We start from the raw sequence: 55987 nt of genomic DNA, 5'->3' as shown, positions 1-55987 counted from the left end.
CTCCTGACCGCGTTCGTGCTGTACGAGTCCCGCTCACCGATCGCCATGATGCCGATGCGGATCTTCGCCAACCGATCTCGCGCCGGCTCGTATGTGATCATGCCGATTCTCGGCGCGGCCCTGTTCGGCATGTTCTACTACCTGACCTTCTTCATCCAGGGCGTGATGGGCTTCAGCTCGCTGAAGTCAGGGCTGGCGTATCTGCCGTTCAGCGGGATCATCATCGTGGGTTCCGGGATCGTCGGCCAGGTGCTACCCCGGACGGGGCCGAAGGTGCTCCTCACCGCCGGCTCGGCGTTCATGGCGGCCGGGATGTTCTGGTACGCCCAGGTGGACGCCGGCACCAGGTACGCCTCGGGCATCCTCCCGGCGATGATCGTCACGGCTACCGGTGTGGCGTTGGTGTTCGTCACGCTCACCGTGGTCGCGGTCACCAAGGTCACCGACACCGACACCGGCCTCGCGTCGGCACTGCTCAACGTCGGCCAGCAGATCGGCGGTTCCATCGGCCTGGCCGTGCTCGCCACCGCCTTCACCAGCGCCACCAAGACCGAAGGCACATCGCAGGTCGCCAAGCTCACCGGCGCGTCGCGCCAACACCTGGCGGAACTGATCGGCAGCACCCAAAGCGGCAAGCCGGCCTCGCCAGCCGCCTACACCGACCACCCCGCGCTACAGGCCTTCCACGCCGTGCAGGCGCACGGCTCCAGCCAAAGCTTCCTGGTAGCCGGAATCCTCGGCATCGTCGCCGTAATCGCCGCCCTCATGTTGATCAAAGTCAAGAAGTCCGACGTGCCGCAGGCCTCCGAGTTGGCGTTCGCCGCCGCCTGACAGATCGTCGGCCCGTCCAGGTCCCGCCAAAACTCACGGGACCTGGACGTCTCCACCCCCTGACTCACGCACGGCGGAATCAAGCGGTCAAGGCGACACATGCCTTTCCAGCAGATCGTTGAACATTTCTATCGGCTTGCCGCGTACTTCGAGCGACACGGTAGCGTTTTGCATAAACGTTACGTCGCCAGGAGGCAACCTGCCCGCTGGTACAGAACTATCGACAAAGTCGACCATCGGCTTATCGCGAAGCAAAAACTACGTCTTCCAGATATGAAGTCGACCATCCATCCAGTTTTGGATCAAAGTGGTTTGTACCCTCATCACAACCTTTACTACATCGTTTCAGACGGATGGGATCTGCGAGTACTCGGGGTCTGTTGCTGTCCAAGGTAGCCGAGGCATTCGTGACGGCCTACGCCGTGAAGATGCGCGGTGGTACCCTGCGGTTTCAGGCGCAGTACCTTCGCAGGATTCGCGTACCGGATCCACTGGAAATCAGTAAGGTAGGTTGTATCGCCCTGGCTGATGCGTTCGACAGACGAGACGTGGCGGCGGCTACGCGGGTTGCGCTGCGCGCATATGGGCTCACCGAACTTCCCGAGTAGGCGGATCGAGTAAGGTTTGTCCGTGTGAAGGTGGCACTGTTGGCGCCGGTGGCGTGGCGCACCCCGCCGCGGCATTACGGCCCGTGGGAGCAGATCACCAGCCTGATCGCGGAGGGTTTGGTTGAGTGCGGGGTCGATGTCACCCTCTTCGCGACGCTGGATTCGCAGACAGCCGGCGTGCTGGACGGAGTGTGCCCGCACGGGTACGCGGAGGATCCGGCGCTCGATGGTCGGGTGTGGGAGGCGCTGCACGTTGCGCACGCCCTGAGCCGTTCGGGTGAGTTCGACGTGGTGCACAACCATCTCGACTGGCTACCGCTGGCGTTCGCGGCCCACGTCCGGGCGCCGATGGTGACGACCGTCCACGGCTTCTCGGACTCGCGTATCGTCCCGGCGTACGCGCGGGCGGGGTCGGCGTACGTGTCCATCTCCGACGCCGACCGCCGTCCGGAGCTGGACTATGTCGCCACCGTCCACCACGGCATCGACATGGCGGCGCTGCCGTTCTCGGCCGCAGGCGGGGAGGACCTGGTCGTGCTCGGCCGGATCCATCCGGACAAGGGCACCGCGGTGGCCATCGACATCGCCCGCCGTGCCGGCCGGCGGTTGGTGATCTGCGGGATCGTCCAGGACGAGCGCTACTTCGCCGAGCGGGTCCAGCCCCATGTCGACGGGGACCGGGTCCGCTACCTCGGCTCGGTGGGACCGCGTCAGCGCGCCGAGGTGCTCGGCTCGGCGGCGGCCCTGTTGCACCCGGTCGCGTTCGACGAGCCGTTCGGGCTGGCCGTGGTCGAGGCGATGGCCTGCGGGACACCCGTTGTGACCTATCCGCGGGGTGCGATGCCGGAGGTGGTCGACGAGGGCGTCACCGGGTACCTGGTAGACGGGCCGGCGGCAGCCGCGGCCGCGGTGGAGCAAGCCGCCGGCCTGGACCGCGGGGCCTGCCGTGCCACCGCGCAGCGACGGTTCTCCGCGGCACGCATGGTCGCTGACTACCTCACCGTCTACCGGCGGCTGCTCGGCTGACAGGGGCTGACAGGGGGTGACAGGGGGTGACGCGGGCTGACATGGGATGCGTCGGGGGGTCACGCCGCCGGGTCGCCTGGGCGGGTCATGCGGGCGAGAAGCGGCTCGACCGGGACGCTGGCCATGCCGACGCGGCTGTCGCTGATTCCGTAGGGCAGCCAGAGGCGGCCGTCGTGGATCAGGCCACCGCAGGAGTAGACGACGTTGGGGACGTAGCCGTCGCTCTCGGATCGGGTTGGGGTGAGCAGCGGCTCGGGCAGCGTCGCCAGCACGGTGGTCGGGTCGTCGAGATCGAGCAGGATCGCCCCGATCGTGTACGTGCGCATCGGTCCGACGCCGTGGGTGAGCGTGAGCCAGCCTGACGGTGTCTCGATGGGTGACCCGCAGTTGCCGACCTGGAGCAGCTCGAAGGAGGCCCCGGGCGAGTGGACCGGGCGCCCCAGTTCCCACGCCTGCCCGTCGTCGGAGGTCGCAATGCTGGTGGTCTCGCCGTCGGAGCGGCACAGCGCGAGAAGCCGGCCGCCGACAGGCCGGGGGAACAGCGCCATGCCCTTGTTCCGGGCGGCCGGGCCCGTGAGCGGCGATGCGGTGAAGACCCGCAGGTCGGGGCTGGTCAGCAGCCGGGGGGTGATGTGCCGGCCGTCGTAGGCGGTGTAGGTCGCCCGGTAGTCGACGGTCCCGTCCGGCGCGGCGAAGCGGACGAACCGCGCGTCCTCCATGCCGTTGGTCTCGACGGCGACGGCCGGCCACAACACGCGCTGCGCCAGGGTGGTGGCCGGGGGAAACTCGACCCGCCGCAGCGAAGCGGCGATCGAGCGGATCTCGGCCAGGATCCCCGGTGCCTGCGGCCGGCGGAGCAGGTCGGTGGGCACCCGGGCGAAGGCCCGTTCGAGGTCGTCTCCGGCGGCCTGAGTGTCGAGCCTGTCGAGGACCGCCCGCGTGACCTCGTCGTCAAGCCCATCTGCGGCGAGCACCGTGCGCAGCCGTCCGGGCTCCCAGTCGGCCGGCACAGCCAGCCCGGTGGTGAGCGGACCGGTGCGCGGTTCCAGGCGTACCGTCGGACCCGGACCGACCACGCCGACGGCGAATCCGATCGAGGACAGGTGGCCCTCGCCGACGGCACGCAGACCCAGCACCACCCGCAGCGCTCCCGGCGGCAGCCCGGACTGGTCGGGATGCGGTACGGCAGAGGGGTTGGTGACAGCGGCACCCTCCACCGCGTACTCGGCGGTGAAGCACGCACCGAGCAGCAGCATCCGTGCCGCCGACAGCTCCGCGGGTGCCCGCACCCGCGACGCCACCGCCGTGGCGTGCCGCGCCAGGATGCCCTGGAAGTCGTCGTGGCGGGGGCCGAAGTGCGCCAGCAGGTGGGCGACGAGACCTGCCACCTCGTCCTCGGCCACGGCGAGCACGCGGTCCACGATGCCGGCGGCTCGGGACTGCACCTCGCCCGCCTCCTCACCAGGAAGGAACAGCTTCGCGATCACCCGGCTCGGGTCCACGGACAGTTCCCCGAGCGGATGCCGCGTGACCAGGCTGGCCTCTACGCTTGGTGTCGGTTCGCTCCGTCGGTCGGTTGCTTCGCGGTCATCCGAGCCCCTCGGACGCCCGCTCCGTTTCCGTCCCCCGACGCTCACGGCGCCGCCAGCAGGCGGCGGGCGTGCTGGGCCGTCGAGAGCAGGGCGAGGGTGGACTCCGCTCCCTGGTTGGTGTTACGGCCGTGGGCCTCGAGACCGTCGCAGCAGCCACCGGTGGTGGTGTCGACCAGCGGCGTGGCGCTGTCGTTGTCGCCGAGGAACCATGCCTGAGCCCGGCTCAGACCGGTCAGCCACCGGGACTGGTCGGTCAGGTCATAGGCCCGGGCGCAGGCGTCGGCGAGGGCTGCCACCTCGATGGGTTGCTGGTCGAAGCCGGGCTGGCCGCCATCCCCGGCTCGGCGGCCGCCCACGGGGGTCGGCGACAGCCGCCCGGCGGAGGTCTCCAGATCGAGCAGCCATGCCAGCAGCCGAAGACCGTTGGCGAGTGCCGCCTCGTCCGGCAGGCAGACACCGGCGAGGATGAGCGCTTCGGGCACGGCCGCGTTGGCGTACCGCAGGGACGGCTCCGGCCAGGGCCACGCCGGGTCGGTACCCGGCGGACCGATCACGGTCACGGCCGCGGCGAGCAACGTCCGGGCGGGCTCGTCGTCGGGGTATGCCAGGAGCACCTCCCCGGCACCCAGCGCAGCGAACGTCATCGCCCGCGGCCAGGGGGACCGGCGCTGCGCACTGGCCCGGAACCGGGCCAGTGCCGTGACCCGCAGGTTCAGGCTGGGTGCCCGCGCCGCCGTTGTGCCCAGCCCCCACAGGGCCCGCCCCCACCAGTCGCCGAGACCGGGCTGGTCACGCCACCGTCCGTCGGTGTCACGGCGGTTGCGTACGGCACCGTCCACAGCCTGCGCCGCGGTGACGAAGGCGAGGTAGCGGTTGAGGAGGCGGACCTGCTCAAGCGGCGGATTCGGCTCGCGGGCCAGGACGACGAGCCCACGGGCGACGTCGTCGACGCAGTACCCGTGCTCCCGGCGCGGGACCGCCCCCAAGGCGTGCTCGAACAGGCCGATGTCGTCGCTGAGCCGGAACAGATGGGCGAAGGAAACGACGGCGGTCACAGGATCGCCGTCACCGCTGCCGCGGGCCGGTCGGTCATGCCGATTCCCGTCCGGGCGCCCAGCCCGGCGGCCAACTGTCGGTAGCGGTCGGCGACCATGGGCCACAACAGCTCGGGGGCGCGCGCGGCTGCGGCGCGGACCAGCCCCCTGGCAATGCCGTTGTCGCCGATGACGCTGCGTACCGCCGTCGCAATCGCCGCCGGGTCGCGGTGCGGCACCAGCAGGCCGACGCCGTCACCGAGGAGCTCGACCGCGTGCGGGAAACGGGTGGCGACGATCGGTTTGTGCGCCGCGACCGCTTCGATGAGGACGCCGGAGGTCACCTGGTCGCGGGAGTCGTAGGGCAGCAGTATGACGTCGGCTCCGCGCACCATCTCAGCCAGCGACGCCGCGTCGAGGTAGCGGGCGTCGAACACGACCGAGCCGGACACCCCCAGCTGGCGCGCCTGCGCGGCCAAACTGTCGCGATACGCCGTTCCCTCCCGCGCGAGCACCTTGGGATGAGTCTCGCCTGCCACGAGGTAACGCGGGGCCGGGACGAGATCGGTCAGTGCGGCCATCGCGGCGATGCCCCACTCGATGCCCTTCCCCGGCCCGATCAGACCCCAGGTCAGCACCGTAGGTCGGCCGGCCCGCACTGACAGGGCTCTCCGATTGTCGTCGGCCCGATTGTCGTCGGCGCCGTGCGGGATGACCGACACGGCGTGTGGGTCGACCCGGTATCCGGCGACGAGCCGGACCCGCGCCGTCTCGGTCATCACGACCACCGCGGCAGCCGCCGCGGCGACCGCCTCCAGGACGTGGCGCTGGTGCCGGGTCGGGCGCACGAGCACCGTGTGCAGGACGACGATCACCGGGACGTTGAGGTCGTGGAGCACCCTGAGCACCTCGTCGCCGTCCCGGCCGCCGTAGACGCCGTATTCGTGCTGCACCACCACGACATCGAAACGGTTCAGCAGGCGCGCGGCACGTGCCGGACCGTCCCGCGTCCCGGCCACCAGCTCCCCGACCACCGCGGTCGGAGCGGTCTGCGGCGAGACGGCCGTGCCGGGACGATCGAGCAGACGCACCACCCCGCTGGACCCCCCGGCCGCCGGGCCGGCCAGCTGTTTGTGAAGAGCCGCCGTGAATGTGGCGAGCCCGCACTGGGTCGGCGGATAAGTACTAAGGAAGCCATAACGCAGGGCCATAACGGTGCTCACCTTCCGATCGGCGCCGGCAGAACGCCGGCGGGCACATAAGTGTCGAACCCGCCGATATCAGCAGCCTGCCCACCGAAGCGACGGGAACGTCGAGAAAGAAAGCAACGAAGACGACATTCCAGGCCGCAGTTCGGGCCCCATCGTGCCAGGGGCTGGCATTCGAAATTGATGAGTGCTAATGCATGTATAGTCCTCGGCGTGCACAAAAGCAATGGGGACCCATTCGTGGTGACGTTGTCGCGGCCGCCAAAACTCACTGATTCGCCGTCGACCGCCGACCCTCGGTGACCACCGAAGAGGCCAGACCCGGATCGTCCGCCAAGGTCATCCAGGTGTCGGAGGTCTCGTCGGACGGGGTCCGGACGAGGCGGGTCGGCCCAGGGGTGCTCCCCGCGGGGCGGGCGGCAATGTCCCGTTCGGCGGGGATGTGATGATTTTCCGGCGGCTCCGGCTGGGGAGCGATTCCGATCCAGGATGCCGCGGAAATGCCCTATGGGGAATGTAGGCGTCGTGGGCCCGCCAATGTCTGGAACCTGTCGGTACAGGCTGTCATGGATTTACAGTAAAGAACCTCGCTGTCCTGATCGCGGCTCCCGGCGGAGACCTGACAACGCTATTCTTGCAATCGGTGGCGTCGCACGGCCCGGCGCTTTTTGCGGCCAGCCCGCGCTCTTGAGATGGTGAGCGCGAGCAACGTCTCGACCAGCGTCGACGGTGCCCAGGTGCCCAGGAGGAGAGGATGATGTCAGGTATCGAAGGGAAGCTGCGCTCGCTGTTGGCGGCCGTTGCCGATGTGGAGGCCGAGCTTCGGCGGGCGGTCGGCGACGAACAGTCCCAGCTGGTGAGCACCCGGCTGCGTGACAGTGTTGTCCGTCCGCTACTACAGGCGCAGCAGCGTGTGGCTGTCGGTGATGGCACAGCCAAGGGTGGAGAGACGGAATCGACGGCTCACGTCGAGCCGGCCGTGCAGAGCTCCGCACGCCAGCTGACCGACCGGCTCTGGGAGCTGGCGCGGACGGCTACCGAACGTCGGGTCCAGTACCCGGACCTGCCCGAACTCGCCGAGGCCACCGCGGCGCTGCAGGACGTCGCCCTCGCTGTGGCCGATGAGGCCTCGGCGGCGACCCGGCTGGCCGATCTGCAAACCCTTCAAGCTGGGGTGGACCCGTCTATCCAGGCCGCCGGCAACGGCCCCTACCTGGCGACCAATGTTCGCGCCCTGTATGACTGGCTGGGTCAGCCCCTGCCGGTGCGGCCCCAGCTGGCGTTGTGCCGCTGCGGCGGTTCCCAGCGCAAGCCGCTCTGTGACGGGACGCATGCCCGCATCGGCTTCACCGACGCCACGGATCCCAAGCGTGTCCCGGACCGGCGCGACACCTATGTCGGTCAGCAGGTGACCGTCCTGGACAACCGTGGCACCTGCCAGCACTCGGGCTTCTGTACCGACAGGCTCCCAACCGTCTTCCATCGTGGCGAGGGACCCTTCGTCAGTCCCAGCGGCGGCAGGATGGACGAGATCATCCGTGCCATCCGTGACTGCCCCTCCGGCGCCCTCAGCTATGCGATGGGTGGGGGCGAGGCACGCGACGAAGCCCGCGATGAGGTTGATTACCACGGCAGGCGCGAGCCGATGGTCGAGGTGTCGAAGGACGGCCCCTATCGGGTCATCGGTGGTATCCGGCTCGTGGCCGACGATGGCGAAGACGTGCCTCGAAACGAGGGCACTTCGCGTGAACACTATGCCCTCTGTCGTTGCGGGCACTCGCAGAACAAACCGTTTTGTAGTGGCATGCACTGGTATGTCGAGTTCCATGATCCCGTTCCTGATCCCGGTCACGAGCCCACGATCTTCGAATGGGCCGGCGGCCTCCCCGCACTCACCCGGATGACACGTCTTTTCTACGAGAAGTACGTTCCCCAGGATTCGCTGCTGGCACCGCTGTTCGCCGACATGTCGCCCGACCACCCCCAGCGGGTCGCGAAATGGCTCGGGGAAGTCTTCGGCGGGCCAAAGTGCTACAGCCAGGAGTACGGTGGCTACACTCGTATGCTCTCCCAGCACCTCGGCAAGGAGCTGACCGAGGAGAAGCGGGGACGATGGGTCGCGCTTCTGTTGCAGTCCGCGCGAGAATCCCAGCTCCCCAACGACGCGGAGTTCCGCTCCGCGTTCGCCGCTTATATCGAGTGGGGCTCCAGGTTGGCGGTGGAAAACTCCCAGGCCGGCGCCAGACCCCCGGCACACATGCCAATGCCGAACTGGAACTGGGACACCGCGGCCGGGGCGCCCGGGTCCCGGATATCGGCATTCGGTCCGCCGACACAGACAGAACAGCCGGAAATCACGCTGCCTGCCGTCGATGAGGCGGTGCGATTCAACGACCATGTCAAGCAGCTCTTCCGCGACCGTGACCACCAGTCGATGAGGTTTGTCTTCGATCTTTGGTCCCACGACGATGTCAGCCGGTACTCGGCCGCTATCCTCGGTCGGCTTCAGGACGGGACGATGCCCTGCGACGGCGCCTGGCCACAAGAGAAGATCGATGTCTTTCGGCGATGGATTGACGGCGGCATGCCTGAATGAACGTCTCCGACGTCAAGAGAACGATCGTTTCCGGATGCACGCCGGGGTGCCCGGGGCGGTAGCGTTCCACCCGTTTCTCCTGGAGATGCCTGCTATCTCCAGGAGAAACACCGTGGTTGAACACGTGGGTTCGAACCTCGGGTCAAGGATGGCCGTCTGCGTTGCGCCGCGTAGTACCGGGAATGTGGTTACCGACTACTGCTTGCGGTGACACGGCGATGCGGTGGGAGAGCAGTTCGTCGCGGCGCGTTCGATGAACTGGGCGACCTGTGCGGCGTGGCTGACAAGGGACGCGTGGCTGGACTCCAAGGTGAGCGTATGCGAGCCGGTGGGGTCGAGTCGGCCAGCCATGATTTTTTGTGCCGCAGGGTTGATCAGCCGGTCCTCCGCGGAGATCTGGTACCAGCTCGGGACCTGCTTCCAGGCCGGAGTTCCCTGTAGAGGAGCGGTCGTTGCGGACGCGTTCAGGGGAGTCTGGGCGGCGGCGAGTATGGCGGCCTCCACCCGCGAACAGTCGGCGCAGAAGTCGTCGCGGAACCTGTTTTCCCGAATCATGAGGAACGGAGCGTTGTTCGCACCGACGTTCGGCAGATCGATCGGCACGGCGTCGGCTTGTGAGGGCAGGAGTGGAGCGAGCGTGTTGTTGATGTAGTTCAGCGTCTCACCCGTGTCGGGAGCGAATGCCGCGAGGTAGACGAGGCCGACGACGTTCGCGGCGCCCTCCGCAGCCTGGCTGATCACCGCGCCGCCATAGGAATGCGCCGCGATCAGCGTCGGACCGTGAAGCACACGAAGGTCACGTTGGACGACTGCGACATCGTCGGCAAAAGATGTGTTGGGGGTCTGGCTGGCGGTTACGTGGTAGCCGTCGCGTTGGAGTCTGACGATGACGTTGCTCCAGCTTGATCCGTCGGCAAAAGCACCATGCACGAGGAGCACGTTCGGTTTTGTACTGAGGCCGTCGGCGGCACCGGCGGCCTCGGGCATCATGGCGAGACCACCGACGGTGAGGGCCACCGCTCCGACCAGGGCTATGGCTGCCCGACCAGGGCGTCGGGTGATGGACACGCGCATATTGCGCTCCTTGGCATAGGACTCGGCTTTGTGAGGTTGCCCGGCGGCCAGACACGCATGCGGATTTCGCGGCTTCGCGGTGGAACGACACAGGAAAGTATGCCTCGACCGGCAAAAAGTGCCAAGCAGGCCATCAGTCAATTCTTTCACAGCCCCCTTTTCCGTTTGTGTTCGGTCCGGGTGATGTTGATTGACCTAACCACCGTACCTGCTTTGCAATGCAGCCGCTGTTGCTGACCACAGATTGCGGCATTCGCCGCCTGCATTTTCTTGGTTTGCCCTGAGCGGAGCCGATCCGACTGTTGCGCCGCATACACGGCACTGAAATCACGCTGGTTCGACGAATACCCGTGACGCGCCGACCAGTGCGGTTCCACCTACGGCTGCCCCCCCGGAACGTCCTGGCAGACCTGCTCGGGGTACTCAGTGACGACGAGGAGGGCCGGCCGAGGCGGCGCAGCTCGGTGCGCTCGCAGGTCGGTCACGGGGTGGGTGCGTAGGCTGGCTGCCAGGGCACGGACGCTGCGTGCCCGGTCGGCCCGGAAGATTTGATGAGCAGTGTGGCGGCGGTCGCGACATGCAGCGCGACGACGAACGCCGGGCAGGGCGACTGTTCGTGGCTGGAGTCCGCGATGGGAAGGTCGGATGGTGAGGGTTGCATGGTCGACCGGGCCTGGCCGGCCAAGCCGGCCAGGCCGGTCCGGTTCGCCGGTGTGAGCGGCGGGGACTAGCCGATGCGGATAAGTGTCTACCTGGCGTTGGCCGCGTCGGTCCTGCTCACGGTGGTCGCTCCGGCCGCGGGCCGCCGGCTGCCACCGGGGCGGGCCGCGGTCGTTCTGGCCGTGGCGGCGGTCACCGCCGGTTGTGGATGGGCGTGGGATCTCGCTCTGCTGGCATGGACGTTGATCGGCCAGTTGGGGGTGGTCCGGCGGTTTGGACATTGGTCCGGTCCGGTTCTGGCCGCTCATGATCCGGTGCCGCCGGTCACCGCCGGCGTCGCTGTCGTTCTGGTCTGTGTCGTAGGGGCCACGACGGCGGTTTCCGCTCTGCGCTGCGGCCGGGATGTGAGCTGGCTGCTGCGTACCACACGCCGTGCCCCCGTGGTTGCCGCTGGAGGTCTAGTTGTCGTCGATGATCCGGCGCCGGCGGCACTCGCTCTGCCGGGGCGACCGGGCCGGGTGTTGGTGACCTCGTCGTTGTTGCGTGCTTTGTCCACAGCTGAGCGGCGGGTCCTGTTCGCGCACGAGCAGTCACATCTTCGGCATGCTCATCTGGGTTACCGGCTGGTGGTTCGTCTTGCTGCCGGCCTGAACCCCCTCCTGTGGCCGATGGTTGCTGATTGTGACTATATCCTGGAGCGGTGGGCGGACGAGGATGCCGCGATCGCGGTTGCTGATCGTAGTCTCGCGGCGACGGCGCTGGCGCGTGCTGCTCTCGCCACTACGGAGAGCAGCACTGGCACGGCCAGGTCGGGCACGGCACCGTCGCCGGGCGCGGCCGGCCCAGCGTTGTTGGCGTTTCACGAGCATGCGGTGACCCGTCGGGTTGCCGCGCTTCTTGGTCCACCTCCACCGTCGCGGTGGCTACCGGCCGTGGGCCCGGCTGTTCTCGGGCTGATCGCCGCGGTGTGCGCTGTTGAAGCCGGTCGCGAGATCGACCGGATGTTCGATCTCGCCCTGTACGTCTGGCATCGATGACCATGCCATCGATGGCCGTACCCTTGATGGCCATACCCTTGATGACTATGGCCCCGACAATCACGGCCCCGATGAGTATGGCCCCGATCATCGTGGCGGCAACGCTCACCGCGACGCCGGGTACGACTCTGCTCCACCACCTGCTGGTCCTACCCGCACCGGCCGTCTACGCCATCGTCGGTGCCCTTGCTTTTGCCGAGGCCGCGCTCTTCGTTGGATTCGTGCTGCCCGGCGAGACCGCGGTGGTACTCGGTGGGGTGCTGGCGAGCCAGCATGTGGTCAACCTCGGCGGCATGGTCGCGGTTGTGATCGCCGCGGCTATCCTCGGTGACTCGGTCGGCTACGAGGTGGGTAGACACTTCGGCGAACGGATCCTGGCCCTGCCGTTCCTACGGCACCGCCGCCCGGCGATAGACCGTGCCCGCGCCTACCTTCGGACCCGTGGCGGGCGGGCGGTGTTCGTCGGCCGTTTCACCGCGTTCCTGCGCGCGGTCATGCCCGGCCTGGCCGGTCTGTCCCAGCTACCCTACCGCCGATTCCTCGTCTTCAACGCGGCCGGCGGTATTGTCTGGGGAACTGGGTTCACCCTGCTGGGCTACGTCGCCGGTGCGTCCTATGCCAGGGTCGAGAAGGCGGCCGGATGGGCCTCCACCGGCTTGCTCGCTGTGTTTGCCAGCGGCCTGCTCGCCGTGCACCTCTACCGCCGCCGGCACAATGGTGTCACCGACGACCAGCCCGACGTGTCACCTCCGGGATAGAACCGGTGACGGGCCATCGAGAAACGGGTACAACGGGCATAGCGAGCACAGCGGGCAGCTCAGCGCAGGATACCGGTGTGACCGAGCGAGTAACGGCCCGGTTGAGGCCAGACGCAGGCACCATGCGGCCCCGGACCAACCTTGATCCGTGCCATTAGGCTCCCGTCCCTGGTCGAAATCGCGTAGACCTCGCTGTTGTAGCGTCCGCTCAGCCACAACACCGACCCGTCCGCGGATACCCCACCCATATCCGGGCTTCCGCCGCCGGGGATCTGCCATTTCTGTCGGACCTGACGGGTCGCGAAGTCGACGAGGGAGATAGAGCCTTCGCCGCGGTTCGACACGTACATCACGGCCGCGTCCCGGCTCGGGTACAACCCGTGTGCGCCCTGGCCGGTCGGCAGAAAACCGATTTTCTGGAACCGTATCGGGTCGACGAGGTGAAGACCGTTCGACATCATGTCCGCGACGTAGAGTACCTCACCTCGGGGATCAAGCTTGATATCCTGTGGCATGCCGCCGACGGTCAGGTAGCCTACGACCGAGAGCGTCCGCAGGTCGACTTTGACCAGCTTGCCGGAAAATTCGCAGGTGGCAACCAGGAACGAGTTGTCTGCGGCGAAGTCGATGTGGTCGACGCCGGCACAGTCGACCGGTAGACGCATCCGCGGCTGCCAGGTGTGCGGGTCGTAGAAGTCCAGCCGTCGAAGCGCTTCGGCGACGACAATCGCATACCTGCCGTCCGGGGTGAAGTACATGTTGTACGGGTCCGCGACCGCAATATTTGGTCCCTTGACCGTTCCGGTGGCTGGGTCGATCGGGGTGAGGCTGTTCCCCAGGTCGTTGGTCACGTACAATGTCGACAGGTCCCAGGACGGTACGACATGCTGTGGATTACGGCCGACCACAAAACTACTGGTCACCTTGAAGGTCGCCGGGTCGATGACGTCGACGGTGTTGCTGTCGCTGTTCGGGACATAGATCAGCGGTTTCGCGCCCCGAACGGCCGGGCTGAGCTGATTTGCCCCGTCAAAGGCATACACATTCGCCGCCGTCGGGGCGCTGGTTCCCCCGGTCGGCGCTGTCTGCGGTGCTGGGCCGTCCGCCGCCGTTCCCGGAGCCTTCGTCGGTGTCGACGCTGGTGGTCCGGCCGGTGTGCTTCCCTCGCTACAGGCGGCAACAACGGCAATCCACAACAAGGCAATAATTGCCAGGCGCAATGCGCGCGGCACTCGGGCCTCGTCATACGTCTGCACAGGCATGCTCCGATTTGGGACGAGATCCGCGGCACCGGGTGTCGTGGCGTCCGTGCGAGTGATACCCGGCGACCCGTCCACCACACGTCCCGTCATCTCAGTCCGGCTCGGTCAGGTATTCGGTCAGGTCGGCAGCGCGACCCACCCCCGGTCCCGCATGTACATGGGCCAACGGATGTGGGATCATGATTCCTCCCGCACGCCCGGAGGTCCCGAGCAGCCTAACGGCCTGATCGGGGGCGCCACGATCGAGGGGCCCACCACCGACGGGCTCCGCCACCGACGGGCGCCAAGGATCAGGTCCGATGCTGCTGGCCCCAGTTCGGTCGGGGGTGCTCTCGTGGCAGCCCAGCGCCTGTCCGACCTGAATACACGTTGTCAGTTTGGTCGTACGACTGCGGCGGTGCCATAGGCGACGATCTCCGCCAGGCCGTTGCCGACATCGGAGGAGTCGAAGCGGACGCCGAGAACGGCGTTGCCACCCAGTTCACGCGTATGTGCGACCAACCGCTCCAGCGCGGTGCGGCGTGCCGCGTCCACGACCTCGGTGTACTGCGGTACTTCGCCGGCGCGAAGCGCCCGTAACCCGCCGGAGATGCCCTTGATCGCACCGACGCTGCGGACGATCAGGCCCCAGCACAGGCCCAGGGTCCGCTCGACGGTAAAGCCGGGAAGATCGAATGTCGTGGAGATCGGCAGATCGATGATCGAATCATGCGAGGGTTGCGTCATGCGGACATCTTGGCATCCTGAACGGCTTCCGAGCGCCCGGCACCAGGGTTTTGGATCAAGGAATGGGGCTGGGGTGCGTAGATCGCGAGGCGGGGGAGGGAGTCGGCCCGATTGGCCTACCGTGACCGATCCGCGCCCTACCCGCCGCTGCGGGCGAGCCGGTCAGACGTCGAGGCCGTATTCGCGCGCGATGCCTGTCAGACCGGTGACCCGGCCTTCGCCGAGTGCGTGGAACGTCCAGCCGGCGCCGTCACGGACGACTTCTCCAAACAGCATCGCGGTCTCGGTGGCAGCCTGGGTCGTCAGGTCATAGCGGGCTACCTGGGTGCCACTGTCCGTGTCGAGGACGCGGATGTAGGCGTTGCGGACATTGCCGAAGTTCTGTTGCCGGTCTTCGGCGTGGTAGATGCTCACAGGGAAGACGATCCGGGTGATACTGCGGGACAGCCGGTCGAGACGGATGTCGATCTGCTCGTCGTCGGTGCTTTCGCCGGATCCTTCGCCGTCAGCCTCGCCGGTCAGGTTGTCGCCCCGGTGGACGATCTCACTCAGTGGGCTTGACAGGTTGTTGAAGTACACGAAGAAGTCCCGTGACGGTGCCCGGCCGTCCGCGGTCAGTGCGATAGCGCTGGCGTCCAGATCGAACTCGGTCGATCCGGTGAGATCCGGGTCCCAACCCAGACCGACCGTGATGTGGGTGAGCCCGGTGCCCTTCGAAAGCAGGGCAACCCCGGCGCTACTGCGTCCCCCGATGTCCACAGATTCCTCGCTCTCCAGCGGTGTCCGCCGTCCCTGTGGTAACAGAATCACTATGTGCATAGTGTGCGGTCACGAGGCTGTCCGGAATGTGACATGCGTCCCACGGCTGATGTTCCGGGTGTGTCGGGGGCCCAGCGCACATCGCTCCGCCCGCTGCCGTCACGCGTGGGGACCGGGGGTGACCGGGGCGAGATCCGTCGGTGCGCCCTCGGCCTGGGCCGCCGCTGCGACCATCCAGCGGGCCTGATCCACTTTCCTCGATGGCGGCGAGGTCGGCGTTGTGTCAGGGTGAGGGTGACGCGGCAGAGCGCTGTCGGGTGATGTGGAAAAGCGGCTCGTGCGGTGCGAACATGATGCATTCGATCAGCACTGCGGGGCCGCGGTGCTGTTTTTCCCAGCGCCAGAGACGGATATCAACAATTCGGACGGCCTGTCGTCGCGCCCAACGCCTGGAGGAATGGTGTTCGACAGACTCGGCGAGGCCGTCGTCGCCCATCCGTGGCGTATCATAGTGGCGTGGGTCGCGGTTGCCGCCTTCATCATAATTCCGCCGCCGAGTCTGACCAGGTTCACATCGAACAACAACTCGTCGTTTCTGCCTGGCTCCTACCAGTCCGTCCAGGCGGAGAACGTGGCTCAGGAGAACTTTCCTGCGGTGGCCGGCGCAAGCGGGCTCATCGCGGTGAATCGCACCGACAGCGGCGTGCTCACCACGTCCGACCAGCAGAAGATCTCGGCACTTGCCGGGTCCCTCAGCGGGGCTCATATCCCAGCGGTGACCTCGGTCACGACCTCGGCGTCCCACCTTTCCGGGGACGGGAAGGTCCAACTCGTCCAACTCGTCCAGGTCGTCTTCGCCGGCCAGCCCGGCGACCAGGGCCCGAACGCGGCCGTCCCCGACGTGCGGGATCGTACAACGGACTTCCTCGCCGGATCGGGGCTACAGGGTGGCCTCACCGGCAATGCAGCGATCAGTGTCGACAGTACGAATGCTTTTCGGAATGCCGAGAAAATCATCACCGTCGCAACCGTGGTTCTGATTCTCCTACTGCTCGGATTCGTGTTCCGCAGCCCGATTATCGCGGTCCTACCGATAGCGATCATCGGTATCGTCCATCAGATGGCGGAGGCCGTCACCGCAGACCTGGCGGATTGGCTCGGCTTCGTGGTGGGGCCCGAGCTCGCACCGTTGTTGTTGGTGGTGATGTTCGGAGTCGGTACGGACTACATCGTTTTCCTCCTGTTCCGTCATCGGGAGCATGTTTCCAAGGGTGACGGCGCGCTCGCCAGCCTGGAGTCGCTCCGAGCGCTGGCACCCGGCTGTGGTCCTCGGAGTCAACGGACGATCCGTACTCGATCTCCGCCATCGACAACGTGGCGGGTCCGGTCCGGACCACGGCGAACGGGTCGATCCCCGGCGCGACGGTGCTGGTGGGCGGGACGACGTCACAGCTGGTCGATGTCCGTGCCGCGCTGCGTAATGATATGAAGCATGTCTTTCCACTGGCGCTGGTAGCGGTAGCGATCATTCTCGCTCTTCTGCTCCGGACGATCGTGGCCCCGATCTATCTCCTTGCCGGCGTCATCATCACCTATGCGGCGACGCTCGGGACCATTGTGCTCGTCTTCCTGGACGGGTTCGGTTTCACTGGGCTCGACTTCACGATACCGATCATCGTCTAGCTGTTTGTGATGGCGATCGGAACCGATTACAATATATTGATTGCATCGCGCCTGCGGGAAGAATTCAATGCAGGTGAAGGACCCAGGAGCGCAGCCCGCCTCGCCATCGAGCACGGGGCACCGGCGGTGTCGGCCGCCGCTCTCGTCCTGGCCGGCACATTCGCCTCGTTGCTCCTGACCGGGATCCAGCTGCTGGAGGAAATCGGTTTGGCCGTCGCCCTGGGCGTGCTGTTGGCCGCAAACGTCCTTGCCACCAGAATCATGCCCACTCTGGCAGCACTGCAAGGATGGCACTTCTGGTGGCCACACAAGCTACACACACGTACAGCCACGGCCAGGGATGATCCTTTGTCAGCGAAGGAACCGTCCGGCGGGAAACGCTAGTGCGCTGGGCGGCAGCTGGCTCCATCGGGCAGCAACCGACGTCCCGGAGCCGTCGTGATGATGTTGATCGGTATCCTCTCCGTGCACGAAAAGTACGCCTTGATCGCCTCGTATGTCAAGTACGTCCCCGTATAGCACATTTATCGTCACACCCGCCCGATGTCGGATCCGGTTGCGGGCCCGATCGGTGTGGGCGTCGCACCCGATCACCTTCGGACAAAGGTGCCTCTCCGCGCCGGGTCTGGTAGGGTTCGTAGAGTACTCGGCGGTGACGCAGGGTTGCGCCCGTACGAGCTTACCCGTAGAAGCTTACATTGGGTCGAAGTTGGGCTAGGCTGGGAGTCACGCTAGCGCAGAGCTGCGCGAGTGCAGAGTCGTCGTCGAAGGTGACGGGCGCAGGCCCGTGCCGGGCGGTTACGGATAGAAAACTAGAAGTCTCTGTCCTGCTGGCAGGTTGTTCTTGGCGTTCTCGCTGCGGAGATGGCTGCGCGAGTGGTGCCTGTACGCCGGGCGCTCTTAAAGCCGTTCCACTTTTGACCGGCATGAGATTCGGATGAGATGGAGTACGCCTATGGCATCACGGTCGCTTTTTTCGTCACCACAGCCCGCTATCGAGTCCAGGACGTGGCAGCGTCCAGCGGGAGCTGGTCTGCCGCTGTTTCAGGAGCCGGTGTACCCGCCGGGGACGTTCGGGCCCGGCGGCGGACCGGATGGCCATGAACCGCATGGCAATGCATCGGACGGTGACACACCATACGTTGACGCACCGTACGTTGACGCACCCCACAGCCAGGCGCCGCCCGTGCTCACGACTTCTGTGGACGCGGCTCCGCATTCGCGTGTAGTGGGAAAGGGCCCGGGGAAGCGCCCGACGGCTCCGGGAACGGCTCATAGCGGCCGAACAGCTCGCACTCGCCGATCGTGACGGTGGACCGTGCGGTCGTGGCGCCGCACGATGCGTGAGCGCGGTGACGCGAATCCGGCGGGGTTCGGGTGCCTGCGGGGTGGTCCCCCGATAGGGCTGCCGGGCGCGCGACATCCGTGCCGAAAACGCTACCAAGCGAAACGCAGACCAAACTGACTCCCAATGGCGTGTGCGGATCCGCCCACGATGGACAGCGGAAAGCCGTTGGTCAGGAGTTCCACCGGATTTTCTCAGCAAATACCAAGACTCCTCCGCGAAGCTGAGGGACAGTGATCGAGATCGGCGCCAAGTCGTGCCTATCCCGACACGCGTAGGCGGGTCGCCTCACCCGCCGGGGCTTTCGGAGGAGTGGATGCACGTACGGCGCGCGCGCCTGCGGATCGGACGGAAGATGCTCGCCCTGGGGGCGGTGGCAGCCGTTGTCATCGTCGCAGGTTCGATTGCGGTCGGCCTGGCAGTCTCGTCGTCGGCCACCGGCAGCAGTCCACGTCAGGTAGCGGCAAGTCTCGGGACGATCAGGCAGGCGGTTTCGGCTACCGGGGTCATCCAGGCCGCCCACGAGGCGGACCTGACCTTTGGCGTATCAGGTAAGGTCACCGCAGTTTCGGTCACGGTCGGTCAGCAGGTTACGGCGGGGCAGGCGCTAGCCACCGTCGACTCGGCCGCCCTGGCGGCATCGGTCGCGCAGGCCCAGGCCAGTGTGGCCACCAGTCAGTCCCGCCTGTCCGCGGACCAGACCGCCGGGGCGTCGGACGCCCAGCTGAATGCGGACAACCAGACGATCACGGCCGCACAGGACGGGCTGGGCGCGGCGCAACGGTCGCTGGCACAGGCGATCCTGACATCGCCGATCGCCGGTACTGTCGCGGCCGTCAACCTGACGGTCGGCCAACAGGTCTCCGGTGGTGGCACTACCGCGTCCGGCGGCGGAAGCGGCGGGGGCGGCGGAAACGGCGGGTCGACGTCGGGCTCGGCCTCGACCACATCGACGTCGGCGTCGTCAGCTCAGGTAGTGGTGGTCGGTTCCGATGGTTACAAGATCACAACAACTGTCGACGACACTCAGATCGGCCAGATCAAGAGCGGTAACCAGTCGGTCATCACGCCGAACGGCGCCACCACCACGGTATTCGGGACAGTGGCCACGGTCGGACTGCTACCGACCCAGAGCTCGGGGGTGGCGACCTACCCGGTCATCATTGACGTCACCGGGACCCCGGCCGGGTTGCACCTCGGAGCGAGTGCCCAGGTGCAGATCATCGTCCGGCAGCTGACCGACGTCCTGACCGTACCGACCGCGGCGCTGCACTACACCGGATCCCAGGCACAGGTGTACGAGCTGACCGGGAGCAAGCAGACTCCCCGGGCGGTCACCGTGGGCGTGAGCTCAGGCGGAGTCACACAGATCACCGACGGGCTGGGCGCCGGGGACATGGTGGTGCTACCGGACTCGGCTCCGACGGGACGGGTGCGCGGCGGGACGGGGAGTCCGACCGGCGGCACCGGTGGTGGCTTTGGCGGTGGCGGCTTCGGTGGCGGAGGTGGCGGAGGTGGCGGAGGTGGCGCTGGCAGCGGTGGTTTTGGCGGCGGCGGCGCACGCGGTGGCGGGGTGGGCTGAGCCATGGCCCGGACCGAGTCGCCTGTGAGCCAGCAGCCCGCCGGACGCCAGCCTGTCATCCAACTGGATGGTGTTCGCAAGACCTACCGCACCGGCGCTCTCGATGTTGAGGCGTTACGGGGTGTGAACCTGCGCATCTCCGAAGGTGAATTCATTGCAATCATGGGTCCGTCGGGGTCGGGAAAGTCGACCTTGATGCACATCCTCGGGTGCCTCGACGTGCCCACCGCCGGCAGCTACCACCTTGCCGGCGAGGACGTCAGTCGGATGTCCGAGGACGATCTTGCCGAGATCCGTAACCGGCGGATCGGCTTCGTCTTTCAGCAGTTCAACCTGCTTCCGTCGCTGTCGGCATGGCGCAACGTGGAACTGCCGTTGTGCTATGCCGGGACGGGTCGGGCGGAGCGCCGCGACCGGGCGATCGACGCGTTGGCGAAGGTCGGTCTGGTGGACAGGACGACCCACCGTCCCAACGAGCTGTCCGGCGGGCAGCAGCAACGGGTCGCCATCGCCCGTGCGCTGGTCACCGACCCGGCGCTGATCCTTGCCGACGAACCGACCGGCAACCTCGACAGTGTGTCCACGGGGGATGTGCTCAGTCTGCTGAGCGACCTGCACGCCGCCGGTCGCACGATCGTGCTCATCACCCACGAACCCGACGTCGCCGCTACCGCCGGCCGGGTGGTACGGATCCGCGACGGTGACATCCAGGATGACACGGGGCCGGGACCCCGAGCGACGACCGGACCCCGAGCGGACACCGGGTTCGGGAGCGGGGACAGCGCCGGTTCGACCCCGCTCGCCTGGGAGGTGCGCAGGTGAGCTGGGCGGAGACACTGCGAATCGGCCTGGATGCGGTGCGTACGCACCGTTCGCGTTCGGCCCTGACCGTGCTCGGCATCCTCATCGGCATTGCCGCCGTCATCCTCACCGTCGGACTCGGTGAGGGTGCCCAGGGTCAGGTCCGTGACCAGATCAACTCTTTGGGCAGCAACCTGCTCGTCGTCTCGCCGGGTAGTACCACCAGCAGTACCGGCGTCCGCGGCGGCTTCGGTTCGGCCTCGACGCTGACCGTGCAGGACGCCGAGGCCCTCGCATCCAAGGACGTCGCCCCGGACATCGCCGCGGTCGCGCCGGCCAGCCAGCGCAGTCTGTCGCTGACGGCCGGGACGTCGAACTGGACCACCACTGTCGTCGGAACGACACCTGACTGGTTGTCGGTCCGGGCGCGCAAGATCGACGCTGGTCGGTTCATCACCAGCCAGGACGTGACCAGCCACGCCGCGGTCGTCGTGCTCGCGGCCACCACGGCCGAGCAGCTGTTCGGTGGCCGCAGCCCGATCGGCGCGACCGTAACGGTGTCCGCGGTTCCAATGCAGGTGGTGGGTACTCTCACCGCCGTTGGGTCCTCCGCCACGGCCAACGAGGACGATCAGGCCGTGCTCCCGATCAGCACTGCGGCCAACCGTCTGTTCGGGGGTACGACGCGTACCTCCGTGCAGAGCATCTATCTGGAGGCGTCGTCGTCGAAGACGCTGTCCGCCGCCTACCAGGAAGCAAGTAGCGAACTGCTCGCCCTGCACCACATCGCCACGCCCACCGGTGCCGACTTCACCATAGCCAGCCAGCAGTCCATCCTGTCCGCCGCCACCTCGGTGGACCGCACCCTCACCGTGCTGCTGGGCGGTATCGCCGCGATCTCGCTGCTCGTCGGCGGCATCGGCGTCATGAACATCATGCTCGTTTCCGTCACGGAACGCATTCGGGAGATCGGCCTGCGCAAGGCGCTCGGGGCGCCACCTCGGGTGATCAGACGTCAGTTCCTGGTGGAGGCGTCTGTCCTCGGTCTGACCGGCGGCCTGGCCGGTGCCGCGCTCGGGTTGGTGGGGGCCGCGGTGCTCCCACACGTGATCTCCCAACGCATCGACATATCACTTCCGGCAATCTTTGGCGCGATCATCGTCGCGGTGGGGATCGGAGTCGGGTTCGGTGTCTACCCCGCCAGCCGAGCCGCCCGGCTGGCCCCCATCGACGCGCTGCGCAGCGAATGATGATCCTTCGGTCTCCGGCCCAGCCCTGCATCCAGGGCCACCATCAGGAAAACGAGCCCACCGTGTCCGAGCCGTATGTGTCCGAGCCGTGTGTGTCCGACAGCACCGTGTCCGAGAGCCCCATGCCTGCGCAGGACATGCCCATGCGAGCGGGCGTCGCAGCCCGTCCGGTCCGGTCCGCAGCCCGACCCTTAGGTGTCGGGGGACGGCAGCTGAGCCTGCTGTCGCTGGCGGCTGTCGTCGCCGTGGCCGCAGTCGCCCTGGCTGCGTGCGGTGGGGGCTCGGGCGCCACCACCACTGCGGGCGGGCCGACGCAGGACCCGGGGACGAGTTCCACGCCGTCCGGCCCGCCGGGCGTCACAGGGACGGCCGCGGCGGTGACCGACACGGCGATCCAGGTCCAGAATCCGTCGGTAGGCCAGGTCACCGTCAACTTCAACAGTTCCACCGCTTTCACCCAGACCGAACAGACGACCGCCGCCAGCCTGGTGGTCGGCGACTGCGTCGTGGTGACCACGGGGGCGGGAACAGGAGCGTCGCAACCAGCTGCCACCGACGGCCCGATCGCCGCGCAGAACATTATGATCAGTAAGCCGGATGCGGGTGGGTGCAGCGCCAACGGCGCGTTCCGCGGTGGTTTCGGCGGCGGTGCACGCCCCTCGGGCGTCCCGAATCCCTCGGGCAGCCCCCGGTCGCAGCGCACGCCGGGCGCCGGTGGACAGGGTCGCTTCGGCGCCGTCATCGGCACGGTCACCTCGAAGTCCGACACGACCTTCGTGGTGGCGACGATCGCCCGCGGGAACAGCCCGGCCACGACGAGAACGGTCACGACGAGCGCCTTGACCGGCTACGACCAGACCGTCCCGGCGTCGTCCGCGGCATTGAAGGTCGGCGAGTGCGTCACCGCGGTGGGTCCGGCCGACAGCACCGGGGCGGTGACAGCGACGTCGATCAGCATCCGGCAGGCGGGGCCCGACGGATGTACCAGCGGTTTCCGCCGGTCGACCAACGCCGAGGGGTCCGCCAATGGCTGACCGGACGTCTCGGGCCCGGCGACACCGGGTCCGCCGCTGGGTGACGGTGGCCGTCACCGTTGCTGTCCTCGGAGGGGCCGGCGGGGGTGTCCTTGTCGCCACAGCCGCCGGCGGGCCGTCCTACCGGACCACCGTGGTCAGCCGCCGCACCGTCGAGGCGACGTTGAATTCCATCGGCAGTGTGACGCCTGTGAGCCAGGCGTCGGTGAGCTTTCCCGTTTCCGGGCGGGTGGCGCAGGTTCCCGTGGCTGTCGGCCAGCATGTGACGACCGGTGACGTCCTGGCCGAGCTCGACACGTCATCTCTTGCCTCGTCCCTGGACAATGCCCGTGCGACGCTCACGTCGGCGCAGGCGAAACTCGCGGCGGACCAGGCCAGCCAGACCGGCGGTACGGCCTCGACCTCGACGTCTCTGTCAACCGGAAGCGGTTCCGGCGTGGTGGGCGGCGCGGCATTTGTCAGGTCGCGCCAAGCGGGCACGCCGAGCCCGAGTCATGTCGCGGTGGAGCTGATCGTGTCCGGTGAACCGCGGGTCGGTGCGTCCGGTGGCGGACCTGCTGGGCAGGGTGTCGCGGCGGCGGACGTTGTCAAGCAACGTCAGCAGCAGCTGCTGGCTGACCAGCATGCCGCCGACACGGTCCTGTACCAGACCCAGGCCGATCTGGCGCATGAGCAGGTGGTCTGTCGGGCGTTTCTGAACAGCCTCGGTCGGGCTCCGAGCGCCACCCAGACGCAGGCGACGCAGACGACGCAGACACAGGCGCAGGACCCGGCCTCGACCGGCGGAACGGCGCCCGACGGTACGGACTGCTCGGCGTTGCTCAAGAATGTCCTCGCCGAGCAGGAGACCCTCAACAATGATCTACGCGCCGTAGCCGCGGATGAGGCGGCCCTCGATGCCGCGGTCGCGCAGCTACTGGCCCAGTCTCCGGGGCAGCAAGCGGGCACGGGCCCGGGCCAACCGTCGCCAAGCCCGTCCGGTACCGGAACGGGAACCGGGGTCGGAACCGGGGCCGGGGCCGAGCAGCACGCCGGCAGTAATTCCGGTAATTCCGGTAAAACAGGCGCTACCGGTAATACCGGTGGCGGTACCACCCACGGCGGCACGTCAGCGGGTGGTACCGCAGCGGGTCGTACGTCAGCGGGTGGTACGGCAGCGGGAGGTAGGGCCGCGGGTGGCTCCACGACGGCGTCAGGTACCTCCCGGGCACCTGCTTCGGCGGCCCAGATCGCTGCCGACCAGGCTTCGGTCGACGCTGCCAACGCCATGGTTCCAGTGGCCCAGCAGAGCCTGGACCAGGCGCGGCTCATCAGCCCGATCAGCGGTCTCGTGGCCGCCGTCAATGTCACGTCCGGTCAGTCCGTGACCGCAGGGTCGAGCACAGCAGCGATTGTCGTGGTGAATCCAGGTTCCATGGAGGTCATGACGACGGTCAGTGACAGCAACGTCGCCGCGGTGAAGGTTGGTGCGAAGGTCACCGTGACCCCGAACGGTACCGACTCGCCGACGGCGGGCACCGTCGTGGCAATCGGCCTGCTTCCGGCAGCGTCCACGACATCCACCGGGACGGCATCGTCCGGATCGTCGAGCGGGGTGGCCTATCCGGTGACCATCGGCCTCAACGGCGGCGGTGGAGCGCTGTTTGCCGGCTCCGGTGCGGCTGTGTCCATCGTCGTCTCCAGTGTCGCGCACGCGCTGGCCGTGCCCACGTCAGCCGTTCGTACCCTCGGTAACCGTCATGTCGTGTCCGTGCTGCGAGACACCAAGCTGACCAGTCTGGCGGTTGAGGTGGGCGCGGTGGGTATGACCTTCACCCAGGTGACATCCGGCCTGTCCGAGGGGGACCAGGTCGTTCTGGCAGATCTCAATGCCCCGCTACCCACGAGTAACACTACCTTGCGCGGCATCGGGGGCGGTGGTCTCGGTGGTGGTGGTTTCGGTGGTGGTGGTTTCGGTGGAGCCGGCGGTGGCGGTGGCGTCGTCGGTGGAGGTGGCCGGAACGGGTAGTGGCGAAACGTCGGACCCCAGCGGCGAGTATCGCTCGCGCAGGTGGCTGGAGCGCAGCTCGTGAACGCGCCAGCCACGTGGCTTGCCGGTGGGTCCTACCTCGCCGGTGGCCAGGGTGAACGCTCCGTCGAACAGTCCGTAGCCGCGGACCACGCCATGCGGGTCCCCGCTTACCACGAGTGCGGCAAGCTGCGCCCACCGTGGGTCGTCCCTGCCGACCGGTTCCAGCCGTCCGGCCTCGCGCAGCATGTGCTCCGGCGTGCCTGCCGGGTGCACGGCCACATACAGAAACACCCCGGCTTCGGGTGCGGCGGGGAACAACACGATGTCAGCGGGGCCCAGCGCGGCGGCGATCCGCGCGATGAGGGCGCTCGTGTCCATGACGGTGCCATTCGGGGCCTTCACCAGGGACTGCACCCGCCCCAGTAGGACGATCTCGCCGTTGTCCCGGATGAGGGCACGGTCGCCGGTGTGTAGCCAGCCGTCCTGGACTGTGCGGGCGGTGACCGCATCCTCGCCGACGTACCGGGTGAACGTCGAGGGGCTGCGTACGAGCAGCTCGTCGCCGTCGCCGATCGCGACCTCGACGCCATGGACCGGGACACCGACGACGTCGAACGCCGCGCCGGATCGGGTGGTGATCGACGTCGCTCCGGCCACCTCAGTCTGCCCGTAGACATTGCGCACGGGGATGCCGACCGCCTCCCACCATGCACGCAGCTCGGCGGGGATGGGTGCGGTGCCGGCAAATGCGTCCCGGACCTGCGCGAGGCCGGCCTGGCTGCGCATCCGGCGGCCGAAGACCCACGCGCCGGGACGGCGTCTGGTCACACCGGTACGGCCAGCAGCCAGCGCCTGGTCAGCAGTGTGTCGTACCGACGCGGCCAGCCGCCGTCCGAGCGCACTGGACGACGCGGAACGCAACGCCTCACCCCGGATCGCCTCGTACACAAGTGGTGGTGCGAGCAGCACGCTCGGACGGGCGGCCAGGAGATCGGGTCCGAGGGTGACCAGCCCGTCGCCATACCAGGTGTGGCCGGCCAGCATGAGCGAGACATACAGGGTGAGTAACCGTTCGGAGATGTGCGCGGTCGGCAGGAACGACAGGAACCGGGGAAACGGGTGCGTGGTCTCGTCGCGCACCGCGGACACCGCGGACATCATCGCCTGTTCGGATACGTCGATGACACGGGCCGGGCCGGTGGTACCGGTGCTCTGCAGGTACAGCAGCGTCTCCCCGGACGGACGGGTCGGTAGCGCCGCCAGCCGGCCACGCACCGACGCAGTGTCGAACGGTTCGACATCGGCTGCGAGGGTGGTAAGCGGTGTTCCCTCGACACCGGGCAGGGCAACGATCCTGTCCATCTCGACGATGGGCAGCGCCAACCCGGCGGTGGATGCCCGCGCCCGTTGGGAACGACCGACCACCACGGCACCGGCACCGGTCATCCGCACGGCGCGGCGCAGCTCGTCATCCGTGGCGGTCACGTAGAGCGGCTGCACAGCGCGGCCGGACAGCCCCAGCGCCAGCTCCAGCACCGGATAGCGGGCGTCGGTTTCGGCGAGGACCGCCACCGTAGCCGCCGGTCCGACGACCTGGCCGATGCCGTCGACAACGCCGATGCCGTCGACAACGCCGAGAACCACGTGCGTGAACTCGTGCCAGGTGAGTGTGTGCCAGTCGGCACGTCGCTGCCAGCGACCCGGCTTCGTCGCATCCGATGGGCAACGGTAGGTAATTGCCGGTCGCTCCGGGTGCGCACCGACGGTGTCCATCAGCACGGAGCGAAGTGTGATCCCGCCCTGCTCCGCCTCGGTCACGGCTGACGTCGTTGTCATGCTCCCACCTTCACGAGTTCCGGGACGGCGGCGGGCGCGCTGGCGTGGCGGCGCGGCCGGCCGCGGACGAGCAGCAGGTAGAGCGCCGGGCCCAGTACCAGGTCCGTTGCGAGTGCGAACGACATGGTGAAGGCGGCGACGAGGCCCATCTCCTGCAGGGCGATCAGCGAACTGGCCATCATGGAGACGAAACCGCCGATGAGCACGTAGGACGAGAAGCTCGCCGGTCGGCCGGTGCGCAGCATGGTTGCGGTCACGGCGCTCGTCGGGGCTGACCCGGTTCGGACCCGGTCCCGGATGCGCACGGACAGATGAATGGTGTCGTCGGCCGCGAGGCCGAGCGCGATGGCCAGGATCATGGCGGTGCCGATGCGCACAGTGATGTGGGCCAGACCCATGAAACCCAGGGTCGCGAAGAGCGGCAGGATGGTCGGCACGATGCCGGCGAGGAACAGCTTTGCGTCCCGGATGGCGAACCACATGATGGGCAGGATCAACGCGAGCGCGGTGATGGCCGAGAGCATCATCTCGAACGAGAGGCTGTGCATGCCCTGCTGTGCCAGCCACCACTCGCCGACTGTCGCCACGTCGGCGTCCGGCATGGTTTCCCGTGCCGCGGCGCGAATCCGTTCGGCGAACGGCAGGGACCTCGCTGTGCCGATGTCCGGCACCCGCACGATGATCGCGGCCTGGTCGCCGGCCGAGGTGAGCAGCGTGTCCGCGAGCCGCTGCACGACTGGTCCTGCCTGGCCCTGGCGGGCCGCGACCGCGCCGGACAGATCGGCCGGCCGGCGGACGCAGCCGGAGTCGGTCTGCCCAGCGGTGACCGGCGGCTGTGGCGTCAGGTCGAGCGGAGATGCCACATAGCGCACCTCGGGCATCGCGCAGACCCGGTTCACCAGCGAGGCAAGCTGCCGCTCGGTGCCGAGCACCGTGCCAGACCGTGGCCTGACCCACAGGACCGGGCCGAGGAATCCCGCGAACTGATGCTCGTAGGTGGATTGGGCGACTACCGCGGGATGACTGTCAGGTAGCTCTTCATTGACCTTCTGGTCGATCGACAGCCCGGATGCGCCGACAATTCCCAGGGCTGTGGTGCCCAGCACGAAGCCGAGGACGACTGTGCCGGGGCGGCGTTGCAGCAATCCGTCGGCGCGGTGCAGCATTGCGACCGTCCAGGACGTGGTGTGTTGGCGGAACTCCTGCGGCGGAGTGTTGCGGTAGAATACGTGAATAAGCGACGGCACGGTCAGCCAGTTGGCGACGTAGACGATCATTACGCCAAGTGCCGTGGACAGCCCGAACGACGAGATCGCCTTCATGTCCGCCGTGAGAAGCGCGCCGAATCCCACCATGGTCGCCAGGCCGGTCATGAATGCAGGCCAGGCCAGGATCGTGAATGCTTCGCGGTTTGCCGTGGTGTGATCCCGTCCCGCCTCGCGCCGCCGGCGGTACTCCTGCTGGTGGTGCAGGGCCTCCGCGATGCCGACGATCAGGACCAGGGTCAGGACCTGGCTGTTGACGATGGAGAAGGGTTGCCCGAGCAGCGTCATGACACCGAGGACCAGCGGTACCGACAGGGTGACGCCGGCAAGGCACGTCACGACGTCTCGGAGCCGGCGGAAATAGACGAACAGGATCACCAGCATCACCGCGAGCAGAACCGCGATGCTGCGCAGCACGCTGAACAGCACTTCGTGGGCGTAGACCTGTTCGACCTCGGGATAGCCGGTGATGCGGGTCGTGATACCGGTCTGCCGCGACCAGTCGTGCACCGTGGCGCGGAACTGTTTCACCGCGGCACGCCAGTGGGAGAAGTCGCTGTTGGCGATGTCGAGCGCGACGGTGACCGCGACCTGCCGGTTGTCGTCGCCGAAGATGATCCGCCGGGCTGACGGTGAATGCAGCACCGGCTCGATGACCGCTCGCTGCTCAGCAGGTGTGTGCGCATTGCTCAGGTCGGCGGCGACGCCGGCCGGATGCAGTCGGCCCGAGGCGTCGAAGAACGGGAACGTCAACGGCTCCCGCACCGTGACGAAGTGCGGCAGGTTGCGCAATCGGTCCGCAAGTTCGTGGGTCCGGGCCAGCGTGCCCGGGTCCCCGGTATCACCGACGTCCGCGATCGCGACAAGGTCGTTGAATCCCAGGTCGCCGAAATCCTTCTCAAACGCCGCTGTCTGTGCCAACTGCTGCTGATTGCCGGTGAATACCGGACGGAACGACATGTCCATCCGCATGTTGAGTGTGCCGACTGCGCCGGCGAGGACGCCGAGGACGAGGCAGACCAGAACGAGCGGGCGCCGCCGCGCCAACGTGTCGTAGATACGACCGGCACGTACGCCACCCGGGATTCCTGTCGCTGACACCCACTCGCTCCCTCAGGCCCTGTCCGGTGGATATTGGTCGATGCGATCGAAGATCCATTTGGCCGGCTTCAGTCGTTCGGCCCGGCGGTGCCCGGGCGGATTGCCGCCCGGGCCTCGGCGTGGCTCATCCCCAACTGGTTCATACCGATGCGAGCGCAGTCGTCGTAGCGGCCGAGAATAATACTGTGCCGGCCCGGGCGCCCCGGAACGGCGCAGGTTTCGCCGGTATCCTCCGCACCGATCAGACGGAATATCTTCAGCATCTTCGGGAGGCAGTAGGCGATGTAACGCCGGTGGTGGGTGTACTCCAGCAGCCACATCGAGCCTAAGGCAAGCACCATGAGCGAATAGCGCACGGACTGGGGCGAGCGTGCCGCGGCCATCCGGCCGACCTCGGAGTCCGAACCCCAGTCGGGCAGGTTCGGCGAGACCCCGAGTATGTCCGAACTGTCGGACGGATACGGTTGTGAACGTGCGGTGGCAACGGGGGCGCCGTCGCGCAGCAGGAGCATGACATAGCTGTTCGCGTCGCGGTGGTGTTCCAGACCATCGCTGAACATGACGCTGCGTCGATCGCGGAAGACCTCGTTCCGAAAATTGCGGGCGAGTTGCAGCTCGCTGTCGGAGCTGGCGCGGATCAGCAGAATACCATCCGTCTGTGATGTCTGTGATGTCTGTGATGTCTGTGATCTGGATGAATCAGTGAGCACGGCTGGACTCCCGCGGCGATGCGTTGCTGCGACGGCGTGTCCATTCCGCGTAGGACTGCTCCATCAGGGACGTGGTCAGCCAGAGTGTGGTGACCGCGACGCGATGTACTGCATCAGCCTGCTCGCGGGAGGTCACCGCATGGCGGATCGCGTGCTGTACCTCGGCCGCATGCCTGGAGTCGATCTCCGAGTGCGCCACGAAGAAGGCCATGTCGCGGTCGCTCAGGCCGAGCGATTCCCGGGCCTTCACCAGCACCGGGCTGATGTGGTCGTACACCGTCTCGGCCCAGTAGGAGTAGCCCAGGCGGGAAACCGGACTTTCGCGCAGAACGACACCGTAGAGATACTGGATGAGTGCGTCGGTCGCCGGCAGCGGCGCTTCGTCGACGGGTTCGTCCGGGCCGATCAGGCCGACCGCGCGCAGATCGTGCAGGACCAGCTTCTCGTGGCCGAGTTCCTCCCTGGCATGGCTGTAGACGAAGCGCAGCAGACCGATCTGTTCCGGCTCGGCGCGAAGGGCCGCGACCGCCTGGTTGATCGAATTATGTCGGGTGTAGTGGTAGATCTGGATCATTATGATTCGGTACAGCTCACGGTCGAATCCGTGCGCCGTGACGTGCTGCCAGAACGCACTGTCTCGGGCCTGTGCCCACAGGTCGCTGATCGAGGTGTCCAGGCGTGCGAAAAGTTCGTCGTGTATCGCATTCGGGACGACCTCTTCGGGGGTGGCCACTGCGTCAAGGATGTCCTGGATCATTACTACCCCCATATAGGCGGATGAATGAAATCAACATGAATCTACAATGGCTACCCGGAATATTGCACCTCTGATCGTGTGTCAAAAACCCGACAGATCGATCATGTAAGAAATCTACGACAGAATCGATGTTCGAAGGGAACCTACGGGTTTCCCGGTTCTCCGTCCACCCGCACCGCCGTGCATGTTCGGCACGATTCAGAGCGCCCGACAAGAGGAGAGTGGATCAAGGTGCGTGCCCAAGCCCCGCGACGCCGCGCCCAGGCCGAAAGTGGCCCTGCCTGCCCCCGGACCCGGACCGGGGCCGGGGCCGGGGCCGGAGCCGGAGCCGTCACAGGATGGAAAGATCCTCCGAATCTCGCTCATATCAGGCTTTGACCCGGTTCACACGTCGGCCGGCTCTCCTTGGCGTCAGACGCGGTCCAAGGGATGGATCCGCTCGCCCGGTTGGGGGTACGTCACATGCGTAGACCGAGAGTGACAGATCGCTCGGTGGACGATCGCTTGATGGCAGGACCGAGGAGATTTCGGGCGCTGTCGTTGGCGGCACTGTCCGTACTTGTACCGCTTGCGGGTGTCGCACTCGCGCTTCCCGCACGTGCGGCACCGTCCGGACCGCCCAGGACGCCTGACTGCGCCTGGCGGGTGGAAGCCTCGCCGCAGACGGTCAACGCGGGTCTGCTGGACAGCGACGCCGTGTACTGGGTCATGCCGTTCGCTGTCCAGAAGGATCTCAACATCGTGTTGTCGGGTACGTACGCGGATGCGCGTTACACATCCCTGACGGTGTACGACAGCAGCTTCGCGCCCTTCACCACGTCCAATGGTGTCAGTTCGGAACTGACTGACTACCACATCGCGCCGGACGCGGGCAGTCTCAACCCGTGGCAGGTACCGGCCCCCCCGGGTGGTCACTTCACTGTTACTCTCCGTCCCGACGCAGCCCCGGGGCAGACCAACGTCCTCCCTCTTGCCCCTGAGGGCACCCCGGCGGGCCGGGCCGGGTATCTCATCTACCGGGTCTACCTGCCCACGGGTGGCGACCAGGCGGTGTCGCTTCCCGGTGTGGCCTTCGAGCAGGACGGCACCACGGTGAACGTCCCGCTCTGCGCGCCCGGCTCGCAAGTCGGTGCCACGCCCGACATGGTGGCCGGCATGTCGGCGGCTGCCACGACGAGCGGAGATCTGCAGTTCGCCCGCGGGACGTCGAGCAACGGCTCATTGTTCCCCAACCCTGACAATGCCTATCTGGAAGCCTCGGTGACGCCGCCCGGCGGCGACAACGTGGTCGTTGTCCGGGCCAAGGCACCTACCACGCCTGGTGGCGAACATCCGGCGCCATGGCCGTCGGCGGCGAACCTGCGCTACTGGTCCCTGTGCGCGGACCTCCCGACACCGCCGCTGCCCGTGGTTGTGAACACGCTGCCCGACGGCACCGTTGACTACGGTTGCCGGGCGGACGAGGCCACGGCGCTCGACTCGACCGGCTACTACACGTTCGTCGTGGGTACCGAGGCGCAGCGGGCCGCAGTCGACGGCATTCCCGGAGCGACGTTCGTACCCTTTTCCACGGACAATCCGACGACGCCGCACGTGCTGTTGGTGCGCAACCTTCTCGGTAATTTCCCGTATGCCGTCCAGAATGTTCCGCCTGACAACAACCCGGCATCGGCCGCGGCGGTCATGGGGAGCTACTACCCACAGGCCGCGGTCTGCCCGCTGTCGACTCTTCAGGCTGGCGGTCCGGCGGCCTGCCTTTCGTAATTGACACTGCCGAGTTCTCCCGTGGGTGGACCGGGCGATTCCGGTTCACTCACCGGGAGGAAGAGCCGGACGGTGGTCCCGATGCCGGGAGCGGAATGTACGTCAGCGGTGCCACCGTGCGCCGCCGCGACGGCCGCGACGATGGACATGCCCAGACCGCTGCCACCATGGATCCGATCGCGACTCCCCGATGCCCGCCAGAAGCGGTCGAATATCCGTTCAGCCGATTCCTGGGGCATACCCGGTCCGAAGTCACGGATCTCGAGGTGGACGCGGGTGCTGTCACGGCCAAGCCTCGCCTCGACCCGGGCTGTCACCGGCGTATGGACCCGCACGTTCGACAGGAGGTTCCCCACCACCTGGCGCAGGGCGTCCGCGTCCCCGACCACCATGCACCGGTCCGGACAGGTCAATGCGATGGGACGGTCCGGCTCCACCGCGGTTGCATCGGCGACCGCATCCCGCAGCACGGCGGACAGGTCCACGTTCGAGCGGTCCAGCGGCCGGTGCTCGTCGAGGTGGGCCAGATAGAGCATGTCGTCGACCAGCGCGCTCATCCGGGCGCTCTCCTCCTGGACGCGCCGCAGCGCATCGTCCACACCCGTCGGTGGGACGACGCCCTGGCGCATCAGGTCGACATAACCGCGGATGGAGGTCAGCGGAGTCCGCAGCTCGTGGGAGGCATCGGCGACGAACCGTTGCAGCCGTTCCTGTGAGCGGACCCGCTCCTCGAACGCCGACTGGATCTGACCGAGCATGATGTTGAGCGCGGCGGCGAGCCGGCCGACCTCGCTGCGCACCGGCGAGTCGGGCACGCGGCGAGACAGGTCCCCGCCGGCGATTGCCGCGGCGGTCTCCGCGACGTCCCGCAACGGCCGTAGGCCACGACCGAGAAGCAGCCACGCCGAGATACCCGCGCCGACAAGGACAGCGAGGCTGGCGATGAGCTCTATCCCCGCCAGCCGGGCGACGGTCGTGGTTACCGGGCGCAGTGGGACGGCGACCAGGTCGGTCCCGCCATCGGCGGGTAGCACCCCGACGACGGCGCGGAAGCGTCTGCCGCCGTCGACGATGTTGAACGGCGCTCCGGAGGCGATCCGGGCGTCGATGTCCGTGACGGCGTCGAGGAGTGGACGCGATGGCGTGGGACCACTACCGCTTCCGGTGACGACCCGGACCGAACCGTCGCGCAGGCGGAGTTCCACCACGTAGTCGGTCGGGGCGATCACGCGTTGCAGGCTTTCGGCGCCGATCACCGGTGTCATTCGGGCCAGCAATCCACTACGTGCTGTCACGAGATTCTGGGCGCCGCGCAGCTGGTCGTCCGTCTGCTGGAAAAGATAGGTACGCAGCGCGAAGATGCTGATGGCGGCGGTGGCGGACAACCCCACCGTGAGCAGGGCCAGCAGGCCGAACATCAGCCGGGTCCGCAGCGCGACCCCCGGACGTGGGTTACTGGACATCCGAGCACTCTCCACGGATCGATGCCGCCCTTGGTAGCCGCCCTTGGTAGCAGCCCTTCGTACCCGTCCCCGCCGGGAGCGGGCCTGGAGGCGCAGCTCACATCGCAGTCGGGATGCCGGCAGCATAGTTGTCGGTTCAATTAAGCAGCTGGGCCTACGGGCGCGCGACGATCGTCAGATCGCGCGCCCGTAGGCCGCAGTCCCCGGAGCGCCCAGGGCAACCACCCGACTATCAGGAGTCCCGACGTCCATGACCATCACCGATATCGCTACCGGCGAAGACGCCCTGCTGCTGGACGCCGCCGCCGCGGATCTGTTGTTCCACACGGCCCGGACTGCGAACACGTTCAGTGATGAACCGGTGTCCGACGAGCAGGTCCGTGCCATCTATGAGCTGATCAAATGGGCGCCGACCAGTATGAACGCGCAGCCGCTGCGGATCATCCTGGTCCGTTCGCCCGAGGCTCGGGAACGGCTGGTACAGCATCTCAGCCCGGGTAACCAGGCGAAGACGCAGTCTGCGCCGCTCGTGGCCATCGTGGCCGCGGACGTCGACTTCCACGAGAACCTCCCGCAGGTCTTCCCCCATCTGCCGAACGCCAAGGACTTCTTCACCGAACCGGTCGCTCGCGAGCAGACGGCCCGCTTCAACGCCGGCCTGCAGATCGGCTACCTCATTCTGGGCATCCGCGCCGCTGGGCTCGCGGCTGGCCCGATGACGGGCCTGGACGCCACCGCCGTCGACAAGGAGTTCTTTGCCCACCAGCCGTTGCGGACGCTCGCAGTCATCAACATCGGCAGGCCCGGGGAGAATCCGTGGTTCGACCGCAGCCCACGGCTGGACTACGAGCAGGTAGTCTCCGCCCTCTGAAACAATCTTGAAACGGGCTCCGACGTCAGCTCCCTGGAGAGCCGCCGACGGTCGGCCACCTTTGCCCGACGGTGGCCGACCATCGATTCATGACCAGCTGACTACCACATCTCGTGATGGACTGCCTGAGGCAGAGCGCGCCGGTAGGCCCAGTTGTGCCGTTCCAGGTCGGGGACGGTCTCATGATGTGTGACTGGCCCCAGACACAACCACGCGACCGGCCGGACTTCGTCGGGAATCCCGAGCATGTTCCGAACGGCCTGTTCACGATAGAAGGACACCCAGCCGACGCCGAGGCCTTCGGCGGTCGCTGCCAGCCACAGGTTCTCGATGGCCAGACATACGGAATACAGCCCGGCATCCGCGATGGAGTGTCGTCCCAGGACGGCTGGTGCGCCGCGTAGCGGGTCGTATGTCACCACGACGGCCAGCGTGGACTCCAGTACGCCGTCGATCTTGATCCGGCTGAAACGGGTGGCTTGGTCCGCGGTCAGCGTCGCGGCGAAGATCGCCTGTTCATGCCTGACATGATCATGAAAGGTTTTCCGGGTTCGGATGTTTTCGACCAGGATGAAGTCCCATGGCTGACTCAGGCCGACGCTCGGGGCGGCATGGGCCGCCGCAAGCACACGGTCCAGGACATCGGCCGCGATCGGCGCTCCGGTGAACTGGGCACGCACGTCACGGCGTTTTTTGATCACATCGTAGATGTCTACGGACATGGCGAGGCTCCCGCGCTCCGACCACCCGACCATCGGCGGGTGGCACACATGCGAGGCCGGTCTTCGGACTCTCGGATCAACGCCTGGCCGCCCGGCCTTCCCAGGCCAGGTGGCCCAGTGGCTGCGCCTGCGCGCGTGGACGGTGACTCCCCGATGACCGCGGCGGGCCCGTGCCGGACTCTCACCGGCTTCCCGATTCTCCCCGGTCTCCCAGGGCACCTCGCGAAGGATGCCGCCACGATCATCCCACACGCGAAGCTCGGTCTGACCGCGGAACGCCCGAAGTCATCGGGCGACGGGGCTGGGAGGGCGGCGTGGTGGGCCAGTGGTGACGATCAATGTTCGCGCTCGGACACCAACCCGGCCTGGAAAGCCAGCTCGACGAGCTTCATTCGCTTCTGGTTCTGCGGCAGTTCTTCCACGCCGAACTTGCGAAACAACGTCCGTAGGTGGGTCTTGACCGCCTCGACACTGAAGAACAACTCGTCGGCGATCTGCCGATTTGTTGCGGGGGTCGTGTACGGGGTTCGCTCCTGGTACGGGCGACACAGGGATTCCAGTACCAGCAGCTGGGTCGACGACAGGGAACGCAGGGTCACGATATTGTTCACGTCTTGGGTCTCTATCGCGCCACGGCCGGCGGATGTGCGGCCGAAGCGGTTGTCACGATAAGTCAGCGAGGTCGAACCGACGAGAATAACGTCGCCGTCCCCGAGCCGTCGCCGTCCGACGAGCCGTTCCCCGTTCACAAAGGTGCCGTTACGGGACAACCCTCCGTCGATCAGTATCCAGTTGGTTCCGATCTGTTGGAACTGTGCATGCAGGCGTGAGACCTTGCTGTCCCACGCCAGCCTGACGTCGCTACCGGGACCGCGACCGACCGTCACACCCACGGCCGCGGTCAGGTTCACCACCTGCTGCTTCCCGGTGCCGTCGCGGTAGAACAGGAAGATGTCTGCAGAAGAGTCACCATCCACGTCTCACACATCCAACGTGGCGCGCCGGCCGAATCCGCGAGGATCTGCGATGAGCCGATCAGGCATGACGCCGGACTCCTTTCTTTACGAGTTTCATTCGTCGGGTGTATGGTACCGCGGCACATGGGTCGGCGATGCGATGTGGCGAAGTTTATTCCTTCTGTTTGTACTCGCCATGATATTTCGACCAATATGCCATGCGTTATGAAAGATACATATAAATGCCGCACGTCAGCTGCCCGGATGAGATGCTACATATCCGGGTTTTCGTCGCCTTGCCGTCCACGCGAAATGGATTGAAAGCGCCCGTCGTGCCACAGCAACGGTCGACCGTGGCCCCGGTAGAGCCCGATGACGGAACCGACGAGGATGGTGTGATCACCACCAGAATGCAGGGCGTGCACCGTGCAGGTGGTCCACGCGAGCGCGTCGTCGAGTACGGGCACCTCGTGGACGATCTCGTGGGAGACGTCGGCGAATCGGTCTGCCGGCGGCCGGGAGGCGAAGCCGGTGGCCAGCTCGACGCCGCTCGCGTCGAGCACGTTGACGGAGAACCGACCGGCCTGGCAGATCTCCGCCAGGGTGGCTGACCGGTTGCCGACGCAGGCGAGCACGAGCAGCGGATCCAGGGAGAGCGAGGTGACCGCACTCGCGGTCATGCCGGTGGGGCCGGCCGGTGTCACCGTGGCGAGCACGGTGACACCGGAGGCGAGCTGGGCGAAAACCGAACGGAACAGCTGCCGGGCCTGCTCAGGGCTGGTCGGCAGGTCGCCCGCGGCCAGCGGACGGGGCTCGGGGACGGTAATCGTCGTCATCGCACCGCTCCCCTTTCAGTGGAAAGCGTGGCGTCGTCGTCGTGGATGTCGCCGTCGGCAGGAAAAACCACGTGGTCGCCGAACAGGCCGCGCAGGATCCGCTGCATGTTGTCGCGCAAGGTGCGTTCGGCGATCGGGTCGATGATCGCGGCGAGGCTGGGCATGCCGAGGTCGAAGTGCGCTGTGAAGGTGAGGGCGGCGTCCGGGCCGGCCTGGTAGGCCTGCCAGGTGCCGTGGAAGGTGTCGAAGTCTCCGTCTGTCTGGCTGAAGCTGATCGTGTGAGCAACGGAATCGATGTGATCGCGTTCTGACCAGCAGAGCAGACCGTTGCGGAAGACGACCGACCAGTCGGAGTCGACGGTTCCATCGTCGTGATCGGTGATTGTGACCTCACGAACGGCATCGGTGTATTCGGGATAGCGGCCGAAATCGCTGACGCGGGCGAAAACGGCGTCCACCCGGGCGGCGGGTACCAGGGTTTCGAGGGTGACGGTGCGCATCTCAGGCGCTCCTTTCCAGGGTTGAGGTGCGCGGGTGGCCTTCGCTCAACGCCCGGGCGGCGCCGGCGACCGCGGCGAGCACCAGGTCTGCGTCGGCCGCGGTGAGCACCGCAGGTGGGGTGAGCCGGATGACGTTGTGGGCGTTGAGAGAGTGGTTCACGATCACTCCACGCTCGATCATTTCGAGGACGAGCTCGCCGGCGAGCTCGGCATCGGCCAGCTCGATGCCGATCAGCAGGCCCGCACCCCGGACGTCGACCACGAGGTCCGGGCAGGTGCCGCACAGGATGTCCCGGATACCGGCAAGCAGCTGTTCGCCGAGCACTCGGGCCCGTCCGACCAGCCCTTCGTCCCGGATGGTGGTCACGGCGGCCGCGGCAGCGGCCATGGCAACCGGAGCTCCCGCGAAGGTGGATGTGTGCAGGAACGGGTCGCGGTTGAACGGCGCGTACGTGGCGGCGGTCGCGACCATGGCGGCGACCGGGATGACCCCGCCGGAGAGGTTCTTGCCGACCAACAGTATGTCGGGGATGACGTCTTCGGCATCCGCTCCCCACCAGCGTCCCAGCCGGCCCAACCCGGTCTGGATCTCGTCGACCACCAGCAGCGTGCCGTGGTCGCGACAGAGCGTGGCGACGTCACGCAGGTAACCGGCGGGCGGGAGGACCACGCCGCCTTCGCCCTGCACCGGCTCGACGACCACGCAGCAGTTCGGAACCTCGTCCAGGACCGCGGCCAGCGCCGCGGAGTCACCGAACGGTACGTGCCGCACTCCTGGCAGCAACGGCCGGAACGGCGCCTGGTAGAACTCGCGTGCGGTCAGCGACAGGGCACCCATCGTCTTGCCGTGGTACCCGCCGATCGTGGAGACCAGGCTGGTACGCCCATTGGCCCGGGCAAGCTTGATGGCCGCTTCGGTGGCCTCGGCACCCGACGTCACGAAGTGCACGTAGTCCAGACCGGGCGGGGTGATCTGGGCGAGGGTCTCGGCGGCGTGTGCGGCGACGGGTTCGAGCAGCAGGCGGGTCGCCATCGGGTGTCGCTGGATCTGGTCGACCACAGCCCGTATCACTGCCGGATGGCGGTGTCCGAGCAGAAAGACCCCGTAGCCGCCGCAGTCGAGGTACTCGTTTCCGGTGGCATCCCAGACCCTGGCACCGTCGGACGCGACCTCCACCAACCCGCCGGTCAGACCCGCCAGCCGGGCCCGACCACGGCTGACGTGCCGGCGATAAGTGGTCGCGACCTCGGCCGCGCCGGTCGGGTAGTACGTGGACTCGTTCCTCCCGGTCGTACCGTTCGTACCGTTCATGCCGCAACCTCCGTCAGCTCGGCCGCGCGCTCGTCGATCAGACCCTTGGCCAACGCCAGATATCGCACCGACGCGGCGAACGAGCTTTCCAGCGCGTGCGGCGTGGGTGCCTGGGTACCGGGGATGGCACCGAGGCTGGTGGGGAACGGGGGTGCCCCGGAGAACAGTGCGGTCATGGCAAGAAGGTCATCGAAGCGGCGCCTGGCCGTCGGGGGCAGCGGGTCGATGAACACCGGCCGGATCAGCCGTTCGACCATGTCCGGAACGACCAGGCGTGGCGCGGTCACGGCGATACCCAGCCGCTGCGCGGTGGCCAGACAGAAACCGAGCATGCTCTGGGCGGTCAGCGCCTGCGGCCCGGCGCTCAGCCAGTACACCCCGTCGGGAATCCCGGCACGGACCAGCGCGGTCAGCGCGCGGGCGACGACGTCCTGGGGGATGAAGTCGATCCGCGAGGACGGTTCCAGCGGCACCAGCGGAAGCTGGTTCTTCAACACCGCACTCGCGATCATGTGCAGTCCCTGGAGACGGACGATGCGCCCGGTGACCGAGTCGCCGATCACCACCGACGGTCGGATGATGGCGGCGGGAACGCCGCTGGCACCCACCAGAGCTTCGGCGGCCCGCTTGGAGTCCAGGTAGTCCTCGGGACGCGCGATGGCCTCCCGTAGATCGCTGCCGGTCGCGCTGCGGGTCAGCTCGGCGCGCGCGACGAAGGCGGTGGAGACGTAGAGCAGCCGTGCCTCGCTGTCAGCGGTGAAGTCACAGATCCGCCCGGTTCCGGCTACGTTGAGCTCCTGGGTGGTCTGAGCTCCCGCGGCGAAGTCGGTGACCGCGGCAGCGTGGATCACGAAATCGACCTGCTCGCACAGTGTCCTGTAGGTCATCTGGTCGAGTCCGAGCCGAGGTCGGGCGATGTCGCCGTGGACCTGCTCGGACTCGACCCGGGCACGGCGGGTCAGGCTGATCACTCTGAAATGACGCCCGAGCATCGGCAACAGCGCGCTGCCCACCACGCCGGTGGCTCCGGTGAGCAGAATCGTGGGACGAGCGGACATCGTTCTCCCCTCATAAGCACTGGTGACGCGGCACCAGTGACGTGAGCCGGTTCGGATGTGAGCCGGTTCGGATGTGAGCCGGTTCGGGTCAGCCGACACGCAGTGGCTGCCCGGCGAAGTAGTCGCACAGCGGGTCCGACATCCGGGCTCGGGACGGTGGGTGGAATGCCAGCGCCGCGGTACAGGAGGCCAGGTAGGCCACATCGGGAGAGCTGATGTAGGCCATGCCGCCCAGCGCTTCGACGCTGCGGCGCACCGCGCGGGCAATCGCGTCCTGAACGGCGAATCGGCACACCAGCGCCGCCGCGAAGGCGGCTTCACCGGCCAGACCGAGTGTCATTGCGCGGGCCACGCCCTCCACGCAGCCCATCGCGGCTTCCAGCTCTACCGCGATACCGGCACGTTCGGACGCTGCGGTGCGGCCGGCGGCCAGCACCCGCTCGGCAAGTGCGCTGGCCATCCCCAGATAAGAGGCCGCCATGAGCAGCTCGAACCACAGGAACCCGGCGGTCTGCAGGTCGTCGGGGGTGTCATCGGGTCCGATCTCGGTGCGAACCAGCAGATCGGCGGGCACCGCCACCTCGTCCAGAGCAACCTCGTCGGACTCGGCGGCCGCCAGGACCGGCGACTTCCAGAACGGCCGCACCGACATGCCGGGGGTGTCGGCTGGAACGAGAGCCACGGCCAGCTGGGTACCCTCACCGTCCGTTCGGGGCACGGACACCGAGGCGGTGAGCAGGTCCATGGACCGGGCCAGGCTGCACGGCTTCTTCGCCCCGGAGATCACCACGCCGTCCTCGGTGGGCCGGGCGGTCATGCCGGGGGAGAGGATGGCCTGGCCGGGGCGGCCTTCGGCGAAACCGGAGGCCACCAGCAGCCCATCGCGGGCGATGCCCTCCAGCAGCATCCACTCGAAGCCGGTGCTGACCCGGCTTGTCGCCACCAGGCTCGCGATCGAGAAATGGTGCATCGTCGTCGCAACAGCCAGCGACGGCGAGCGCGAACCGAGCGCGCGCTGCACGCGGACCGCCTGGAGCACGTCGGCACCGATGCCGGCGTGTTCCCTCGGCACGAGCAGCGCCGGCCCGTGGTGAGCCCGAAACGTCTTCAGCGCCGGGCTACCCTGTTCTTCCAGACTGGTCAGGTCGTAGCCGCGCAACGCGGCATCCAGACCCGGTAGCAGCTGCTCCAGCGTCCGACGTTCCTCGGTCAGGAACCGCATTATCGTGTCTTCCTCTCGATGGTGTCCGCTACGGCTGAAAATCGATGTCGGACCGGCGTGCCAGCCGGTACACCAATCAGGTTCGGCTCTGTCCCCGGCCCCGTTCCAGGCATCTCAGGGCTGGCCGGAACGGCCCACAGGGTGTGGGAAAACAACACCTTGGTAGTGGCGGGTGTGCGCGCCGTGGAGCGGCTTTACCGAGGCCCACCAAGGTGGGGTTTCCCGCACCCTTGAGCGGGCGGGGTGCACACCTGAGATGTATGGCGTGGGTCGAGATCGTGGCCCAGGCTTGAGGGAATCCGGTTCGCGGTCGCCGGTTCGCGGCCGCCGGTTCCGGTATGGACGGGAGCCACCTCGTCCTCGATATCGGATTGAGCGTCCAGATAAACAGGAAGGGAATGGAGCAAATGGCGAGAAACAGCGGGGAGACGGCCACCCTGAGAGTGAGTACCCAAAGTAACGAGACCAGCGTGCGGGCTGGTCGGACGTGCGTGGTCGGACGTGGCCCGGAATCTGACATCGTCATGGCCGATGTGCAGGTTTCACGAAGCCACCTGGTGATCGAGCCGGCCCGCAATGGATGGTCGGTGCGGGATGTCAGTTCGAACGGGACCTGGGCGAACGGCGAAAAAGTGGCTACCAGGATGGTCCGTGGCCGAACCAGCTTCCGGCTCGGCGCACCCACCGGCCCAGAGGTGGTGGTCGACGCCCAGGCCCCGTCCGCGGGGATGCCCACGGCCGAGCTGGCGACGCTGCTGCACGACAGCCCCGAGCGTGTACCCGGGCCCGGTGGGTCCGCAACGTCAGGTGGGTCCGGAATTCCCGGGGCGAGGACTCCGGGCTTGCGAAAAGCCATGATCGAATCGCCGTCGGCGGCCGAGGCGAAGAATGCACCGGGCCGGGCCGAGCTCGAGTACGAGCGCCACAACGTCCACCAGTTGTTCTACGGCACAACGTCGATCGGACGCAGCGCGGACAACGACATCACCGTGGCCGACCTGCTCGTCTCCCGACGCCACGCTGAACTGCACGTCGGCGACGCCGGGATCGAGATCGTCGATGTCGGGTCGGCCAACGGCACGTTCCTCAATGGACGGAGGGTGACTCAGGAATCCCTGAAAGAAAGTGATGTGGTCGCGGTCGGACACCACCTGTTCCAACTGCGAGGCAACACGCTGGTAGAGGCCGTCGACAAAGGGGATGCCACCTTCGAGGCTCAGGGACTGTCGGTGTCGGTCGGCGGCAAGCAGCTGCTGCATGATGTCAGTTTCCGGTTGCCGGCGCGCAGCCTGCTTGCTGTGATCGGCCCGAGTGGTGCGGGAAAGTCGACCCTGTTGGGCGCCATCACCGGGTTTCGTCCCGCGGACACCGGTTGTGTCCGCTATGCCGGCCGTGACGTCTACGCCGAGTACGACGAGCTGCGCCGCCGGATCGGCTACGTGCCCCAGGAAGATCTGCTGCATTCCGCCCTGACCGTGCGCAAGGCCCTGGAATACGGGGCCGAACTACGCTTCCCGCCGGACGTCAGCGCCGATGAGCGGCGGACGCGCATCGATGAGGTGCTGGCCGAGCTTGGGCTGACAGCGCATGCGAACACACAGGTCAGCCGGTTGTCGGGCGGCCAGCGCAAGCGGACCAGCGTGGCGATGGAGCTGCTGACCAGGCCATCGCTGCTGTACTTGGACGAGCCGACGTCCGGTCTCGACGCGGGACTCGACAAGTCGGTCATGATGTCACTGCGTACGCTCGCGGACGGCGGGCGCACCGTGGCCGTGGTGACGCACAGTGTGGCCCACCTCGACTCGTGTGACTACGTCATGGTCCTTGCCCCTGGCGGGCATGTCGCGTACTTCGGCCCGCCGCGCGGCGCCCTTCCGTACTTCGGCAAGCCCGACTTCTCCGATGTGTTCCTCGAGTTGGAGGCGAGCTCGGGTGCGGATGCCGGGGCCCGCTTCCGTGCATCCAACCTCTACGTCGCCACCTCCGTGACCGCACCGTCCGCCCGGCCAGCACCCGCGGAACTTGCGAGCCTGCGACAGCAGTCGGTGTTCGCGCAGCTGTCAACGCTGTTTCGCCGCGCGCTGTCGGTGACCACATCCGACCGCTCCTACCTGCGACTCATCATCGCCTTCCCGGTCCTGCTCGGTCTGGTACCGCGGGGTGTCCGCGCCCGTCACGATCTGGGTGTGGTACCCGGCCAGTCGAACCTGGACGCACCCACGGTGTTGCTGGTGCTCGTCGTCTGCGCCTGCCTGATGGGGGCGGCCAACGCCGTTCACGAGATCGTCAAGGAGCGGGCGATCTACCGTCGGGAACAGACGATCGGCCTGTCGACGACGGCCTACCTGAGTTCGAAGATTGCCATCCTGGCGCTGATCACCGGCGTCCAGTCGGTGATCCTGACGTTGATCGCCCTGCTCGGCCGGGCTCCGGCGCATGGAGCCGTCATCGATTCGCCCTGGCCGGAGGTGCTACTCGCGGTCGCGGTGGCTGCGCTCGGTTCGGCAATGCTGGGTCTGGTGATCTCTGCGCTGGTGGACAAGGCGGAGAAGGCGATGCCGCTGCTCGTGCTGATCACCATGACCCAGCTGGTGCTCTGTGGCGGCATGGTGCCCGTCGTCGGCCGCCCCGGGTTGGAACAGGCGAGCTGGCTGGCCCCTGCACGCTGGGGTTTTGCGGCACTGGCGTCGACCACGGATCTCAACGTGGTGTCGCGGAACGTCGTCGACGGCGATTCACGCTGGAATCACGCCGCGGCAACCTATGCCGGCAACCTGATGTTCGGACTTGTGGTCGCGGCCGGGGCGGTCGTGCTCTGCGCCTACATCCTCAGGCGTACCGAAACGCGCCTGCTGCGCCGCGCCGCGAGGAGGAGCGGCCGACTGCGAAAGAGTCGCTGACAATCAGGATTTATCCGGATGAACATTAGATTCCATATTAGGAGAAAACATGTCTAAAAATCTTGATGGCACGGTCGTCGCTATCACCGGGGGCAGCCGCGGCATCGGTCTGGCCACCGCCGAGGCCTTCGTCGCTGCCGGCGCCACAGTTGCCATCGGCGCCCGCAACCTCGACCACGCCCGCGCTGCGGCCATCCGCATCGGCGCGACGGCCCACCCGCTGGACGTCACGGATCCGGCCAGCGTGCGCGAATTCTGGAAGGTGGTGGAGGCCGAGCATGCAGAGATCGACATCCTCGTCAACAATGCCGGCGAGATGTTGGTTGGCCGTTTCGAACACGAAGGCGAGGAAGCCACTCGCCACCAGCTCGGCGTCAACCTTCTGGGCAGCCTCAACGGCATGAAGGCCGCCATAGGACCGATGCGCGCCCGGGGCCGCGGCCACATCATCAACATGGTCTCCGCCGTCGGTCTGGTCGGCCTGCCCGGCTGCGCCACGTACTCGGCGGCCAAGCACGGCGTGGTCGGCCTGTCCGAGGCCGTCCGCGCCGAACTGCACGGCTCCGGCGTGGACCTGTCGATTATCCTTCCGATCCCGGCCCGCACCGAGCTCACCACCGGAGTGGGCAAGGGTCGCTTCGTCCCGCTACTGACCCCCGACGACATTGCGCGGTCCGTAGTAGGTGTTGCCCGCCGCCCCCGCTATCACGTCTTCGTCCCCGGGTGGACCAATCCGGTCACTCGCTCGCTGTTCCTGCTTCCGCAGAGCTGGCGTGACGCGATCGGTCGGCTGCTCAAGGCCGACCAGTTGCTACGCACCACCGACGCCGACGCCCGTCGCGACTACGAGGAGCGCGTCACCGCGCCCATCACGAACGGGGTCGACCTGTGAACGCAACGATGAGCAGCAAGGGCGCGATCCAGCGTGGTAACAGTCCGCCCGCATTCGCATCGCCGCTGCTGGACCACATCGCCCACGTCCACCCCATCACCACCGTGGTGATGTACGCCCCTGCCATCGTCGCCGGCGTCTGGTTCGCCCTGGGCCAGGCCGGTGGCTGGGCGTTGGCCGGTTGGGCATCGGCTGGCTATGTGGCCTGGACGCTGTCGGAGTACTGGGGCCACCGCATCGTGCTGCACTACGAGCCCGCGCAGGGATTCGGCGCCCGTCTGCATGGGCTCCTGCACGGCATGCACCATGAGTACCCGCAGGACGTGCGTTGCTCTATCCTCAGTCCCCTCCTGAGCATCCCCATGGTCGCAGGGGCCTTCTACCTGTCCTCGGGCCTGGGTGGCCTGCCGCCGACTGTCGGGGCCGGCTACGCCTTCGGTTATCTCACCTACGACCTGTTCCATCTCTACCTGCACCAGGCCAGGCCGAAGAACCGGCTGTTGCGCCGACTGCGCGAGCTGCACATGCGTCATCACTTCCGCGACGACACCCGTGGATTCGGCATCTCCGCCCCGTACTGGGACGAGGTGTTCGGTACCTCGATCACACGCCCGCACCGCACGCCCGCGAGCAGCACCGTTGGTGCCGGTGACCGCCCCACCTGAGGTGTCCGTCGGGCCGGCCCTGACCCCGCAGGCTCTGACCCCGCCGGCCCTTCCAGGCCCGCCCAAAGAGACGCGGGACACTTCCCGAGCCACAACCACCGGCAGGATGCCAATGAACTCCGCGACCCTTTTCATGCACACCCCGACCGTCCGCGAGACGGTACCAGCGCCTGATACGAGGGCATCCACAGCCGAATCGTCCCGCCCGCGGCACGCGTTCGGGCAGGACGCCGTAGCCGACGTGAAGGAGGCCGAGGAGTTCCTGGCTCTGCTTTACACCGAGCACCCTGACCAGCCGTGTCCGTTGGACGAACGTCGGCGTCAGGTCCGAGCCCAGATCGAACAGACGGGCACCTACTCTCACACCAGCGCCGAGTTGGTCTTCGGCGCTCGCGTGGCCTGGCGCAACTCCAGCCGCTGCATAGGGCGTCTGTACTGGCAGAGCCTGCGTGTGCTGGACAGGCGGGATGCCGGCACACCCGAGGAGATCCACCGGCACCTGTGCGAGCACTTGCGCCAGGCCAACAACGATGGCCGCATTCGTCCGGTGATCTCCATCTTCCCTCCTGACACCCTGATGTGTCCTGGACCGCGGGTATGGAACGAGCAGATCATCCGTTATGCCGGTTATCGGCGACGCGACGGCGGCATCGTCGGTGACCCCCGTTACGTCGACTTCACCGAGACCGTGTGCAGCCTCGGCTGGCAGGGCTCGGGCGGTCCTTTTGAGGTCCTGCCGCTTGTCATCGAAACCGCCGACGGCAGGCCACAACTGTTCGACGTGCCCCGTGACCTCGTGCTCGAGGTAGAGCTCGCCCATCCTGAATACTCCTGGTTCGCCGAACTCGGACTGCGCTGGCATGCCGTACCGGCCATCTCCAACATGCGTCTGCGCATCGGTGGTATCGACTACCCACTTGCGCCTTTCAATGGCTGGTACATGGGTACAGAAATCGGCGCGCGCAATCTCGTCGATACCGGCCGATACAATCTGCTGCCGGTCGTTGCCGAGCGTCTCGGGCTCGACACCGGCAGCGAAGAAACCCTGTGGCGTGACCGTGCGTTGGTCGAACTCAACGTCGCTGTCCTGCATTCCTTCGGTGTCGCCGGGGTGAAGGTCAGCAATCATCATACTGAATCCCGTCGTTTCCTTACCCACATTGCCAGGGAGGAGCGAGAGGGGCGGACTGTACCCGCCGACTGGAGCTGGATCGTTCCACCGGTTTCCGGCGGCATCACCCCTACCTTTCACCGCTACTATCACGAAGCCGATCAACGCCCCAACTTCTACCCGGGAACGCGGTCCGGCTCAAAATCTTCGCCTTCGCCCGACACCCGCTGGCCGACACCCGACGCCGCCGAATGCCCCTACGCTTCCAAAGAGCGAACCGAATAAGAGCGCCCGGCAAGCTGGGCGGGATGGTCTGCCTGCATCCCAACGCCGACCACTGAGGTGATGTCACCAGTCGCGAGTCTCCGGGACGGATCAGGAGCCACCAAGGTGTGGTTTCCCTACCCCTACAGGGCGTGGCGGGTGTCCCTGAGATATCTAGGCCGAGGCGCTTGCGTAATCCAACATCGTTGTATGGAACGGTCCAGATATCGAGCCTGCCGGTGCGGGATCGCTGCGTACCTGGTTGACGAGGGTACTCCGGAGCGCCCGGCAGGCCGGCGGACCGAAGGAACTCGGCGTGTGAGGACGGTTGACATGGCGCAGGAGATCACGGCTTCGGTGTTGAGCTTCACGGGCATCCCACCGCTGACCGTCGTGTACAGCGGGGGCGGTCCGTTCGGCATCGCCTATGGACTCGGGATCGCCCACGCCCTGATCGCCGCTGGCGTGCCCCTGCAGGAGGTGGACGCGCTCGGTACGTCATCCGGCGCATGGGTCGCGTCGTGTGTGGCCACCGGCGTGGGACGTGAGGTTCTGTGCGAGCTGCCACCGGTCCGGGTTCCGAACCCGATTCCGGGATGGATCCGGCGGACGGCTCGTAGCGTGTTCGGTGAGGCCCACGACGAACGGGTTCGGATCTCGGCGGTCGGGGTGCCCACGCTTCGCCGGCAGATATTGTCAGGGGGACGTTTCCCCCTGGCGGACCTGGTCGCAGCCTCCTCGAGCCTGCCCGGTCTGTTCCCACCCTCCCCGGTTGGCCATGGGCTGTACGTGGACGGCGCAGTCCGTTCACAGGCCTCCGTCGACCAGGCGCCAGCCGCACGCAACCTCCTGGTGATCGCGCCCGTCGCCGGTCCGGTGCTCGGCGCCGGCGGGCGGATCATCGAGCAACTGCTGACTCGGGAGATGCGTCGTTGGACGAAGGCAACCGGTGGCACGGTGCACCTGATCCGGCCTGACAGCGCGATCAGTCGGTTGGTCCGGCACCCGCTTGACCTGTTTGACCAACGCCGGGCACACGATGTGTACCCGATGGCGTTCGCGCAGGCGGCCCAGCTGCTCCAGACCCGGCCGGCGCTTGCTCGCCTGACACGACCGGTGGGCGTGCCGCTGGCGGCCTGAGCGGCTGGCCCGGACGGCGTCACCGAGGCGCTTTTACGAAGCACCTCCACCGGACGGCGTGCCGCCGTACGAGGAACCGCCACCGTACGAGGAACCGCCACCGGATGGTGTGCCGCTTGGTGACGGTTGCGTCGAGGGTGGGTTGGATGAGGAGGTGCCGCCCGATGGTGCGGCGCTTGGTGAGGGTTGCGTTGACGGCATGCCAGCTGACGGTGTGCCAGCTGAAGAACCCCCGCCGGATGGCGTTCCGCTTGGCGGTTCTGTTGACGGCGAACCACCCGATGACGGTGGGTTCGTGGTGGATGGTGGGGGTGTGTAAGGCTGGTCATTCCCGCCGTCTGTGCTCCCGGGACGCACGAACGGGCGGTTCGTCGACGGATCCACGAGCGTGAACGACACCACCGGGCCGGGCGATCCTTCGATGATCGTGACCATCGTCGGCGAGAATGCGGGCCACGCGGGACCGGCAAAGGTCGGATTCGAATGCGCGGAAGGTGCGGTCAGCGGGTTTCCGCAGTTGCATTTCGTGGCCGGTCTGCCGTATCTGTCCACTAGCACGGCTGTACCGGCCTGAAGTACCGAAGAGATGGCGACCGCGCGATTGCCGGCATAGCGATGGTTCGTCACGTACGTGTCAGTGCGCAGGATTACCGGCGTCAGTGTCCTGAGATGACTCGGCGCGTCCTGGGGCCTGACCCCGAGGACGCCGGACCACGCAGTCGCCCGATCAGGGTTGCGTCGAAGGAGCTCGGCCATCTTTCCGATGTCGCAACTGGGGTGGCTGGGGGTTCCGCCGTACAGCCCCGGGGTGTTCGCCGGGTAGGTATGTCCGACCGTCGGCGGTGGTTGGACGTCCGCCGTGTCCGTGCCGACAGGGGGCAGGAACGGGTTCGGCCCGGGTTCGAAGACCGGTTCTCGCGTGAAGCTCGCGGCCGTCTTCTCGGCGCCGGTCAACGAGAGGCCGACGAAGCCGGCGAGCGCGGTGGCCAGCACCACCAGAACGGCGATGACTGCCGGCAGGCTGAAGGTCAGGTGACGGATCCGTCGTCCCAGCGGTTTGGACTGGACGCCTTCGGCGGGCGGGCCGGCAGCGGGCGGGCCGGCAGCGGGCGTCGAGACGACCGGCCGCGCGGGTGTTGCCGGGCCACCCGTACCGGCCGGACCGTTCGTACCGGTTGGGCTATTCGTACCGGCAGGGTCGGCAACAGCGCCGCTGGGAGGTTCGACCGCACCTGTCCGCTTGGTGACGATCGGGCGGGCAGTCGGACCCGGCGCCGCGATCCGTCGTCCGGTGGCGTCAACCCTTCCGGACGTGCGACTGGATGGCCGGGTCGTCGGCTCTGTCCGTAGGGGTGCCCAGCCGTGCATCACTTCGGTGACGGCCGCCTGTTGCTCGGCCGGAGGGCTGCCGATCATGCTCCACAACAGCTCGGTAGCGGACGGGCGGTCCGCCGGTTCCTTGCTCAGTGCCCGCACGACAAGCGGCCGAAGTGCCGGGTCAAGCCCTTCCAGCCGCGGTTCCTCCCGCGTCACCCGGTAGAGCACGGACTCCGTGGAACCCTCGCCGAACGCGCAGCGACCGGTACCGGCGAAGGCCACCACCCCACCCCACGCGAAGATGTCGGCCGCAGCCGATATCACCCCACCACGGACCTGCTCGGGTGCCATGAACGCCGGAGTGCCCAGACCGCGCAGGTCCTGGCGCACCCGTGTCGCAGCATCCACCGACCGGGCAATCCCGAAATCGATCACTCGTGGGCCGAACTGTGACATCAGTACGTTGGTCGGTTTCAGGTCCTGATGCACCACCCCGGCCCGGTGGATCGCGGTCAGCGCGGCCGCCACCCCGACCGCGAGGCGTTCCAGGTTCGCCGATGGCAGGGGTCCGTCCGAGGCGACCACGGCGCCCAGCGTCGGGCCGTCGACGTATTCGGTGACCAGATACGGTTGCTCGGCGTCCGGATCGGCGTCGAGCACCTCAGCGGTACAGAAACGGGCGATCCGGCGGGCGGTGGCGGCCTCTCGGCGGAAACGGGCGCGAAACGCCGGATTACTCGCGACGTCGGACCGGATCACTTTGATCGCAACCAGGCGCCCAGGCGCGCTCCGGGCCAGGTAGACGACGCCCATGCCACCCGCGCCGAGCCGGCGGAGCACGGTGTACGGGCCCAGCCTGGTCGGGTCGAACCGTCCCAACGGGGTTCCCGCGGCGGCTACGACCGCCTCAACCGATTTCGGGTCGGACACCGGGCCTACCTCCGTCACGCCGTCGGGTTGCTGGATAAACCGTCCCCGCGACAAGCCCGGTGGGCAACCGCGCTGCCTGAAATATGCGCTGGCGGCACTGTATGGCGCTGGCGGCACTGTGTCGAAGGATTCCACCGACCAGTCCGGAAAATATTCTTCTGAAATATTCTGGTCTTGTATGTATATTACGGAAATAATAGCGTGTAAAAGCTGATGATGTCGTTGCGTAAACCGCGGTGATTGGTTATTCACCCCATCCCGGGCGTTCGGCGCAGCGCCGTTATGGGCATCCCACCGAGTGGCCCGGGGTGGCTACGGGCTGCCGGAAATGATGATTGATGTCGGAGGTGGATTCCGGACAGCCCGATCTCTGTACCAGCCCGATCTCTGTACCAGCCCGATGAGGAGGCGGCACGGACGTGGAGTACCAACTTGCCATCGATGTGGGGTCGGCATGGGTGACGGCCGCTCTCGCTGATGGCGGCCGTGTCAGAGTCGTTTCGTTCGGCGGAGCCGGGTCACGGCTGCCGGCCGTGCTCTACCTGGGAGCGGACGGGTCGACACTGTTCGGGCACGCGGCCCGTCGCCGGGCGCTGGCGGACCCGGCGCGCGCGGCGTCGGACCTCCCTCGTCGCCTGGGTGATCCAAGGCCACTGCTCATCGGTGGCGCATCCCTGCCGGTGGCGTCCCTGCTCGCACGGTTGCTCAGTCATGTGGTCGCAGAGGTGGTCAGCCAGACCGGCGGCCCGCCGACGAGCATCACCGTGAGCCATCCGGCGAGCTGGTCGCCCTACAAGATCGATTTGTTGTCGGGCGCGCTCCACCAGATCTCCGTCGATGGTTCGCCCACCTTCGCGACCTGTCCCGCGCCGGTGGCGGCCGCTACCTACCGCCAGCACCTGTCGGCCCGGACCGGGGATCCGGTCGCCGTCTACGACCTGGGCGCCGGCTCGTTCGACACCGCCGTCGTGGGCCTGGACGCAGGCTCGGAGGAGGGCTCGGGCGACTGGCCGGACGGCGGCCGGTGGGTCCTGCGCGGCCACCCCGACGGGCTGGAGCACATGGGCGGTCGTGATCTGGACGAGGCCGTCCTCGGATACGTGATGAACGTCCTGGGCGACAGGGTGGCGGGGCTCCCGTGGACGGCTCCGCCGGAGATCACCACGATGCCGCGCACGGTGCCGCCGATCGACCCTGCTCTTTTGTCCGGATTCGCCCGGCTACGTGCCGAATGTACCGAGGCTCGGGAGACGTTGTCCGATGACACCGAGGCCGAGATCGGTGTTGTCCTGCCCTCGGTTGTCACCACGGTTCGGATAACCCGGGAAGAGTTCGACGCGCTCGCCCGGCCGGCTCTCACCGAGACTGTGGCCGCGCTGCGCCGCACGCTCCTGTCCGTGCCGGTAGACCCCGCCGACCTCGGCGCGGTCCTGCTGTGCGGCGGGTTGGTGCACACCCCACTCGTCCACGATCTGCTGGTGGCCGAGCTGGGCGCGGACGTGATGCTCGATGTGCGTCCGGCCGGGGAGATCGCGCTCGGCGCAGCTCTGATCGCAGCCCTGATCGCGGCGCACGAGGCATCGCCCGATCTGGCCTCCCCTGACGCGGTCGACGGCGAGGGGCCTGTCGAGGGGCCTGCAGCCGACAAGGAGCGGACCGGCGTACCTTCCACGGGCCTCATCGCCCCGCCACTGCCCACGAGTGTGCCGCCGGCCGATCACTACCGGTCGCGTCCGGGTGCGGCGGGCACGGGGCAGGGCGAGGCGTCCGCGCACGAACCCGTAGCACCTGCCGGTCATCGGTCTCGGCGGCTGACCGGTCCTGCGCGCAGGCACCCGTGGGCATTTGCGGCTATGATCATCTGGATGATTCCGCTGATTGTCATCGCGGTCATCCTGTTCGGTGGCGGGAGCTCCGGAGGCAGGGCCGAGGAGTACCACTACGCCTCGCCGTGGGTCTACCGGGCGCAGGAACAGGCCGAGAACCTCCCGCCGCCTGCGGTCGGGGACGTGCCCAACCCGGGCCCGAACGACGTCACCGTGGGTGGCTCGATCGAGGTGGCGCCGGTCACGGAGACCGCTTACGCGCTGTTCCGCAGACAGCAGCGCGACGTCCAGGTGACAACCCGTGCGGTGAATACCGACGACGGCTTCGCCAAGTTGTGTCAAGGCCAGCTTGACATCAGCGGTGCGTCATTCCCCAAGGAACCCACCGCCGCGTGCGGGCAGGATCAGGTCAGTGCCTTCGAGGTCGCGCACGAGACGTTGCCGGTCGTGGTGGACAGGAGCAACACCTGGGCGCGCTGCCTCACCCTCGCGCAACTGCACGCGGTCTGGGGGAAGGAATCCACGATCAGTTCGTGGCGGCAGGTCGACCCGTCCTTCCCGGATGTTCCTCTGACACCGGCGGGTTTCAACCCCGGCTCGATCCCGAACGCCTTCTTCAATGCCGGAGTCAACAATGGCAGGGAGGAGGGTCGGACGGACTTCCGCAGCTATTCCGACGGCAACGCCATTGCCCAGGCGGTGGGGTCGACCAGGGGCGCGGTGGGGTATGTGGATTTCCCGACCCTGGCCGCAAACACCGACCGTGTCAGTGGAGTCCAGATCAACAATGGGTCGGGATGCGTTGAGCCGACCCTGGAAAACGCCCGCGCCGGTCGGTATCTGCCGTTGTGCAAGCCGCTCTACATCTATGTCCGGTCGGCGGCATTGCGCCGTCCCGCGGTGGCAGCGTTCGTCAGGTTCTACGTGTCCAATGAAGCGGAGATCGCCGTGGCGGCCCACACCGTGCCTCGCGACGAGGCGGAGATCAAGGAATCGGTCGAGAAAGTGGACGAACTCACCAAGGATGTCGGCCCGGTGCGGCCAGGTTGACATTCTCGGACAGCTACCCGCAGGGCGGTCGGTAAGCCATGTCGGGAAGGAATCGGCTCCACTCCTGCGGGGTCAGATGGTTGCCCGGGTCTGCGCATGCCGCAGCGGCGAGTCTGGTGGGGTCGAGCCGCAGGAGTCTGATCGTCGCGTCGTTGCCGGCCGTGGCCAACGTCTCGCCGCCGGCATCGAACGCCACCGTCTGCACGCCGCCAGCCGGTGCGCCGGTGAGGCGCGCAAGGACGGGGTCGCGGGGGCTGGTCACGTCGACCAGGCCGACCGTTGCGTCCAGGCTCGCCGTGGCGAGCCAGGCGCCACCGAACGCCACACCGGTCACCCAGTCGAGGTGATCGGTCAGCACCGCGTCGGGGGCCGGGCGAGTGGGGTCGGAGACATCCCACAGCCGTGCGGTGTGGTCGTCACCGCCAGTGGCGAGCAGATGTCCGTCCTGGTTGAAAGCGATCCCCTCCACGACCCCGTTGTGGCCGGTCATCGTCGCAAGAGAACGCGGAGCCTGACGGTCGCTGATGTCCCACAGCCGGGCCGTGCCATCGACCGAGGCGGTGGCCAGGATGCGCCCGTCCGGCGCGAACGCGACGCTCTGTACAGGGCCGAGATGGCCATAGAGGCTCGTCAGGAACATCGGGTGTCGCGGGTCGGAGACGTCCCACAGCCGCGCCGAGCGGTCATCGCTCGCGGTCGCGACGGTGCGGCCGTCCGGACTGAACGCCACGCCGTTCACCGGGCTGATATGGCCGGCCAGCGTGGACAGCGCAGCTGGCCGGTACGGGTCGGAGACATCGGTGAGGCGAGCGGTGCTGTCCGGGCCGGCAGTAGCCAGCAGACGTCCGTCCGGGCTGATCGCCATGCTGTTGGCCTGCCCTGTTCGCTCGCTGAGCGTAGCCGCAGGCATCACCGGGGCGTGACTGGTGGCATCGAAGACGGCGACAATACCGTCGGAGCCAGGACCCGGACCGGACCCCGCGAGCAGCCGGCCGTCCGAGCTGAGCGCGACTGCCCCGACGGACTTCGTGGGCATGGCAACGGGGGTGGCCGACGGCCAGACGAAAGATGTGATCATTGCGAGCCGGGCCTCGGGCGCGGGGGACAGTTTCCAGGCGGCGAGGCTGAGCCGGGCGGCCAGTGCCGGGTCTTTCGCACGCTGTGTGTCCGCCGCTGTGGTGAGCCGGCGGGAAGCGTCCTGGGACCTGTCGGGGGAGGACCGCGATGTCAGCACCGTGGCGAGGGTTCCCGCTACCAGGACGAACGCAAACAATCCGGCGAGAATCGCCCGCATGCCAACAGCCCGCCGCCACCACCGCGCGGGCAACGACGGCCGGGAAGGCCGCCCATCCGCTGTCGGTGTCGGAGGCGTCGGTGTCGGGGGCGCAGACGCGGGGCTGGGCGCCGGTATTCGCGCCGGCGCCTGTGATCGGGCCTGGCTCTGTGATCGGGCCTGGCCCTGTGATCGGGACGGCGTCGGTGGGTTCGCGGCCGCTGGCGCGGGGAACGACGCAATCGGCGTGACGCCCGGCTGGTGCGGTCGCCGTTCCGCTGGGGACGCGTGCGGCGGGGATGCGTGCGGCGGGGACGCCGGTTCGGTCAAGACGGTTTCGGCCATGGATGGATCACCGAGGAGACGTACGAGCAGGTTCTGGGCGCTGGGCCGCTCGGCCGGGTTCTTGCGCATGGCTTCGTCGACAAGCAGACTCAGCTCGTCATCCAGGCCATCGAGGCATGGCTGGGTGTGCACGGCCCGGTACAGCAACGCGTCGGTCGGCCCCTGCCCGAACGGAAGGCGGCCGGTGCCCGCATAGAGGACGACGCCGCCCCAGGCGAAGACGTCCACCGCGGCTGTGATCTCGTCTCCGACAATCTGTTCTGGCGCCATGAAGCCAGGGGTTCCGATCCGCTGCTTGTCGCCGCTGATCGTGGTGAGCGCCGTTGTGCGCGCCATCCCAAAGTCGATCACCTTGGGCCCCATGGCGGAAACAAGCACATTGGACGGCGTGAGGTCACCATGAGTCACGCCAGCGTTGTGGATGGCGGTCAGCGCGGTCGCGACATTCACGGCGAGCAGTTCGAGGTCTGTCGAGCGTAGCGGGCCCTGCTCCGAGACCGTCACGGACAGCGTCAGCCCTTCGACGTATTCAGTGACCAGGTAGGGCTGGTCGGCATCGGGGTCGGCGTCGAGGACAGCGGCTGTGCAGAACCGCGCGACCCGGCGGGCGCTCACCGCCTCCCGCCGGAATCGCTCCCGGAACTCCGGTGCACGGGCGAAGTCGGGCCGGATCATCTTGACGGCGACCAACGGGCCGTCCGGGCGTCGTCCGAGGTACACCGTGCCCATCCCGCCCTCGCCGAGCCGGCCATGCAGGTGGTAGGGCCCGAGCCTGCGTGGGTCACCGGTGTGCAGCGGCGATGCGGACCGGGGTGCCGCATCCGCCACTGTCTCCACCCACCCCTGTCGGATTTTCGCCGGCACCGGGTGATCTGCCTCCACCGTGCCCGTTGATACCCGGACCGTTGATACCCGGACAGTGGGTGACCATGCCGCGGCCCGGCCACTTCAGGCGAAAGTCAGATTCCCATGGGCGACCACGTCAGGGCGTGAAGGGTCATGGTGTGAAAGGTCAAAGTGTGAA

The 55987-nt window shown here is 67.3% G+C and carries 42 protein-coding genes, 2 pseudogenes and 1 riboswitch; of the genes and pseudogenes, 23 read left to right on the top strand and 21 right to left on the bottom strand.

Annotated features, from left to right (window positions below):
* The 3 genes from U9983_RS05600 to U9983_RS05590 all read left to right on the top strand — a co-directional run.
* On the top strand, positions 1–831 hold an 831-nt coding region (locus U9983_RS05600; protein ID WP_322752994.1), incomplete at its 5' end, for an MFS transporter.
* Between the two features lie 353 nt (positions 832–1184).
* Positions 1185–1439, top strand: a complete 255-nt coding sequence (locus tag U9983_RS05595) for a hypothetical protein (RefSeq protein ID WP_322752993.1) — start codon at positions 1185–1187, stop codon at positions 1437–1439.
* A gap of 24 nt (positions 1440–1463) precedes the next feature.
* Positions 1464–2465 carry a glycosyltransferase family 4 protein gene (locus tag U9983_RS05590; RefSeq protein WP_322752992.1) on the top strand — a complete coding sequence of 334 codons (1002 nt, stop codon included), beginning with the start codon at positions 1464–1466 and terminating at the stop codon, positions 2463–2465.
* 59 nt (positions 2466–2524) lie between these two features.
* Here the strand turns inward: U9983_RS05590 and U9983_RS05585 are convergent, their stop codons facing one another.
* The 3 genes from U9983_RS05585 to U9983_RS05575 form a co-directional block, all read right to left on the bottom strand.
* Positions 2525–3967: a glycoside hydrolase family 130 protein gene (locus tag U9983_RS05585; protein WP_322752991.1), complete on the bottom strand. Its 1443-nt coding sequence runs from the start codon at positions 3965–3967 to the stop codon at positions 2525–2527.
* A gap of 131 nt (positions 3968–4098) precedes the next feature.
* Positions 4099–5112, bottom strand: a complete 1014-nt coding sequence (locus tag U9983_RS05580) for a glycosyltransferase (RefSeq protein WP_322752990.1) — start codon at positions 5110–5112, stop codon at positions 4099–4101.
* Positions 5109–6302 carry a glycosyltransferase gene (locus U9983_RS05575; protein ID WP_416211285.1) on the bottom strand — a complete coding sequence of 398 codons (1194 nt, stop codon included), beginning with the start codon at positions 6300–6302 and terminating at the stop codon, positions 5109–5111. Before U9983_RS05575 ends, U9983_RS05580 begins: the two co-directional genes overlap by 4 nt.
* 751 nt (positions 6303–7053) lie before the next feature.
* On the opposite strand from U9983_RS05575, the gene U9983_RS05570 reads away from it, so the two are divergent.
* Entirely contained in the window at positions 7054–8895 is a 1842-nt protein-coding gene (locus tag U9983_RS05570; RefSeq protein ID WP_322752988.1) for a CDGSH iron-sulfur domain-containing protein, read from the top strand.
* A 195-nt stretch (positions 8896–9090) separates the two neighbouring features.
* Here the strand turns inward: U9983_RS05570 and U9983_RS05565 are convergent, their stop codons facing one another.
* Complete coding sequence (locus tag U9983_RS05565) at positions 9091–9969, bottom strand: alpha/beta hydrolase (protein WP_322752987.1); 879 nt, start codon at positions 9967–9969, stop codon at positions 9091–9093.
* 350 nt (positions 9970–10319) lie between these two features.
* On the opposite strand from U9983_RS05565, the gene U9983_RS05560 reads away from it, so the two are divergent.
* The 4 genes from U9983_RS05560 (at position 10320) to U9983_RS05545 (ending at position 12424) form a co-directional block, all read left to right on the top strand.
* Positions 10320–10469: a hypothetical protein gene (locus tag U9983_RS05560; RefSeq protein WP_322752986.1), complete on the top strand. Its 150-nt coding sequence runs from the start codon at positions 10320–10322 to the stop codon at positions 10467–10469.
* A 51-nt stretch (positions 10470–10520) separates the two neighbouring features.
* Entirely contained in the window at positions 10521–10700 is a 180-nt protein-coding gene (locus tag U9983_RS05555) for a hypothetical protein (protein WP_322752985.1), read from the top strand.
* A gap of 3 nt (positions 10701–10703) precedes the next feature.
* Positions 10704–11666, top strand: coding sequence for a M48 family metalloprotease (locus tag U9983_RS05550; RefSeq protein ID WP_322752984.1), 963 nt, complete (start codon positions 10704–10706; stop codon positions 11664–11666).
* A gap of 71 nt (positions 11667–11737) precedes the next feature.
* Entirely contained in the window at positions 11738–12424 is a 687-nt protein-coding gene (locus tag U9983_RS05545; protein WP_322752983.1) for a DedA family protein, read from the top strand.
* Between the two features lie 59 nt (positions 12425–12483).
* Here U9983_RS05545 and U9983_RS05540 read toward each other — a convergent pair whose 3' ends face one another.
* From U9983_RS05540 to U9983_RS05530, 3 genes are all read right to left on the bottom strand, one after another.
* Positions 12484–13686, bottom strand: coding sequence for a hypothetical protein (locus tag U9983_RS05540; RefSeq protein ID WP_322752982.1), 1203 nt, complete (start codon positions 13684–13686; stop codon positions 12484–12486).
* A 372-nt stretch (positions 13687–14058) separates the two neighbouring features.
* A complete protein-coding gene (locus tag U9983_RS05535) occupies positions 14059–14412 on the bottom strand; it encodes a YbjQ family protein (RefSeq protein ID WP_322752981.1) in 354 nt (117 codons plus the stop codon).
* 162 nt (positions 14413–14574) lie between these two features.
* Positions 14575–15171: a TerD family protein gene (locus U9983_RS05530; protein ID WP_322752980.1), complete on the bottom strand. Its 597-nt coding sequence runs from the start codon at positions 15169–15171 to the stop codon at positions 14575–14577.
* 457 nt (positions 15172–15628) lie between these two features.
* Here U9983_RS05530 and U9983_RS05525 point away from each other — a divergent pair, with 457 nt between their 5' ends.
* The 7 genes and pseudogenes from U9983_RS05525 to U9983_RS05495 all read left to right on the top strand — a co-directional run.
* Positions 15629–16660 carry an MMPL family transporter gene (locus U9983_RS05525; protein WP_322752979.1) on the top strand — a complete coding sequence of 344 codons (1032 nt, stop codon included), beginning with the start codon at positions 15629–15631 and terminating at the stop codon, positions 16658–16660.
* Positions 16546–17238 (top strand): annotated as a pseudogene (locus U9983_RS05520) (MMPL family transporter). Before U9983_RS05525 ends, U9983_RS05520 begins: the two are co-directional and overlap by 115 nt.
* Before the next feature lie 1277 nt (positions 17239–18515).
* Entirely contained in the window at positions 18516–19781 is a 1266-nt protein-coding gene (locus U9983_RS05515) for an efflux RND transporter periplasmic adaptor subunit (protein WP_322752978.1), read from the top strand.
* A gap of 3 nt (positions 19782–19784) precedes the next feature.
* Entirely contained in the window at positions 19785–20603 is an 819-nt protein-coding gene (locus tag U9983_RS05510; RefSeq protein ID WP_322752977.1) for an ABC transporter ATP-binding protein, read from the top strand.
* The gene (locus U9983_RS05505; protein ID WP_322748096.1) at positions 20600–21832 is read left to right on the top strand and encodes an ABC transporter permease; all 1233 of its coding nucleotides are present in this window, start codon (positions 20600–20602) and stop codon (positions 21830–21832) included. The genes U9983_RS05510 and U9983_RS05505 overlap by 4 nt, the downstream gene beginning before the upstream one ends.
* Before the next feature lie 62 nt (positions 21833–21894).
* Complete coding sequence (locus U9983_RS05500) at positions 21895–22866, top strand: DUF5666 domain-containing protein (RefSeq protein WP_322752976.1); 972 nt, start codon at positions 21895–21897, stop codon at positions 22864–22866.
* Positions 22859–24391: pseudogene (locus tag U9983_RS05495) on the top strand (biotin/lipoyl-binding protein); the annotation flags it as partial. The gene U9983_RS05500 and the pseudogene U9983_RS05495, both read left to right, overlap by 8 nt.
* A gap of 351 nt (positions 24392–24742) precedes the next feature.
* Here the strand turns inward: U9983_RS05495 and U9983_RS05490 are convergent.
* From U9983_RS05490 to U9983_RS05475, 4 genes are all read right to left on the bottom strand, one after another.
* Positions 24743–26713: an AMP-binding protein gene (locus U9983_RS05490; RefSeq protein ID WP_322752975.1), complete on the bottom strand. Its 1971-nt coding sequence runs from the start codon at positions 26711–26713 to the stop codon at positions 24743–24745.
* Positions 26710–29079, bottom strand: a complete 2370-nt coding sequence (locus tag U9983_RS05485; protein ID WP_322752974.1) for an efflux RND transporter permease subunit — start codon at positions 29077–29079, stop codon at positions 26710–26712. Before U9983_RS05485 ends, U9983_RS05490 begins: the two co-directional genes overlap by 4 nt.
* 68 nt (positions 29080–29147) lie before the next feature.
* Complete coding sequence (locus tag U9983_RS05480) at positions 29148–29639, bottom strand: hypothetical protein (protein WP_322752973.1); 492 nt, start codon at positions 29637–29639, stop codon at positions 29148–29150.
* A 139-nt stretch (positions 29640–29778) separates the two neighbouring features.
* Positions 29779–30546: an iron-containing redox enzyme family protein gene (locus tag U9983_RS05475; protein WP_322752972.1), complete on the bottom strand. Its 768-nt coding sequence runs from the start codon at positions 30544–30546 to the stop codon at positions 29779–29781.
* A 507-nt stretch (positions 30547–31053) separates the two neighbouring features.
* Between U9983_RS05475 and U9983_RS05470 the strand changes: the two genes are divergently transcribed.
* Complete coding sequence (locus tag U9983_RS05470; RefSeq protein ID WP_322752971.1) at positions 31054–32310, top strand: hypothetical protein; 1257 nt, start codon at positions 31054–31056, stop codon at positions 32308–32310.
* Here U9983_RS05470 and U9983_RS05465 read toward each other — a convergent pair.
* Positions 32277–33773: a HAMP domain-containing sensor histidine kinase gene (locus tag U9983_RS05465; RefSeq protein WP_322752970.1), complete on the bottom strand. Its 1497-nt coding sequence runs from the start codon at positions 33771–33773 to the stop codon at positions 32277–32279. The two genes, U9983_RS05470 and U9983_RS05465, sit on opposite strands and share 34 nt — an antisense overlap.
* A 256-nt stretch (positions 33774–34029) precedes the next feature.
* Between U9983_RS05465 and U9983_RS05460 the strand changes: the two genes are divergently transcribed.
* The gene (locus tag U9983_RS05460) at positions 34030–34644 is read left to right on the top strand and encodes a malonic semialdehyde reductase (RefSeq protein ID WP_416211284.1); all 615 of its coding nucleotides are present in this window, start codon (positions 34030–34032) and stop codon (positions 34642–34644) included.
* A gap of 101 nt (positions 34645–34745) precedes the next feature.
* Here the strand turns inward: U9983_RS05460 and bluB are convergent, their stop codons facing one another.
* From bluB to U9983_RS05425, 7 genes are all read right to left on the bottom strand, one after another.
* Complete coding sequence (gene bluB / locus U9983_RS05455) at positions 34746–35366, bottom strand: 5,6-dimethylbenzimidazole synthase (RefSeq protein ID WP_322752968.1); 621 nt, start codon at positions 35364–35366, stop codon at positions 34746–34748.
* 36 nt (positions 35367–35402) lie between these two features.
* Positions 35403–35604, bottom strand: a riboswitch (cobalamin riboswitch).
* A gap of 97 nt (positions 35605–35701) precedes the next feature.
* The gene (locus U9983_RS05450) at positions 35702–36343 is read right to left on the bottom strand and encodes an FHA domain-containing protein (protein ID WP_322752967.1); all 642 of its coding nucleotides are present in this window, start codon (positions 36341–36343) and stop codon (positions 35702–35704) included.
* A 251-nt stretch (positions 36344–36594) separates the two neighbouring features.
* Positions 36595–37158, bottom strand: coding sequence for a flavin reductase family protein (locus tag U9983_RS05445; RefSeq protein WP_322752966.1), 564 nt, complete (start codon positions 37156–37158; stop codon positions 36595–36597).
* Positions 37155–37658, bottom strand: coding sequence for a type II toxin-antitoxin system RatA family toxin (locus tag U9983_RS05440; protein ID WP_322752965.1), 504 nt, complete (start codon positions 37656–37658; stop codon positions 37155–37157). Before U9983_RS05440 ends, U9983_RS05445 begins: the two co-directional genes overlap by 4 nt.
* Position 37659: 1 nt before the next feature.
* Positions 37660–38970 carry an aspartate aminotransferase family protein gene (locus U9983_RS05435; RefSeq protein ID WP_322752964.1) on the bottom strand — a complete coding sequence of 437 codons (1311 nt, stop codon included), beginning with the start codon at positions 38968–38970 and terminating at the stop codon, positions 37660–37662.
* Positions 38967–40028, bottom strand: coding sequence for an SDR family oxidoreductase (locus U9983_RS05430; protein WP_322752963.1), 1062 nt, complete (start codon positions 40026–40028; stop codon positions 38967–38969). Before U9983_RS05430 ends, U9983_RS05435 begins: the two co-directional genes overlap by 4 nt.
* An 88-nt stretch (positions 40029–40116) precedes the next feature.
* A complete protein-coding gene (locus U9983_RS05425) occupies positions 40117–41250 on the bottom strand; it encodes an acyl-CoA dehydrogenase family protein (RefSeq protein ID WP_322752962.1) in 1134 nt (377 codons plus the stop codon).
* Between the two features lie 407 nt (positions 41251–41657).
* Between U9983_RS05425 and U9983_RS05420 the strand changes: the two genes are divergently transcribed.
* From U9983_RS05420 to U9983_RS05400, 5 genes are all read left to right on the top strand, one after another.
* On the top strand, positions 41658–44150 hold the full coding sequence (locus tag U9983_RS05420) for an ATP-binding cassette domain-containing protein (protein WP_416211282.1): 2493 nt from the start codon (positions 41658–41660) through the stop codon (positions 44148–44150).
* 49 nt (positions 44151–44199) lie between these two features.
* Positions 44200–45042, top strand: coding sequence for an SDR family oxidoreductase (locus U9983_RS05415; protein ID WP_322752960.1), 843 nt, complete (start codon positions 44200–44202; stop codon positions 45040–45042).
* The gene (locus tag U9983_RS05410; RefSeq protein ID WP_322752959.1) at positions 45039–45707 is read left to right on the top strand and encodes a sterol desaturase family protein; all 669 of its coding nucleotides are present in this window, start codon (positions 45039–45041) and stop codon (positions 45705–45707) included. Before U9983_RS05415 ends, U9983_RS05410 begins: the two co-directional genes overlap by 4 nt.
* Before the next feature lie 133 nt (positions 45708–45840).
* Complete coding sequence (locus tag U9983_RS05405; protein ID WP_416211283.1) at positions 45841–47103, top strand: nitric oxide synthase oxygenase; 1263 nt, start codon at positions 45841–45843, stop codon at positions 47101–47103.
* A gap of 297 nt (positions 47104–47400) precedes the next feature.
* Positions 47401–48222 carry a patatin-like phospholipase family protein gene (locus U9983_RS05400; protein WP_322752957.1) on the top strand — a complete coding sequence of 274 codons (822 nt, stop codon included), beginning with the start codon at positions 47401–47403 and terminating at the stop codon, positions 48220–48222.
* Between the two features lie 33 nt (positions 48223–48255).
* On the opposite strand, the gene U9983_RS05395 is transcribed toward U9983_RS05400, so the two are convergent.
* Positions 48256–50469, bottom strand: coding sequence for a serine/threonine-protein kinase (locus tag U9983_RS05395; protein ID WP_322752956.1), 2214 nt, complete (start codon positions 50467–50469; stop codon positions 48256–48258).
* Between the two features lie 419 nt (positions 50470–50888).
* On the opposite strand from U9983_RS05395, the gene U9983_RS05390 reads away from it, so the two are divergent.
* Complete coding sequence (locus U9983_RS05390; protein ID WP_322752955.1) at positions 50889–53345, top strand: Hsp70 family protein; 2457 nt, start codon at positions 50889–50891, stop codon at positions 53343–53345.
* Between the two features lie 13 nt (positions 53346–53358).
* Here the strand turns inward: U9983_RS05390 and U9983_RS05385 are convergent, their stop codons facing one another.
* Positions 53359–55800 carry a serine/threonine-protein kinase gene (locus U9983_RS05385; RefSeq protein WP_322752954.1) on the bottom strand — a complete coding sequence of 814 codons (2442 nt, stop codon included), beginning with the start codon at positions 55798–55800 and terminating at the stop codon, positions 53359–53361.
* Positions 55801–55987: the final 187 nt, after the last annotated feature.

The sequence above is a fragment of the Protofrankia sp. Cas3 genome, assembly GCF_963555955.1.
Lineage (GTDB): Bacteria > Actinomycetota > Actinomycetes > Frankiales > Frankiaceae > Protofrankia.
This window is presented reverse-complemented; position numbering and strand designations above follow the sequence as displayed.

Excerpts from the sequence above, each read along its gene's own strand:
- U9983_RS05595 (WP_322752993.1), top strand. The coding sequence starts at position 1,185 with ATGGGATCTGCGAGTACTCGGGGTCTGTTGCTGTCCAAGGTAGCCGAG.
- U9983_RS05575 (WP_416211285.1), bottom strand. The coding sequence starts at position 6,302 with ATGGCCCTGCGTTATGGCTTCCTTAGTACTTATCCGCCGACCCAGTGC.
- U9983_RS05570 (WP_322752988.1), top strand. The coding sequence starts at position 7,054 with ATGATGTCAGGTATCGAAGGGAAGCTGCGCTCGCTGTTGGCGGCCGTT.
- U9983_RS05565 (WP_322752987.1), bottom strand. The coding sequence starts at position 9,969 with ATGCGCGTGTCCATCACCCGACGCCCTGGTCGGGCAGCCATAGCCCTG.
- U9983_RS05555 (WP_322752985.1), top strand. The coding sequence starts at position 10,521 with ATGAGCAGTGTGGCGGCGGTCGCGACATGCAGCGCGACGACGAACGCC.
- U9983_RS05550 (WP_322752984.1), top strand. The coding sequence starts at position 10,704 with ATGCGGATAAGTGTCTACCTGGCGTTGGCCGCGTCGGTCCTGCTCACG.
- U9983_RS05545 (WP_322752983.1), top strand. The coding sequence starts at position 11,738 with ATGAGTATGGCCCCGATCATCGTGGCGGCAACGCTCACCGCGACGCCG.
- U9983_RS05540 (WP_322752982.1), bottom strand. The coding sequence starts at position 13,686 with ATGCCTGTGCAGACGTATGACGAGGCCCGAGTGCCGCGCGCATTGCGC.
- U9983_RS05535 (WP_322752981.1), bottom strand. The coding sequence starts at position 14,412 with ATGACGCAACCCTCGCATGATTCGATCATCGATCTGCCGATCTCCACG.
- U9983_RS05525 (WP_322752979.1), top strand. The coding sequence starts at position 15,629 with ATGGTGTTCGACAGACTCGGCGAGGCCGTCGTCGCCCATCCGTGGCGT.
- U9983_RS05515 (WP_322752978.1), top strand. The coding sequence starts at position 18,516 with ATGCACGTACGGCGCGCGCGCCTGCGGATCGGACGGAAGATGCTCGCC.
- U9983_RS05510 (WP_322752977.1), top strand. The coding sequence starts at position 19,785 with ATGGCCCGGACCGAGTCGCCTGTGAGCCAGCAGCCCGCCGGACGCCAG.
- U9983_RS05490 (WP_322752975.1), bottom strand. The coding sequence starts at position 26,713 with ATGACAACGACGTCAGCCGTGACCGAGGCGGAGCAGGGCGGGATCACA.
- U9983_RS05480 (WP_322752973.1), bottom strand. The coding sequence starts at position 29,639 with ATGTTCAGCGATGGTCTGGAACACCACCGCGACGCGAACAGCTATGTC.
- U9983_RS05475 (WP_322752972.1), bottom strand. The coding sequence starts at position 30,546 with ATGATCCAGGACATCCTTGACGCAGTGGCCACCCCCGAAGAGGTCGTC.
- U9983_RS05470 (WP_322752971.1), top strand. The coding sequence starts at position 31,054 with ATGGCAGGACCGAGGAGATTTCGGGCGCTGTCGTTGGCGGCACTGTCC.
- U9983_RS05465 (WP_322752970.1), bottom strand. The coding sequence starts at position 33,773 with ATGTCCAGTAACCCACGTCCGGGGGTCGCGCTGCGGACCCGGCTGATG.
- bluB (WP_322752968.1), bottom strand. The coding sequence starts at position 35,366 with ATGTCCGTAGACATCTACGATGTGATCAAAAAACGCCGTGACGTGCGT.
- U9983_RS05445 (WP_322752966.1), bottom strand. The coding sequence starts at position 37,158 with ATGACGACGATTACCGTCCCCGAGCCCCGTCCGCTGGCCGCGGGCGAC.
- U9983_RS05440 (WP_322752965.1), bottom strand. The coding sequence starts at position 37,658 with ATGCGCACCGTCACCCTCGAAACCCTGGTACCCGCCGCCCGGGTGGAC.
- U9983_RS05435 (WP_322752964.1), bottom strand. The coding sequence starts at position 38,970 with ATGAACGGTACGAACGGTACGACCGGGAGGAACGAGTCCACGTACTAC.
- U9983_RS05430 (WP_322752963.1), bottom strand. The coding sequence starts at position 40,028 with ATGTCCGCTCGTCCCACGATTCTGCTCACCGGAGCCACCGGCGTGGTG.
- U9983_RS05425 (WP_322752962.1), bottom strand. The coding sequence starts at position 41,250 with ATGCGGTTCCTGACCGAGGAACGTCGGACGCTGGAGCAGCTGCTACCG.
- U9983_RS05420 (WP_416211282.1), top strand. The coding sequence starts at position 41,658 with ATGGCGAGAAACAGCGGGGAGACGGCCACCCTGAGAGTGAGTACCCAA.
- U9983_RS05415 (WP_322752960.1), top strand. The coding sequence starts at position 44,200 with ATGTCTAAAAATCTTGATGGCACGGTCGTCGCTATCACCGGGGGCAGC.
- U9983_RS05405 (WP_416211283.1), top strand. The coding sequence starts at position 45,841 with ATGCACACCCCGACCGTCCGCGAGACGGTACCAGCGCCTGATACGAGG.